Origin of the sequence: Streptomyces changchenzhani (assembly GCF_039766235.1) — a bacterium.
Taxonomy (GTDB): domain Bacteria; phylum Actinomycetota; class Actinomycetes; order Streptomycetales; family Streptomycetaceae; genus Streptomyces.
Genome location: NZ_JBDHNH010000017.1, coordinates 56,315 through 111,515 on the forward strand (window position 1 = coordinate 56,315; position 55,201 = coordinate 111,515).

The window sequence follows — 55,201 nt, forward strand, 5'->3', positions numbered from 1 at the left end:
CGCTCACCGCGCCCGACGGTCAAGTCGACGCCGAACAGGGCCTGGTGCCCGTCGGGATAGGCATAGGCGAGCCCGGACACTTCGAGCGAGGGAACGGCGGCGGGGGGCGGGGAGGGAGCGGAAGTGGTCACAGGGTCCATCCCAGCAGACATACCGCGAGCGCGGACAGCGGGAGCGCCGCGGCCTTGTACCACTGCGCCCGCGATGCGGTCACCTCGTCGATCACCGGCATGGTTCCGGTGTACCCCCGGCTGATCATCGCCAGGTGCACCCGCTCACCTCGCTCGTACGAGCGGATGAACAGCGCGCCCGCCGATTTGGCCAGCACACCCCAGTGCCGCACGCCCCGCGCCTCGAAGCCGCGCGAGCGCCGCGCGATCGACATCCGCCGCATCTCGTCCGTGATCACATCGCCGTAGCGGATCATGAACGACGCGATCTGGACAAGGAGCGGCGGAAGCCGCAGCCGCTGCAGGCCGAGCAGCAGGGAACGCAGCTCGGTGGTGGAGGCGAGCAGGACCGAGGCGGCAACGCCGAGTGTCCCCTTGGCGAGGACGTTCCAGGCTCCCCACAGCCCGGAGACGCTCAGCGACATGCCGAGCACCTCCACCCGCTCGCCCTGCGCCACGAACGGCATCAGCACGGCGAAGGCGACGAAGGGCACCTCGATGAGCAGCCGCTTGAGCAGATAGCCCGCCGGTACGCGGGACGCGTACGCGACCGCGCCGAGCAGCACGGCGTACAGACCGAAGGCCCAGACCGCCTCGCGCGGGGTCGACACCACGACGAGCACGAAGCAGAAGACGGCGGCGAGCTTGCAGTGCGGGGGCAGCGCGTGGACGGCGGTGTGGCCGTGCCGGTAGAGCCGGTGGGCGTGGCCCGCGCCCATGTCAGGCCGATTCCTCGACGCGGGCGGGGGTGGCGTCGCTTTGCGGCCCGTCCTCGCGGCGGCGCCGGACGGCCCAGAAGATGCCGGTGCCCGCGACGATCGTCGCGCCGACGCCGATCACGCCCGCGAGACCGCCGGAGATGCGCGGGTCGGCGATGTCCTTGATCCCGTAGTCGGCGAGCGGGGAGCCTGCGGCTGCGTGCTCCTCGACCTTCTTGTCGATGCCCTGCTCGGCGGCCACTTGCTCCAGACCGTCGGGGCTCGCGGAGGCGTAGAAGCTGAAGACCCCGGCGATGACGAGGGCCGAGACCAGGCCGACGCCCCAGACCTTGCGGGTGGAGCGGGCCGCGACGGGGGCCAGAACGGGCTCCGGAGCGGGCTCCGGGGTCGCGTCGACGAGCTTGCCGCCGACGAGCAGCTTGAGCGGCGCGGCCAGGCCGCGCGCACCGTGCACCAGGTCGGGCCGTACGGCGATGACGGCGCCCACGGTCGCGGCGGTGATCACGGCCTCGCCGATGCCGATGAGGACATGCACGCCGACCATCGCGGTCAGTACCTTGCCGACCGGGATGTCGGTGGTCCCGCCGATCGCGTAGATCAGCGTGAAGGCGGCGGCCGCGGCCGGCACGGACACCAGGGCGGCGACGAAGGAGGCGACGGTCACCGAGCGGCGGCCCCGCGGCAGCACCTTGACCAGGCCGCGGAAGAGCGCGTACGCCACGACGACCGTGACCACGCCCATGACCGTGATGTTCACACCGAGCGCGGTGAGACCACCGTCGGCGAAGAGGATGCCCTGCATCAGCAGGACGACCGACACACAGAGCACTCCGGTGAAGGGGCCGACGAGTATCGCGGCGAGCGCACCGCCCAGTAGATGGCCGCTGGTGCCGGCCGCGACCGGGAAGTTCAGCATCTGTACGGCGAAGATGAACGCCGCCACCAGGCCCGCGAGGGGCGCGGTCCGCTCGTCCAGCTCGCGGCGTGCACCGCGCAGGCTGACGGCGACAGCACCGGCGGCAGCTACTCCGGCGACCGCGGAAACCGGCAGGTTGATGAATCCGTCGGGGACATGCATGGAGTGCTCCGCTCAGGCGGGTTGGCTAACCGTTTGATGATAATGCCCAGTTGCAAAGAGGTTGCAACAACGCACAGGTCACGAATAGGTCTGGAGCACGGACCATGAAATATGGGACATTAGGTTAATAACATCGTGAATGTGAGGAGCCGACCCATGCACCCCGTCATCGAAGACCACGCACGGGCCCGCCTCATTACGGATGCCCCGTACTCCCGGTCCGTCCCCGTCGCGCTGCGCTACGACATGGACGGCGACCCCCTCGCCGTATGCCTCGTCTTCCCGGCGGGCGTCTCCCCCGGCGACTCCGAGAATGAGTGGATCCTCGCCCGCACCCTCCTGGAGACCGGGCTGAGTCGGCCCATCGAGACCGAGAGCGGCGATGTCCGGGTCTGGCCGTGCGGCCGAGTGCAGGCTGTGCTGGAGCTGCACTCGCCGCAGGGCGTCGCGGTGATCCAGTTCGACCGCGCGCCCCTGCTGCGCTTCCTCCGCCGCACCCGCGCGGCCGCGCCCGCGCCCGTAGAGCAGCCCGTGGCGACGCCCGTCCAACAGCCCGGATGACACGGAGGCCCCCCCGGCCGCACCTTGGCCGGGGGGCCTCCTCGTCGCACCGGGTTCCCGTCCCCACGAGCCGGTGCGTACCCGGGGGCGCGCTCCGCTGACGCGCGCCCCCGGGAGTCCTCGAACGCCGTGACCACTCAAGCGCTGTGATCACTCAAGCGCGATGTGCACTCAGGCGTTCAGACGTTCAGGCGTTCAGACGTTCAGGCATTCAGGCATTCACCAGCTCGCGGTCCCCGTCCGGGCCCTTGCCCTGGTCGGCCGATGTGTCGTCGCCCAGCTCCTTGCGGAGCTGCTCGCCCTCGACGTCGACATTGGGCAGCGCCTTGTCCAGCCAGCGCGGCAGCCACCAGGCGGCCTTGCCGAGCAGCGCGAGCACCGCGGGCACGATGGCCATCCGTACGACGAAGGCGTCGAAGAAGACCGCGATGGCCAGCCCGAAGCCGATCATCTTGATCATCGACTCGCTGGACCCGATGAAGCCCGCGAAGACGGCGATCATGATCACGGCGGCGGCCGACACGACCCTCGCGCCATGCCGGAACCCGGTGACGATGGCCTGACCCGGCCGCTCCCCGTGTACGTACGCCTCACGCATCCGGGTGACCAGGAAGACCTCGTAGTCCATGGCGAGACCGAAGACCACACCCACCATGAAGATCGGCATCATGCTCATGATCGGGCCGGTCTGCTCCACACCGAGGACCGAGCCGAGCCAGCCCCACTGGAAGACCGCGACGACCGCGCCGAGTGCGGCGACGACCGACAACAGGAAGCCGAGGGCCGCCTTGAGCGGTACCAGGACCGAGCGGAAGACCAGCATCAGGAGCAGGAAAGCCAGGCCGACGACGAGCGCCAGGTAGGGCAGCAGCGCGTCGTTCATCTTCTGCGAGAAGTCGATGTTCATGGCCGTGGAACCGGTGACCAGGACCTCGACGCCGTCGTCGGACTTGAGGTCCGCGCCCGCGTCACGGATGGAGTGGACCAGCTCCTCGGTCTCGGCGGACGAGGGGCGGTCCTTGGGGATGACGGTGATCACCGAGGTGTCACCGGCCTTGTTGGGCTTGCCCGGCACGGTGGCCACGACGCCGTCCATGCCCTTCACCCGGTCGTTGACCGCGCGGAACGCCGCCTTGGCGTCCTCGCTGCCCTGGGCGTCCGCGACCAGCATGAGCGGGCCGTTGAAGCCGGGGCCGAAGCCGTCGGACAGCAGGTCGTACGCCTTGCGCTGAGTCGTGGAGACCGGCTGCGAACCGTCGTCGGGCAGGCCCATCTCCAGCGAGGAGGCCGGGATGGCGATGATGCCGAGCCCGATCACGCCGGTGAGCAGTACGGCGACCGGGCGGCGCAGTACGAAGCGCGCCCAGCGGGTGCCCATGTTCGGCTTGGCCTCGGCCTTGTCCTTGCCCTCGGCCTCGGTGGCCGCGTTGCGCGCCTTGCGGCCGACGATCCGCTTGCCCGCGAAGCCGAGCAGCGCGGGGACGAGGGTGAGCGCGATGAGTACGGCGATGACGACGGTGCCTGCGGCGGCGAAGCCCATCTTCGTCAACATCGGGATGTTGACGACGGCGAGGCCCACCAGGGCGATCACCACGGTGAGGCCGGCGAAGACGACTGCGGAGCCCGCCGTGCCGACGGCCCGTCCCGCCGCGTCCTCGTGCTCGCGGCCCTCGGCCAGCTCGGCGCGGTAGCGGGAGACGATGAACAGCGCGTAGTCGATACCGACCGCGAGGCCGATCATCATCGCGAGCGTGGAGGTGGTGGAGCCGAGGTCGAGCACGTTCGCCAGTGCGGTGATCGTGGAGACACCGATGCCGACGCCGATCAGCGCGGTGAGCAGCGGCAGCCCGGCGGCCACCAGCGAACCGAAGGTGATGACCAGCACGATCGCGGCGACCGCGACACCGATGATCTCGGTGGACCCGGTCTCGGGCGCGGCCTGCAGCGCGTCACCGCCGATCTCCACGGTGAGTCCGGCGTCGCGCGCCTCGTCACCGGCGCCGGTGAGCGCCTCCTTGCTCGCGTCGGTCAGTTCCATGCCGCTGACCTTGTACGAGACCTGGGTGTACGCCGTCGAGCCGTCCTCGCTGACGGCCTTGCCCACGTACGGGTCGACGACCCGGGTGACCTCCTTGGAGGAGGACTTCAGGTCGGCGACGACCTTCTGGACCTCGGCCTTGTGGTCGGGGTCGGTCATCTTCTCGCCGGCGGGCGCCTTGAAGACCACCCGGGCGGTCGCGCCGTCGGCGCTGGCCCCCGGGAAGCGCTGTTCGAGCAGGTCGAAGGCCTTCTGGGCCTCCGTGCCGGGTATCGAGAAGGAGCTGGAGGAGGTGGACGCGGAGGTGGCGCCGACACCGGCGAGCACCAGCAGCGCCACCCACGCGAGGGCGACGAAGGGGCGGCGGCGGAAGGCGAGCCGGCCCATCTTGTAGAGGAACGTGGCCACGAGGGCGTCTCCCGGTCGGGTCGTTGGAACTGGAACAGGGCGTGAAGAACCACCCCGACGACGAGAGCGGTGCGCGTCAGGTAGGTGTGTGTATGCGGGGAGGGGTCAGACGCCGAGGGCGGGGAGAACCACGGCGTCGATGTAGTCGGCGAGGAAGGCCCGGTCGGGTGACCGGTCCTCGATCAGCTGTTGGGCGACGAAAGCACCGACCACCATGTGCGGGACGTACCGCAGGGCGGGGGTGTCGGCGGAGAGTTCTCCGCGGTCCACCGCGCGTCGCAACAGGCCGTCGAGTCCGGTCATCTCGGGCTCGATCAGCAGTTCCCGAAGTGCCTTGTGGAGATCGGGGTTGCCGTGAATGGCCTGGGCCAGGCCCCGCATCAGCGCGGAGTCCTTCTCCATCTGGCAGTCGTCGGTGCGCTCCACCAGGGCGTGGAAATCGCCGCGCAACGAGCCGGTGTCGATGTCCTCGATGCGGACCGGCTTGTTGTGCCGCAGCGCCTTGGCGACCAGCTCGGGCTTGTTCCCCCACTGGCGGTAGAGGGTGGCCTTGCTGGACTTGGTGCGGGTGGCCACGGCGTCCATGGTCAGGGCGTCGTAGCCGACCTCGCGGAGCAGGTCGAGCACGGCTTCGTACAGTTCGGTCTCACGTTCGGGTGTGAGCCTGCTGCGCGCCATCCTCGACCTCCTCGGGTACTTGGCATCGTACGGAACGAAACTGTTTCGTACACCAGGACAGTACGCCTCACTCGAACGAAACGAACCCGTTTCGATGGTGTTCTGCGCCACAAGTTGCCGCACCCCCCGCCCGCGGGAAGCATTGGGGGGTGAGCGACGACGGCGCGTACCTCCGCTTCCCGCACCTCCACGGCGATCTGCTGTGCTTCGCCGCGGAGGACGACCTCTGGGTCGCGCCGCTCGCCCCCGAGGGCCACCGGCCCTCCCGGGCCTGGCGGATCACCGTCGACCGCACCAAGGTCACCCACCCGCGCTTCTCTCCCGACGGCAAGCACCTCGCGTACACGACCTGGCGCAGCCTGGACCCGGAGGTGCACCTCGCGCCGGTCGGCGGCGGGCCGGCCCGCCGCCTGACCTACTGGGGCTCGATCGACGCCCGGGTGTGCGGCTGGACGCCCGAGGCCCCCGACAGCCCGGCGAGCATCCTCGCGGTGTCCTCGCACGGCCAGCCCTTCTCCTACTACTCGTGGGCCTACAGCCTGCCCACCGACGGCAGCCCCGGCGGCAAGCTGCCCTGGGGCCCGGTCGCCGACATCGCGTCCGCGGACATCGACGGTGAGCGTCGTACGCTCCTGCTCACCGGAAAGCCGCCGCACGAGCCCGCCGCCTGGAAGCGCTACCGGGGCGGGGCGACAGGGCGGCTGTGGCTGCACGGGGAGCAGCTGCTGCCGGACATCGGGGGGCATTTGGACTGCCCGATGTTCGTCGGCGGGCGCATCGCCTTCCTCTCCGACCACGAGGGCATCGGCAATCTCTACTCCTGCCTGTACGACGGCACCGGCCTGCGGCGGCACACCGACCACGACACGTACTACGCCCGCCACGCGTCCAGTGACGGCGAGCGGGTGGTCTACCAGTGCGCGGGCGACCTGTGGCTCGTCGACGACCTCTCCGAGGGGGGCGTGCCGCGCAAGCTGGAGGTGCGACTGGGCGGGCCGCGCGCCGGGCGGCGCAGCTACCAGGTCCCGGCCGCCAGCCATGTCGACGCGCTCTCGGTGGACGAGACGGGCCGGGCGAGCGCCGTCGTGGTGCGCGGCAGCCTGTACTGGCTCACCCATCGCGACGGCCCGGCCCGCACCATCACCGACACCGCCGGGGTACGCACCCGGCTGCCTGAAATGCTCGGCAGCGGCGGGCAGGTCGCGTACGTCACCGACGCGCAGGGCGAGGACGCGATCGAGATCGCCTACCTGCCGCGGGCCAGCGGCGAACGCGCGCCGCGGCGCCTGGCGTCCGGGGAGGTCGGGCGCGTACACGAACTGCTGTCGGACCCGGAGGGCGAGCGCATCGCGATCGCCTCGCACGACGGGCGGCTGCTCCTCATCGACGCGACCGAGGAGTCCAACGGCGAGGTCACCGAGCTGATCCGCTCCCTCAACGGGCCGGTGCGCGACCTGGCCTTCTCCCCCGACGGATCCTGGCTGACCTGGTCCCATCCCGGGATCGGCCGCTCGCTGCGCCAGATCAAGATGGCGCGGATCGCCGGGCCTGGGATGCGTACCACTGTCGATGTCACCAACGGCCGGTTCGAGGACGAGAATCCGGTCTTCACCAGCGACGGCCGCTACCTCGCCTTCCTCTCCTGGCGCGGTTTCGACCCGGTGTACGACGTGCACACCGGGGACCTGTCCTTCCCGCTGGGCTGCCGCCCGTACCTCGTCCCTCTCTCCTCCGCGACACCGTCCCCCTTCGCCCTGTCGCCGGACGGCCGCCCGGCGGCGGGCGGCCTCGACCCCACGGACAACGAGAGCGCCGACGGCACGGTCCTGGTGGAGATCGAGGGCCTAGAGAGCCGGGTGACGCCGTTCCCCGTGGCCGCGTCGAAGTACTCGGCGCTGCACGCGGTGAGCGGCGGCGGTCTGGTGTGGCTGCGCTGGCCGATCTCGGGGGCGCTCGGCGAGACCTTCGCCAACCCGGCCGACATGTCGGGCCGCCCCACCCTGGAGCACTTCAACATCACCAAGGCGCGCAAGAGTGAACTCGTCGACCACATCGACTGGTTCGCGGTGAGCGGCGACGGCTCCCGCCTGGTGGTCATGGACGAGGGCGAACTACGGGCCGTCCCCTCGACGGAGTCCGGCGACAACGACGCGACGGTCTACCTCGACCTGCGCCGCATCCTGCACGACGTGGACCCGGAGGCGGAGTGGCGCCAGGCCTACGACGAGGCGGGCCGGGTCATCCGCGCGTACTTCTGGGAGCCGGGGATGTGCGGCATCGACTGGGACGCGATCCTCACCCAGTACCGGCCGCTCCTCGAACGGGTCGCCACACCCGACGAGTTCGCGGATCTGCTGCGCGAAGTCCTGGGCGAGCTGGGCACGTCACACGCGTACGTCGCCGCTGCGCGCCGCAGCGAAGGCCCACGCCACTACCAGCGGGCGATGGGGCTGCTGGGCGCCAATCTGGTCTGCCGGGACGGGAGTTGGCTGGTCGCGCGCATCCTGCCCGGCGACTCCTCGGACTCCAAGGCGCGCTCCCCACTGGCCGGTACGGGAATCCGGGAGGGCGCGGTCCTCACCCATGTGGACGGCCGCCCGGTGGACCCGGTCACCGGGCCCTTTCCCCTGCTGGCGGCGGCGGGCGGCACCACGGTGGAGCTGACCTTCCAGCCCGCCGAGGGCGAGGGGCGGGCGCGCCGGGTGGCGATCGTCCCGCTGGTCGACGAACGCCCGCTGCGCTACCAGGACTGGGTGGCCAAACGCCGTGAAGTGGTACGGGAGTTGAGCGGCGGCAAGTGCGGCTACCTGCACATCCCCGACATGGGCGGCTCGGGCTGGGCCCAGTTCAACCGGGACCTGCGCCTTGAGGTGCAGCGCCCCGCGCTGATCGTCGACGTACGGGGCAACGCGGGCGGGAACATCAGCGAACTCGTGGTGGAGAAGCTGACCAGGACCATCATCGGCTGGGACCTGACCCGGGACGCCCAGCCGGTCTCGTACGCCTCGAACGCACCGCGCGGCCCGGTGGTGGCCCTGGCGGACGAGGCGACGTCCTCGGACGGCGACATGATCACGGCGGCCTTCAAACTCCTGGAACTCGGCCCGGTGGTGGGCCGTCGCACCTGGGGCGGCGTGGTCGGCATGACGGGCCGGCACACGCTGGGCGACGGGACGGTGATCACTGTCCCGATGAACGCGGCCTGGTTCGACGAGTACGGCTGGTCGGTGGAGAACCACGGAGTGGAACCGGACATCGAGGCCCTGCGCACCCCCCTGGACTGGGCAGAGGGCCGCCACGCCCAACTGGACGACGCGGTGAGAGTGGCCCTGGACCTCCTGGAGACACACCCGGCATCCACACCCCCCGGCTACAAGAACGTCCCGAACAAGCGCCGCCCAAACCTGCCCCCGAGGCGCTGACCCGCGGCCGGGGGGATGCGGGGGTCCGGGGGGGGCGGTGCCGCGTCGGGGCGTCTCCTCGGGTGCCGAACGTTCGGGTACTGCTGCGTGAGGTTCGCGGTGGTTGCGTTCGACACCCTGCGGGGAGCGCCCCGCCACGTCCCCGCCCCCGGCACCCCGGGAAGGGCCCCGGGCCCAATTCCAGCCTCGTACGGTGCCCCTATATCCCGCGATCCCAGCCATCCGGCGCTTGAGGACCGGGAGCGGCACGGGGAACCCGCCGCACCCACTCCACGCCGACATCCCCACCCCGCCCTTTCAGCCACGTACGGTGCCTGAGGACCGGGACGGGGACGCGGGCGGACCACGTCCCCCCACCCCGGCCGACTTTCAGCCCGTCCGGCGTCTGAGGACCGGGACCGGCAACGTAGGCGGGCAACTTCCATCCCACCCCGCCACTCCAGCCGTCCGGCGCACGAGGCCCGGAACCGGCTCGTGGGCGGGCAGCTTCCTCCCACCCCAGCCCCAACCCACCCCGCCACTCCAGCCGCCCGCCGTTTGAGGACCGGAACCGGCACGTGGGCGGGCAGCTCCCTCCCACCCCGCCCCATCCCACCCCGGCCACTTTCAGCCGTCCGGCGTTTGAGGACCGGGGTCTGGGGCGGAGCCCCAGTTTCGGGAAGGGGCGGGTAGGGGACAGCGCCGCAGGCAACCCACACCCCCACCGGCCCGCACCCGCACGCCACGCCCAGCCCCGCACCCCCACGCCACCCCACGCCAAAGGGGACGCACCCGCACGCCCCCTCCACCCGCCCTACGCCACGCAACCCACCGAGCTACGCCTTGAAGCGGTCCGGCCCCTCGTCCCGCATCTGCTCCGCTTCCTCACGCGCCTTCTCCTGCGCCTCGCTGCGACGCTCGGACGCCTCGTCCCTCACGTCGTCCCTCACGTCGTCCTTCGCGTCGTCCTTCGCGCCGCCTGCGGCCTTCTTCGCCTGCTCCGCAAGCTCCTGCGCCTTGTCCTTGAACTGGTCTGCGATGCCCATGAGGTTCACTCCTAGACGGGATGTGAGGGGGTACTGGGGACGGCCGAAGGGCGGGGGCGATCACACCGCCCACCCTCGGGCCTCGACCAGACTGACACGCCCCGACATTCCCCGCATTTCGATCAATAACGCTGCGTACGCGCCTTCTCGTCCGCCTCGCCGCCCGCCCCCACAAGCCCCCTGCTGACACTGGCCAGCCGCGGCTCGAACCGCTTCATCTCACGCTGGCCCACCGCTCCGATGACGGCGGGCAGATAGCCGCGTACGGACTGCATCCCCCGCAGCCACCACTGCGCGTACACGTGCGAGGACCGGCGTTCGATGCCCGCGACGATCCGGTCCACCGCGGGACCCAGCGGGTACGTCCGGTTCGAGGGCCACGGCAGCCGCTGCCGCAACTCCCGCATCACATCGTCCTGGTCCGCACCGCGCACCATGTCCGTGTCGGTCCACGACAGATAGCCGACCCCGACCCGCACGCCCCGGTAGCCGACCTCCGCCCGCAGACAGTGCGCGAACGCCTCGACCCCCGACTTCGACGCGCAGTACGCCGTCATCATCGGCGCCGGCGTGATCGCGGCCAGCGACGCGATCTGGAGGAAGTACCCCCGGCTCTCCATGAGCACCGGCAGGAACGCCCGCCCGGTGACCGCCCCGCCGATCAGATTGACCTCGATGACCCGCCGCCACGCGTCGGGATCGGAGTCGATGAACGGTCCGCCCGAGGCGACTCCCGCGTTGGCGACCACGATGTCCACCTTGCCGAAGCGTTCCTTCACCTCCTGCGCGACCCGCGCCATCGCCACATGGTCGGTGACGTCCGCGTACCAGTAGTCGCTCTCGCTGTGCAGCCGCTCCGAGACCCGCTTGAGCTCTTCCGGCTCCAGCCCGACCAGTGCCACATTTGCCCCGCGCGCCGACAGCTTGCGGGCCAACTGCTCGCCCACGCCCCGCGCCGCCCCCGTGACGACCGCGACCTGTCCCTCAAGACTCTGCCTGCTCATACGACGTCCTCCTTCTCACTACAGACACGGTCGGCGCCGCTCACATCGACGTACGCCGTAACAAGCTCCCGGAGCTTCGCCGTGACAACCTCCGGCGCCTCCACCGGCGTCATGTGCCCGACGCCGGTGAGCTCGGTGACCCCCAGCGAATGCGGCAGCGCCGCGGCGATGGCCCGCGCGTGCAGGAGCGGCGTGAGCCGGTCCGCGGCGCCCGCGACGATCGCGGTGGGCACCCTCAACTCCCGTACGCCCGCTTCGAGATCGAGCTCCCCCAGCACATGCGACCAGGCCACTCGCGCGGCCCGGGGACAGGCGTGCACGATACGGGCGCACCGCGAAACCCGGTCCGACGCCGTACCGGGGCCCATGGTCCCGTACTTGAGGATCTTCCTGGAGAGCGGCGTGACCGGCCCGAGGGGAGCGCGGGCCCCCAGAATCGCCCGGGTGATGCGCGTGCGCACGCCCCCGGCGCGCATTGGCAGGATGAGCGACTCCGCCACCAGCCGCGAACTGCCCGTACTGCAGAGGAGAACGGCCGCGGCGTGCTCCTCGAATTCGGGCCTCCCCGCGGCGGCCATCATCGTCATCCCGCCCATGGAGTGCCCCGCGAGGAGGGCCTTCTCACCGGGGGCGAGCGCGCTGGCGAGGACCGCTTCGAGGTCGTCGGCGAGGGCTTCGGTCGTGTAGCCGCCCCGCGCGACGGCAGGCGTACGCCCGTGCCCGCGCTGGTCGTACGCGATCACCCGGTACTCACTGGCGAGCGCCCTGATCTGCGCGTCCCAGAAGAGCGTCGAGCAGGTCCACCCGTGCGCGAGCACGATGGCGGGCGCACCGTCGGGCCCGTGCACCTCCACATGCAGCCGGGATCCGTCGGCGGACACGGCGGTCAGCTCACGCGACGGAATCAGCACTCCACCGCCACCACCCGTCAGCAGCCGGCTCATGCCACCGCCCCCTTGACCGACTTGTCCGAGGCCTTGCCTGAATCCTTCGCGCCCCGGGCGGCCCGCGCAACCTCAGCGGCAGCCGAGACACCGGCGGACTCCGCGGCACGCACCCGCACGACCTCGTACTCCGCGAGATTCACTTCCCGGGTGGCCCGCCGGAACTCGCTCGGCGTGCCCGGCCAGATCGTGGTGTTGCGCCCATTGGCATCCAGGTACCAGCTGTCGCACCCGCCGGTGTTCCACACCGTGCGCTTCATCCGGTCCTGCACCCGCCGGTTCCACGCGTGCACGGCGGAGGCCCGCGCGCCCAGCGCGACCTTGCCGCCCAGGACGGACAACTGCCGCATGTAGTCGGCGAGATAGTTCAGCTGGGACTCGATCATCAGGATCATCGAGCTGTTCCCGAGGCCCGTGTTGGGGCCGATGATCGTCATCCAGTTGGGGAAGCCGGCCGCGGTCGCGCCGCGCAGCGACTCCATCCCGTCCTTCCACGCCTCGGCGAGCGTAATGCCGTCGGCGCCGACGACCCGGTCCGCGATCGGCATGTCGGTGACATGGAAGCCCGTACCGAAGATGATCGCGTCGACCTCGGTCTCGGTCCCGTCGGCCGCGACGACCGTCGACCCGCGCACCTCCTTGAGCCCGGAGGCCACCACGTCCACGTTGGGCCGGGCGAGCGCCGGATAGTACGAGCTGGACAGCAGGATGCGCTTGCAGCCGATCCGGTACGACGGTGTCAGCTTGGCCCGCAGCGCCGGGTCCTTGATGGCCTTGGCCATATTGGCCTTGGCTATGGACTCGACGGCGCCCAGCTGCCCCGGGTGCTTGGTGAACGCGGTGACCTGCAACTCCCGCAGCCCGAACAGGACCCCGCGCCGCGCCTTCCCGGTGAACGGCACGTTCCGGTGCAGCCAGCGCTCGGGCCCCGTGATCACCCGGTCCATCCGCGGCATCACCCACGGCGGCGTCCGCTGGAACAGCGTCAGCTTCGCGACGTCGGGCTGGATCGTCGGCACGATCTGGATCGCCGACGCCCCCGTCCCGATCATCGCGACGCGCTTGCCACGCAGATCGTAGTCGTGGTCCCAGCGCGCCGAGTGGAAGACCTTGCCGGGAAATCCCGCGAGCCCGGGGACGTCGGGCGTCTTCGGGTCCGACAGCGGCCCGGTGGCGGAGACGACCACATCGGCGGTCAGCACCCCGCCCGCGGTCTCGATCTCCCAGCGCAGCTCGTCGTTGTCCCAGCGCATCATCGTCACTTCGTGGTTGAGCCTGATGTGCGGCCGCAGCCCGAAGGTGTCCGCGACATGGTCCAGGTAGGCCCGGATGTGCCGCTGCCCGGAGAAGGTGCGCGGCCAGTCCGGGTTGGGCGCGAAGGAGAACGAGTAAAGGTGCGACGGTACGTCGCAGGCGCAGCCCGGGTAGCTGTTGTCCCGCCAGGTGCCGCCGACCGAATCGGCCCGCTCCAGTACGACGAAGTCGGTGATCCCCTCGCGGCGCAGCCGGACGGCCGCCCCGAGGCCACCGAATCCGGATCCGATCACCGCAACTCGTACGTGTTCGTGCTCGGCCATGCCGACGCCTCCCGCGCTCCGCGACTCCGCCAGCAATCACTGGCATGGTTGGGAGCGTAGAACAGCTGCGTACTGATGGGTAGGGGTCCGGCGACAGAAGTTACCGCCGGTGGTGCATAGGCTTCCCGAGTGGCATCAGGAGCAGCAGCACGCGAGTACCGCATGGAGGAGCTGGCCGGGGCGGCCGGCATCACGGTGCGCACCCTGCGCTTCTACCGGGAGCGCAAACTGCTCCCGCCACCGCGCCGCGAGGGCCGTATCGCCTGGTACGACGATCACCACCTGGCCCGGCTGCGCACCATCGCGGCCCTCCTGGAGCGCGGTCACACCCTGACCGGCATCGCCGACCTCGCCGCCACCTTCGAGAGCGGCCGGGACGTCGGCGAACTGCTCGGCCTCGGCGAGGACGCCGCCCCCGCCACCTGGAGCGAGGAGACCCCGGTCCGCCTCACCCCGGAAGCGCTCGCCGACTACTTCGCGGGCGAGGTCACCTCGGAGAACCTCGCCGCGGCGCTCGACCTCGGCTACCTGGGCACCGACGGCGACGAGCTCGTCCACATCAGCCGCCGGCTCCTCGACGTCTCGGCGGCCCTGGTGCGCGAGGGCGTACCGCTCGCCGCCGTCCTCGGGGCGGGCCGCGAGGTGCGCAAGCACACGGAGGCCATGGCCGAGCTCTTCACCGGCCTGGTCCGCGACCACATGGGAGCGGAGGCGACCGCCGATCCGGCCGCGTCCCTGGAACGGCTGCGCCCGCTCGCGAAGAGCGTCGTCGACGCCGAGCTGTCGATGGCCCTGGACCGCCTCATCCGGACCGCGCGGGCCAAAGCGCAAGAATGCGCGACCGGCTCACCGGAGGACCGTCCACGTACGGGGTATTGAGCCCAACTGCTTAGCCCGGCCGGGTGAATCGGGCGCCTGCCCCGGTACGTCGGGCAATTAAGGTCCGGGGCTATGACCTCAACAGAGACCGCTGAAACCCACCTGGACCCGGCCCACTTGGGCACCATCACCGTCATCGCCTGGGCCGGCGAGAACGTCGAGGACGGCCGCGACATGCCCTTCCTGCTCGCCTACTCACTGGGCGACGGCGCGGCCGGGCCCGAAGCCGGGCAGCAGGCCCTGCACCAGCTGCTCGCCACGTCCGGCCTGCCCGTCGGCGGCAGGATGCTCAACGGCGCCAGGGCGAGCGTGCCGGTGTCGGTCCTCGTCGAGGCCGGCAGCGCCTCGCTGACCATGGCGCACCTGAGCGCCCAGTGCCTGGTGCCCGAGGAGTGGTCGCAGGCGGCGCAGAAGCGCGGGCAGGTGCACTTCATGTTCACGACCCGCCCGTGGCCGCAGGGCGCGCCGGGTGTCGTCGTGTCGGAGGAGGACCTCAAGTCCTTCGTCGGCGACGAGGACACGATCACGGCCGCCGCGCACTGCCTCGTCCCCGTGAGCAGCCTGCGCAAGTAGCACCGCACAGCCCGGAACAGCCCTCAGGCCCCGCAAATGGAGTTCCGCCTGCGGGGCCTGAGGGCTGTTCCGGGAGGCCTGACCGGAGCGGAAGCGGCTGGTCTTCCGTCCGGTCGGCCGTCCTAACAGGGCTATCAGCCGTTGTGGGCACCGTTGGCCGAGAGGATCGGGATGTCGTTCAGGATGTGCGACAGCGGCTCGTCACCCTTGGCCTGGGTGGAGTTCTCGACGCACTGCTGGTTCTGCGGGGCCGACAGGATCGGGATGTCCTGGACCGCGATCGGGACAACGCCCACGAGGGAACCGAGGTTCGCCTTGGCCGGCAGACCGATACACGGCTTGTTCAGCGACCCCTGGATGAGGGCCATCTGGGGGCTCATGTCGCCCTCCGTGTACGCGTTGCCGTAGTGCTGCTCGGCGCCGTTGCCGCTCATCGACGTGGTGCCCATGTCGTCGCCCACGGCCATCGCCGGGGCAGCCGCGGCACCGACACCGATGATGGAAACTGCGACGGCAGCGGTAGCCATGACCTTCTTGATCACTTGAATCCTCTTTCCCATGTTGGACCCCGAGTTGAGGCTCACTGGCTCAACTCCGCAACGCGCGTTTGGTTCCGCTGCATCACTCAAATGGCGGCACGAATGGCAAAAGAGTTTACTTACGATTATCTCCCCGGCATCCGACCGCGGAAGCCGAACGGAAGCAGCGATATTTCCATTCGAGTGAACGAACGCAACCAATCGCGTTCTGGAAAGTTGAGCAAGACGCACAAACGCGTGTATCGGACTAACAAGGAAAACAAATGCTCAAGAAGATGATGGCCACGGCAGCCGTCGCTGCCTCCGTAGTCGGACTCGGCGCTGCCGCCGCCGCCCCGGCCATGGCGATCGGTAACGACATGGGCACCACGTCCTCGAGCGGCAACGGTGCCAAGCAGTCCTACGGCAACGCGCACACCGAGGGCGACATGAGCCCCCAGATGTCGCTGGTCCAGGGCTCGCTGAACAAGCCGTGCATCGGCCTGCCGGCGAAGATCAACGCGGGCTCCCTCGTGGGTGTCGTGCCGATCGCGGTCCAGGACATCCCGATCCTGTCGGCCCCGCAGAACCAGCAGTGCGTCGAGAACTCCACCCAGGCCAAGGGTGACGAGCCGCTGTCGCACATCCTCAGCGACATCCCGATCCTCTCGGGCAACGGCGTCGCGAACCACTGACACCTTTAGCGCCACCGGTACGACCAGCACATCGGCCTGGCCCCGGGAGTTTCCACCCGGGGGTCCGGAACAGCGCGCCTCTGACCATTGCGGCCAGGGGCGCGTCGCCATGTGACGAGAAATCATCCACGCCATATAGATTTGCTATTGCTCCATAGGCGTGGATTTCCCCGGCCGGCGGCCCTTCTCGGCGAAATGGACGCCATGGCATGCCAATATCGCCGAAAAGGCCAGCCTCCACCAGGATGTGTACTGATATGCACGCTGCCAAGAAGGCTGCTCTCGTCATCGCCACCGCCGGTCTCGCCGCTGGTGCCGCCGCGGGCTCCGCCGCCGCCGACAGCGAGGCCGCGGGTGCTGCGACCCACTCCCCGGGCGTCCTGTCCGGCAACCTGGTTCAGGTCCCGGTTCACGTGCCCGTCAACATCAGCGGCAACACCGTGAACGTCATCGGCCTCCTGAACCCGGCGTTCGGCAACGAGTCGACGAACGCCTGACTCGCCTGAACAAGAGTGAGGGGCCCCGAGGACGTGAGTCCGCAGGGCCCCTCACTCATGCTCCGGACCTCCGGACCGACGAATGACGGAGCCCCGGATGCGCTCCACACCGGTACGTGCGCAACCGGTACGTGCGTAAGCGGCGGGCACGGCCCCGGCGCCGAGTCGTCCGGGAATGCCAGAAGGCCGGCGTACGCGCTCCTGGCGCACATGCCGGCCTTCTGGCCATACTCCCGGCGCCGCGAGGCGCCGCCCCGGTCAGCCTCCGAGGGGCAGACCGCCGACCAGCGGAGCCGACTTGGTGGCGCCACCCAGCAGGTCCGTCGGCTTGCCCTGCTTGGCGGCGTTGACGTCGTGCGCGGTCTTCGTCACGGCGTTCAGCAGCGGCTTCGCGACCGGGCCGTCCAGCGGCTGGTTGGCGTTCACGGCGTCCGCCAGGGTCTGAACGCCGGTGTTCAGACTCATGGACCCCTCGGGGGCAGCCATGGCCGGAGAGACGGATCCCGCGGCCGCCGCCGCAGCGATCACCGAAACAGCAACGGCCGATGCGGCCTTCATGTACTTCATTGTTATTAATCCCTTTTTGTGGTGGCGTACTCCGCGACCTTGGCATCCCGTGACACTTTGATGCTGCTCTTCGATGTCACTGACACCATGGCTAACGAAGCCCTGTGCACAGGGAAACTGAATCGGCATGCCTTCTTGCCGATTCACTCGAATGCCCGGAACAAAAGCGTGATGGAGCGGATTCCGTGGAATCCGCTCCATCACCGCGTACGGGCGCCGGGGGCGCCGCGCGTGCTTCAGCTCTGCGTGCTCCGGCCGCGACGGGCCAGCAGCAGGCCGCCGCCGAGCAGGGCGGCACTGAGGGCGGCGGTGGCGCCGACCTGGCCGGCACCGGTGTGGGCCAGGACCGGCGGCTTGCTGTCGGCCTGGGGCGCGTGGGCCGGCGGCTTGTTGTCCATCGGGGGCTTGTTGTCCGTCGGGGGCTTGCTGTCCGTCGGGGGCGCGTCTACGGGCGGCTCGTCCGTCGGGGGCTCATCCACGGGGGGCTCCTCCGTGGGCGGCTCCTCCACCGGAGGCTGTTCCTTGGGCGGCACCGCGGGGCCGTTGGCGCAGTCGTTGCCCATCGTCGGGTTGAGGAGCGCCACGACGTCGACGGTGTTGCCGCACACGTTCAGCGGCACCTTGACCGGCACCTGTGCGTTGTTGCCGGATCCGACTCCCGGCGAGTGGCTCGTCTCGGACTGCGCGGTCGTACCCGAGGGGCTCCCGTGGTGACCGGAGCCCTCGTAGCCACCGGGGTTGCCGTGGTGACCGGAACCGCCGTGGTTACCGGAGCCGCCGCCGTGACCGGGGTTGCCGCCGTGACCGGGGTTGCCGTCGTGACCGGGGTTGCCGTGGTGGCCGGACCCGCCGTCGTGACCCGGGCTCCCGTGGTGGCCGGAGCCTCCGTCGTGGCCCGGGCTCCCGTGGTGGCCGGAGCCTCCGTGGCGGCCGGACGAGACGTTGGCGCACGAGTTGCCGATCGCCGGGTTGAGGAGCCCGACGACGTTGACCGTGTTGCCGCATGCGTTCACCGGCACGTGAACCGGGGCCTGCACATTGTTCCCGGAGAGCACCCCCGGCGAGTTCGTGGTCGATCCGTTGGCTTCGGCATCCGCGTGTGCATAGCCGCCGGACATTGCGAGAACACCGGAGGCAGCCGCCGCAGCGAAGACACCCCTGCTCAAAACTTGTCGCACTTTGCCGTTCCCTGTCTTCCATGCTTGCGGGCGAGCCGATTGCTCACACACGGAGATTTCAGTGGGCCCCCGAGCGCATGGCGTGCGCTCGGGGGCCAACTGGTTCAAACACTTAGCGGTGAAGCTGGGTGTTACTTGTTGATGCAGACGTTGCCGAACGCCGGGTTCAGCAGGCCGATCACAGAGACGGTGTTGCCGCACACGTTGATCGGCACGTGCACGGGGACCTGCACGACGTTGCCGGAGAGGACACCCGGGGAGTGGCTGGCGATGGCCTTGGCTTCGGCGTCCGCGAGGGCCGGGGAAGCGACACCGACGGCCATGAGCGAACCGGCGATGAAGGCGGCGGTCTTCAGGTACTTCATTGTTATTGAACCTTTCCGGCGACGACGCCCTACACAGCCACGTCCTTCGCGCTGCACGAGTCTGTTCTTCACGCCCGTAGCGTCGCCGTCGACATCGGTAACGATCCGATTCCACTGAGGAAACTCAATAAATGAAGCTATCTTTGCGCTTTCACCCGAACGCGGCACCGTCACGGTGCCGCGGCTCCGGAAACCGGGTATTGCCCCAACCCCGCGGACAGCTCTGTCGAGTCGGCCGAGACCTGCGGCGGGCCGCGGGAATCAGCGGGCCGCGGCCCGGGCGGCGTACCAACGGCCGTCGCGCTGTTGGGCGAGGTGATGGGCGGCGAGACCGTCCACGTGCCTGGTGATGGTGGCCGGCTGGTAGCCGACGACGCCGCTGAGCTCGTCGACGCTCGCTCCGGTGTCCCCGCAGGTCCTCAAGTGCTGCCAGGTGCGTTCGGCGGGGCGGCCGATGCCACCGGCCTGGACCGGCCTGAACACGGTCTCCTCGTCGCTGACGCCGCCGAGTTGGCCGACCGCGACGACCTCGGTGACCTCTGTGACGCCGGTGAAGCCGGTGTTGACAGCCTCGGCCGGCCTGGTCCTGGTGACCGGGCGCGGTGTGCGGTTGACCCGGCGGTGGCGACGGCCTTTCTGCTTGCGACCCTTCTGCGTACGACGCTTCTGCTCCATCGGCATGGGCTACTCCGTCCTGAGTGAGGGTGCCTGTGTGACGCGGACGCCGTGAGGTGCTCCTGCGCAGCGCAGGAGCACCTCACGGGCCGCGCCTGTCGGCGGGTGCGGTGTGACGGGACCCGGTCGCGCTACTTGGGTCCGGTGAGGTCGTCCACGTCCGCGAAACTTCCGTCCGCCACCACGGAACCGACGTCGGGGACGGAGATGGGCAGCCCCAACGGCAGGTCCGTCGAGTCGGCGTGGGCGGAGGGTGCGGGGGTGACGAGAGCCGCCACCACTCCGGCTGCGAGGGATGCGACAGCGGCCATGCTTCGTTTCTTCATGTCCTGCCAACGGCGGACGCGCCCACAAGTCACGGACATATCAAAAGACAACGCCGGGCCGGGGTGCGCGAAACCGTACGGGATGCCGCTGGAGCCCTCAGGACACGACGTCGAGGACCGGCTCGGACAGCGATCGGGCCTGTCGGGGCACCGACCTCAGGTAGTTGGCCGTCTCCAGTGGCTGGTCCGTGAAGAACCGCGCCGCCAAGTCCGCGACCTCGTCGGCCCGTTCCAGGACGACCCAGTGGTCGGCGTCCCGGATGGTGGTGAAACGACTGCTCTGGATGGTCGCCGCGAAGGCGCGCTGCCGTTCGGCGGAGGTCACGGTGTCGTGCTCCCCGGTGAAGACCAGCGTCGGCACACCGGACAGACCGCCGGAGAAGTCGGGCCGGTCCCCCAGCGAGCGCTCCAGCGAGTCCGCGGCGTGCGGCGAGTGCGCGACGGCGTGCAGCATGGACCGCCTGACGTACCGGAACGCGAGGTCCCTGCGGGTCACATGACGGTCCGGGTCGACACACATCAGCGCCTCGGCCACCAGTGTGGCGAAGCCCTCGGTGTCCCCCGCGGCCAGCCGGCCGGTGGCCCGCCGCCAGTGGGCCCGCTGCTCGTCGCTGATGTACGTCGGTACGCCGCCCAGGATCAGCCGGGCGATGCGCCGGGGGTTGCGCTGCGCGCAGCCGAAGGCCAGTGCGGCGCCGTAGGAGAAGCCGAAGAGATTGACCCGCGGTACGTCGAGATCGTCGATGATCTGGGTGACCGCGGTGCACAGGATCTCCGCGCTGGGGCCGGGGGGCAGCGGGGCCGCGGTGCCCATGCCCGGCAGGTCCGCGGTCACGATGCTCGCCGTCGGGCCGAGCCGGTCCTCCAGCTGGGGCCAGCCGAGCATGCCCTGCAGCGCGCCCCCGAGGACCAGTACCGGTTCGGTGAGCGCATCGGGCTGCCGCAGCACTCGGTAGGCGTAAGGCAGCCCGTTCACCGACAGGGATCGGACGACTTCCTCGGGCATGCGCCTCTTCCTTCTGGTGGTCTAGCTGGGTAGGAGGGTGTCATTTGGATCAGGCCGGGCTCGCGGGGCCTGATCCAAACGACACCCCCTAGGCCCGGGTGAGGACAAGTGCGGCGTTGTGGCCGCCGAAGCCGAGCGATGTCTTGACCGCGCAGTCGAACGCCGCGGGCCTGGCGGCGCCGCTGACGACCTCGATCGGGATCTGCGGGTCGGGCGTGTCCAGATTGACTGTCGGGGGGACGAGTTGGTGCTCCAGGGCGAGGACGGTCAGCGCGGTCTCGATGCCGCCGGCCGCGCCCAGCGTGTGGCCCGTCATTGCCTTCGTCGACGTAACGAGCGGATGCGCCCCCAGGGTTCGGTGCAGCATGGTCGCTTCGATCAAGTCGTTGAATACGGTCGAGGTGCCGTGCGCGTTGACGTGGCCGATATCGGACGCGACGACGCCCGCGTCGGCCATCGCGGTGCGCAGCGCACTCTCGATGCCCCGGCCCTCGGGGTCCGGCGCCACGGCCGAGTACGCGTCGCTGGAGGCCCCGTATCCGGCGATGTGGGCCCGGATGCGGGCGCCGCGCGCCCTGGCGTGCTCGGGGCGTTCCATCACGAGGAGGCCGGCGCCCTCGCCGACCACGAACCCGTCCCGGTCCGCGTCGAACGGCCGACAGGCCGCCGCCGGGTCGTCCCGCCGGGTGGACACCGCCTTCATCTGGCAGGCGCTGGCGATCAGCAGCCGCGAGCAGACCGACTCGGCGCCGCCGGCGACGACGATGTCGCAGGCGCCGGTCCGCAACAACTGGTGCGCGGTGCCGATCGCGACGGTGCCCGAGGAACAGGCGGTGGACACCGCGAGGCTCGGCCCGCGGGCGCCGATGTCCATGCAGACGCTGCTGGCCGCGCTGTTGACGACGGTCAGCGGGGCGAGCTTGGGCGAGACCCGGCGCGGGCCCTTCGCGGCGAGTACGGCGGACTGCTCGTCGTAGAAGGGCAGTCCGCCGTGGGCGGACCCGATGACGACCGCGACCCGGCCGCCGTCCCACACGGACGCGTCGAGCCCGGCGTCCGCGACGGCCTCGCGCGCGGCCACCACGGCGAGCTGGGAGAACCGGTCCATCAGCCGCTGCGCCGCCACCCCGAGGATCAGCGCGGTGTCGAGGTCGTCGATGCCGTACATGAAGTCGCACGGCAGGTCGCGGAGCTCCTCGCGCCGGGACACGGAGGTGGGCGCGGTTCCCTCGGTGACGCCCTGCCACGCGGCTTTGACCCCGACGCCCGCGGCGGTGACCAGGCCCAGGCCCGTCACCGCCGCGGTGAAGGGCTTTTGCGCGGGCGCCGTCACACGAGAATCTTGCTGTGTACGAGCTCGACGAGCTGACCGACGGTGTCCCGCGAGGTCAGTGCGGCGTCCCCGAGGTCGATTTCGAGGCGGTCCTCGATGAGGAGCCGCAATTCCTCCAGAGCCAGGGAGTCCATGCGCAGTTGATGGAGCGACACCTCGGGCTGGACGGCCGCGGGGTCGACTCCGAATTTCTGCACCATGAGCGTGCTGACTTCTACTGCCGCACTCACCATTCGGCACTCCTTCGCATTCGTACACGATGTTGCCAACCGCATGTTGGTGCGTACGTGTCGGCGAATCTGGCTGAGTTGAACGGCAACCTTTATACGCGCTCACTCGGACGGTCTCTTACATCGTTCGCTCGATGCGGTGAGTAATCGCTTCTGTGTACGAAGCCCCAAGTGCCGGTCGGGGCCACGGCGTTACAGATCGAATACGACGGTCACCGGCGCATGGTCCGACCAGCGGAGGTCGTGAGTGGCCGCCCGTTCGACGTACGCCTTGACGGCCCGATCGGCGAGCCGGCCGGTCGCGACCAGGTAGTCGATGCGCCAGCCCGAGTCGTTGTCGAAGGCCCTGCCGCGGTACGACCACCAGGAGTACGGGCCCTCCTGGTCCGGGTGCAGCGCGCGCACCACGTCGACGTACGCCGCCTCCTCGAAGACCTGTGTGAGCCAGGCCCGCTCCTCGGGCAGGAACCCGGAGTTCTTCTTGTTCGCCTTCCAGTTCTTGAGGTCGGCCTCCTGGTGGGCGATGTTCCAGTCACCGCAGACCAGCACCTCGCGCCCGTCGGCCGCGGCGCGCTCCTTCAGTCCCTGGAGGTACGGCAGGAACTCCGCCATGAACCGGACCTTCTCCTCCTGCCGCTCGGTGCCGACCTCGCCGGAGGGCAGATAGAGGCTGGCGACCGTGACGCCGGGGAGGTCCACCTCGACGTACCGCCCGCTCCCGTCGAATTCGGTGCTGCCGAAGCCGACCTGCATGCGCTCCGGCGCCCGCCGCGTATAGAGCGAGACGCCCGCGCGCCCCTTGGCGGCCGCGGGGGCGTGCACGACGTGCCAGCCCGCCGGTTCGCGCACCTCGTCCGGGAGCTGGTGCGGCTCGGCCCGTACCTCCTGGAGGCAGATCACATCGGCCGAGGTATCCGCCAACCACGGCACGAAGCCCTTTTTGGCGGCGGCGCGCAGCCCGTTCACATTTACGCTGGTCACAGTGAGCATCCGGGCACGATACCGACATCAGAACGCGGTCGACCCGGATAGTGCATAGCTGTACGATTGAACGTATGAGTATCCAGACCTGCGCCTATGACCACCCCGACGCGATCAAGCTCGACGCCCAGGTGCAGCAGGAATATATGCAGCGCTACGGCGGCGAGGGCGACATCACCCCGCTCGACCCCGCCATGTTCGAGCCACCACGGGGCATCTACCTCATCGCGTACGACGACCGGGGCCGCCCCGTCGCCACCGGCGCCTGGAGAGCCCAGGACGAGAACGGCGAGGGGTACTCGACGGGCGACGCCGAGCTCAAGCGCATGTACGTCATTCCCGACTGCCGCGGCCTCGGGCTCGCGCGGCGCATACTCGCCGCCCTGGAGGCGGACGCCCGTGCGGCCGGCCGCACCCGGATGGTGCTGGAGACCGGCACCGAGCAGCCCGAGGCCATCGCCCTGTACGCGTCGAGCGGTTACCTGCCGACCACGAAGTTCGGTCACTTCCGCGAGTACGACAGCAGCCGCTGCTTCGCCAAGCCGCTCACGCCGTAATGCCGTCGGGGCACAAAAAGAACGAGCTCGCGTCCGATCTCAGCGATCGGACGCGAGCTCATCAACTGCTGCGGTGGGCCGTTCACGGGTGGGGTTGAGCTGGGGGGACGCGGATGTTCCGATAGGGCTCCCCGGCGCCGGAAGTGCCGCAGGCAAGGGCGCGGCCTTCGGCGAGATGGCAGCCGGAGCCGCGTCGGCCGCTCCGGACGTGCGAATGCCGACCGCGCTCAGCACCCCGCTGACGGCCAGGGCGGCCACCGCACAGACCAGGGCGACGCGCAGTCCGGACAAGAAGTGGCCTGAGGTGGCCTCGCCGACGAGCAGGCCCATCACAGCGACACCGAGGAGCCCCCCGAGCTGGCGCGAGGCGTTGAGGACACCGGAGGCGATGCCGGCGTTGGCCGGATCAACGGAGCCGAGCATGGCGTTCGTCATGGACGGCACGACCAGGCCGATACCGAAACCGGCGACCAGGAGCTGGACGACGATGGCCGGGTACGACGCGGAGCCGATGAACGGCACCGTGGCCAGATAGCCAACAGCGGCCAGGGTGTTGCCGGTGATCAGGACGGTGCGGGCGCCGTAGCGCTTGACCAGCGGTCCGCACGCCAGGTTGGCGATCATGATGGCGGCGGTCATCGGCAGGAAGGCAAGCCCGGCCACGATCGGCGAGTACGTCCAGACCTGCTGGAAGAAGAGGCTGAAGACGAAGATCAGGCCGTAGAAGGCAAAGTTCAGCAGGACACCGATGAGCGAGGTGGAGCTGAATGCCTTCCGGCCGAACAGGTGCAGTGGCAGCATCGGGTCGGCACTGCGGCGCTCCACGGCGACGAAGCCGATCAGCGCGAGCACGAACACGGCCAGGCAGGTCAGGACGAGCACCGAGGTCCAGCCCTTCGAGTTCGCCTCCACTATCGCGCCGGTGAGGGTGCCCAGGCCGATGACGGCGAGCAGCTGGCCCGGTAGGTCGAGGGAGCGGCGGGCCGAGAGGGCACGAGCCGGGGCGGGCAGCGCGTACGCCTTGGTGAGCAGGATGCCCACGATCGCGATGGGGATGTTGACGTAGAAGATCGAGCGCCAGCCCAGGGTGTCCACCAGGACGCCGCCCACGACGGGGCCGAGCGCGAGTGCGAGCCCACCGGAGGCGGCCCACAGGCTGACGGCACGGGTACGCCGGGCGGGGGAGGAGAAGTTGGTGTTCACGATCGACAGGGACGACGGCACGATCATCGCGGCGCCAATGCCCTGGAGGATGCGGGCGGTGACGAGCGCGAGCAGTGAGGGCGCGGCTCCGCAGGCCAGCGATGTGACGGCGAAGAGCGCGAAGCCCCACATGAAGATCCGCTTGGGGTCGAAGCGGTCGCCCATGGCGCCGGCCGTCAGGAGAAAGGCGGCGAAGGTGAGGGTGTAACCATTGATCACCCATTCCAGGCCTGAGAGGCCGCCGCCGAATTCTCCGGCGAGCGCCTCGGTGGCGACGTTCACGACGCTGACGTCCAGGATGACGACCACGAATCCCAGGCAGGCCGCGAACAGGGTCAGCCCTGGCCGGGCCCTGGGGGGTTGATTCTGGGGCACTCTCTTGTCCTTCCATGGGTGGCGAGGGGGGATCAGAGGGGGGTGAGGGCAAGCGAGTGATGAAGCCGCGCGCGGGGCGCCGCAGATTCACCTAGACTGTTCGCTGCCAGACGAACACTTTCGAGTGTACGCAGATCATCGAACACTCTGCAATCCGGACTCGGGGCGCGAGAGTGGGACGGAGCACACACCATGACGGCCACGGGACAGCAGCCGGCGGCGGGCACGAGCCATCGCGCCGCGCCGGTCCACGCGCACCCCGGCGACGTACCACTGGAGACGGCACTGCTCGCCCTCGCTGATCCCGTCCGGCAGACCCTGGTAAGGGAGTTGGCCGGAGCCGGGGACTGGGAGCGGGCCTGCGGGAGCTTCGACGTGCCGGTGACCAAGGCAACGCTGAGCCGGCATTTCGCGGTGCTGCGTGAGGCCGGGCTCCTGGAGCAGCGCGACGCAGGGCCAAAACGGCTCAATCGCCTGCGCCGCCCGGAGTTCGACGAGCGCTTCCCCGGGCTCCTGGACCTCGTCCTGCGCTCGGTGGGCGACGACACCGGGTGACCGGCCGACCAAGCCCTCTAGAGGCAAGCTGCACGGTCATGCAGCCCCTTCGCCACGTTCTCAACCGTGGACCGGTCCATGCTCGGGGTGCCGAACGCCAGCTGCATGCCGAACGCCCCCTTGAACATGGCCAGGTGGAGCACCAGCGCGTAGTTGGCTCCGGTTCGGTTGACCACGGTGCGAAAGCCCGTCACTCGGCTCGAGTGCGGACCGAGCGCCTGGTCGACGACCCCGACGTTCGTGATGCAGATCCCCGGGGACTCCGTTGCCGCGGCGGCCTCCTCGACCGCCCGCCGGATCGCCGCGTGATCTCGCCGGGGTGGGCGCCACGCGGCGTCAGCCGCACGGAACGACGAGGCATAAGCCCGCGCGTGCCCCGCTGTGCTGCCGCCGCAGTCGAGGCGCACAGGTGCGTTCACCACGTTGATGAAACAGCCCACATCCGGCAGGAAGCCGCTCTGCTCATAGCGCTGCCGTAGCGACACGGCCGTGAACAAGGAGATCTCCGAGCGGCCCGCGGCGGCCGCGACACCGGACGCGAACGACTCGGCGAGCGCTGCCGCGAAGAACTGGGTGACCGTGATCCGGTGGCTCTCGCACCAGTTCTTGAGCGTCAGGCTCTCCGGCCGCGTAAGCGACCGGTGCGCCGCCAGCTGTACGGGGCCGGGCCCTTCGGTCCGCACCGCCTTCGCCAAGAGGCTGATACGCCTCTGGCGCAGCGATACAGCGATTGACACCACCTGCGCGCCGTCTTGGGCCCGCCCGCATACGCGCAAGCGCCCCGCCCTGGAGGCGAGCGCCAACTGGCACTACAAGGGCGGTGGCGACCGGGAGTTCGGCTACAGCGCCACCCTCGCCATCGCTGCGCACGCCGACCCGGACCGGGCCGGCCGCTACCCACAGCTCATCCTCGGCATGGTGCTGCACACCCCCGAGAAGGACATGGGTCGTCATGCCCACTACGTCAGCGCTGTTCGGGCCCAGCTCACCGCACTCCGCGGCTTCACTGCGGCCGACTGTGCCTACACCAAACTCCTTCCCTATAACTTCCACCGACCCATGCGCGCCCTCGGCTACATGCCGGTACTCGACTTCACCAAACCCCAGGTCGCCGATCAGGCAGAGCACCGTCACCAGGGCGCTATCACCAAAGTGGGCCGACTGTTCTGCCCCCTCACCCCACGCCCCCTGCTCGACCTCTATCAGCAAGTCCGCAGCGCCAGAAATGAGCGCGAGCGCATTCCACTGCGAGAGCAGCTGCAACAGATCGAGGCGTACGCACTCACCCGCAAGGACACATTCGACGACCAAGGCACCGAGCGGTACGCCTGCCCCGTCACCAAGCTCAACTGCCCCTGGGCTCAGAAGCCGTAGTTCAATCGATCATGTGGCCTGGCGGTCGATCTGATGTTCCTCGCGTCGATCCCGGATAGGTGATCTTCATGGGGCGGGGCATGAAAGCAGGGCCTCTTGGAAGCGAGTGGTTGTCGAGATCACCGTTTCCAGGAGGCCCTGTTGTTCCAGTTCACCGCATCGATGGGGCCGGTGGCCAGTGGTTCGGCGCGGTCGTGTGACTGTCTCGCGCACGTGTACGGAAACGCGGCCGATCAGCCCGGCCGTGAGCGTCGGTACCCGACGGACATGACGGACGCGGAGTGGGCGCGGGTGCGCCCGTTGCTGCCGGTCCCGGCGTGGCTGGGCAAGCAGGCGGGCCGGCCGGAGTCTTATTGCCACCGGCAGATGGTCGACGCGGTGCGCTACGTCGTCGACAACGGTGTCAAGTGGCGGGCGATGCCCGCAGACTTCCCCTGCTGGGAGCGGGTGTACGCGTTCTTCCGCCGGTGGCGGGAGCAGGGGTTGATCGCGGAGTTCCACGACCGGCTGCGCGAGCAGGTGAGGGCGCGGGCGGGCAGGAACGTGGAGCCGAGCGCGGGAATCGTGGACTCACAGTCGGTGAAGGCCGCCGCCAACGTTCCGGCCGCCTCACGGGGTTACGACGGAAACAAGAAGATCAACGGGAGGCGTCGGCACATTGTGACCGACGTCCTGGGTCTGCTGCTGAGCGTCCACGTCGCCCCTGCTGACATCGGTGACCGTGACGCGTTCCAGGCCCTCCTGCCCTTCCTGAGCAAGAGATTTCACCGGCTCCGTCTCATCTGGGCCGACGGCGGCTATACCGGCCCTGTCCTCGCCGGTGCGGCGAAGGCGCTGAACATCGTGCTGGAGGTCGTCAAGCGCAGTGACGACACCAAGGGCTTCAAGATCCTTCCCCGCCGCTGGGTGGTGGAACGGTCTTTCGGCTGGCTGATGCGCTCGCGCCGTCTGGCCCGCGACTTCGAGACCACGACCGTCAGCGCCGAAGCGATGATCCTGTGGTCGATGACCATGGTCATGAGCCGTCGCCTCGCTGGCCGTCCGCGAGCGTGAACCGTCCCGCCCGCACCTCGGTCAGCCATCCACGGGCCACCATCTTCTTCGCCTTCGACCGCACCCCCTCCACCTTCGCCGGCACCAACTCCAGGCCCAGCCCACCGGCGATCTCCCTGCAGATCATCGACCGGTCACCATCCGCCCCGCCGGCCTCCCGGCCGACCAGAACACCGATGATGCGCTGATAGTCCGGCGGGAGCGCGGAGGCCGACAGGTCCGCCCGCCATTGCGGCACCATCGAACCCGACACCGTCACCGACGGGTCGGGCCGCGACTCCCCTCCCACCTCGACCGCCACGGACCCGTGGTCCACGCTCAAGGCGTCATCGAGCTCTTCCAACGCGACGACCTTCCGTTCCCAGAACGTCTCGGCCTCCCGCAGCGCGGCCAGGACCCGCTCGGCCTCCTCGCGCAGCAGTTCCACCCGCTGCCTCGCCGCACGTTCCCGCTCCTCGAACAGCCCTTTCACCGACGGCATCCCCGCACCTCCACGCTCGGACAATCATGACGCCCGAACCCTTCCGCGCTCAGCCCACTTCATACCTGACCAGCGGAAACGCAACCCTCAAGACCCTTTTAGCAACAGCTTCTCAGGAACGGGAAAGCGGGGGCACAGCAAAGAAGTAGGGGCCCGTATCGGTAGTCATTGACCTCGACGCCCACCGCACACGTCATGCCCCGCACACGCCAGGAACTGCCCTGGCAGACACCCTCCTGGGCTCTGGCCTACCAGACGCTCCGCGCGCACATCGAAGGCGGCAACGGGCGTCTGAAGTCCGTCGACTCCGCCCGGCACTCCCGCGAGAGACGTCAGCCCCGCGGGCGTGTCGCCCAGACGCTGCAACAAGGGCCCCATCACCGGCCTCGACCCCGAGCCGGGCGATGTCCTCCCGCCCTACACCACCACCGTCGTGACAGCCATGCCCCGCCCCAGAAGCCAGAGCCGAAGCCCCTGAGACGGCACGCACCCCGCAATTGCAGATCGACACGTCGCGAGACCGCAGGAGTCTGACTCCATGCCTGCGGTCCCTGCGGCATGTCCGCATCTCCACCCCCGGTCGGTTCCGACGGAGGCCGCCCCGCTTCCCGGCGGCCCGGCAGGCTGACTTTCACACAAACAGAGGCCGAAACGACGAGATCCCGTTCAGACGGTGACCGTCTGAACGGGATCTCGTGAACAGTTCTCGGGCTAACCCGAGAACGGCCTTGCGGTGGACCTGTGGGGATTTGAACCCCAGACCCCCTCGATGCGAACGAGGTGCGCTACCAGACTGCGCCACAGGCCCTTGCAACGAGAGAAACTCTAGCACTCCGATCGGGGTGCTTGGAAATCCGTTCCTCGCAGGTCACTCGTTGACTGCGCGGGGTCGGTCGTCGTCCGCGTACTGGTCGAAAAGCGGTGTGCGGCCCCGGTCGCGGTTGCGCCGCGGTGAAGTTGTGCGCTGCCGCGGCGGCTGCTCGGCGGCGGGCGCCGGCTCCGGCGCGGGAGTCGGTTCGGCGGTGCTCGATCGTGCCGAACTCCAGGTGCCCGGGTCGCCGAAGTCCACACTGCCCGTGGCGCGCGGCGCGACCGGGGCGGTGACGTACGTCGGCAGCGGGACCGGCACCGGGTCCCAGCTCTCGCCACGCGTGGAGCCGCGCTCGCGCTCACGCTGCTGGTCGACCCACTCCGCGTGGTCCGTCTGCTCCACCAGGGCGCGACGGCCCGCCTCCTGCGGGGAGACCGCGGGCGCCGGTTCCGGCTCCGGCCGTACGGCGGGCTCCTCGTCCGGCTCAGCGCCCGCCGAGCGCCGGCCCTGGTGCGGGCGGCGCTCACGCAGCCGCTGTGCCGCCACTTCGGCCCTGCGCCGGTCCATGGTGAAGGCGAAGCGGCGCCGCTCCTGTGTGCGCAGATGCACGATGTACGTGCTCAGCAGGAACGCGGGGATCGCCGGCGCCCACAGGGCGCGCAGACCGCCGACCGCCGCGATGATCGCGCCCACGCTGAAGACGACGAAGAGGACCACGGTGGTGCGCCGACGGCGCGCGAGGACCTTCGAGCGCCGGGCTCGTTCGGCGGCTGCGCCCGTAGCACGCGCACGCCGTTCCTCTCGTGCGCTCTGCCGCGCGCTTTGTCGCGCCTCTTCGCGCGCGTGCTCCCGCGCGTCTTCCTCCCGTGCTTCTTCTCGTGCTTCTTCGCGCGCCTCCTGGCGTGCTTCCCGGGCCTTCTCGCGCGCTTCTTCACGCGTGTCGGGGCGTTCGGTCTGCAACGGGGGCGCGGCAAAGGCCCGGACGTCGACGGAACTCATTCGGTCCGTGACGGCATCCGGGTCCACGTCGGACTGCGCCTCACCAGCGGTGCGGTCCTGCAGCTCCTTGGCGTATCGGCGCTCCATGGCCGCCCGTCCGGACAGCAGCCGGATGGCGGTGCTGAAGCGTTCCGTCGGACGGGCCTCATTGAGCTCGTCCTGCCTGCGGAGCCACATCGGCACCAAGTAGGCGGCCCAGGCCCCGACGATGACTGCGTAGATGAGGCCACTGCTGCTCACACCCCACACCGTAGAGGGGTCTGCGCTGGGCCATCCGCCAATTGGCCCGGTGTGTCGCACGATCTGGCTGATAACTCGAACTTTTTTGTGATTGATCGGATCAGCAGGCCACTTGTGGGTGCACACACGATCAAGCAGCGATCAATTTCGAACACTTATTTTATTTGTGGGGTGTTCCCGGCCGTGCTCGGCGCCAGCGGGTGAGCAGTCCTTCCGGTACCTCTTCCGCCGTGAGTGCGAAGACCAGATGGTCACGCCATCCACCGTCGATGTGGAGATAGCGGGGGCGCAGGCCCTCCTCACGAAATCCGAGCTTCTCCACGACCCTGCGACTCGGGACGTTCTCGGGGCGAATGCAGACCTCGATGCGGTGCAGGCCGACCGTCCGGAAGCAGTGGTCCACGGCGAGGGCGACGGCCGTCGGCATCACGCCGCGGCCCGCCACGTCACGGTCGACCCAGTAGCCGATGTGCCCTGAGCACATCGACCCCCAGGTGATCCCGGCGACCGTCAACTGACCCGCCAGTTGTCCCCGGTACTCGATGACGAAGGGCAGCATCCGGCCCGCGTTGGCCTCGGCACGCAGATGACGGACCATCTGCCGGTAGGTGGGGCGCAGAGCGACCGGGCCCGAGGGGGCGGGCGGCGGGATCGTCGCCTCCCAGGGGCGCAGCCAGTCGCGGTTGCGCCGGTTGACGTCGCGCCAGTTGCGCTGGTCGCGCAGCCTTATCGGGCGGAGGACGACATCGCCGTCCGTCAGGTCGACAGGCCAGGGTGAACCGTTCAGCTCGGGCTCCCGAGTCGCGGGGGGCCGGGGTGGTCGCCGCCCCTGAGCTGGTCGACGGCGTGCGTCAGGAGCCGGTCCAGGACGGCAAGGCCGTCGCGCACCCCGCCGGTGGAACCGGGCAGGTTGACGATCAGGGTCCGGCCGGCGACACCCGCGAGGCCGCGGGAGAGCGCGGCGGTCGGGACCTTCGCAAGACCCTCGGCGCGAATCGCCTGAGGGATGCCGGGGATCTCGTAGTCGAGGACGCGGCGGGTGGCCTCCGGGGTCCGGTCGGTGGGCGAGATGCCGGTGCCCCCGGTGGTGACGATGACGTCGCACGCGGCGGCGACGCCCGCGCGCAGGGCCGCCTCCACCGGGTCGCCGTCCGGGACGACCTCGGGCCCGGCCACCTCGAAGCCCAGCGCGGTCAGGGCCTCGGCGATCAGCGGGCCGCCCCGGTCGGCGTAGACGCCGGCGGACGCCCGGTTGGACGCGGTGACGACGAGGGCTCTGAGAGGGGCTCGGTCGGCGGTGGTCATGAACGGCTCCAGTCGCCGGACTTGCCGCCCGTCTTCTCCTCGACCCGCACATCGGTGATGACCGCGCCCTTGTCGACCGCCTTCACCATGTCGATCACCGTGAGCGCGGCGACCGTGACGGCGGTCAGTGCCTCCATCTCGACGCCCGTACGGTCGGTCGTGCGCACCGTGGCGGCGATCTCCACGGCGTCAGCGGCGACGGACAGATCGAGCTTCACGCCCGAAAGCGCCAGCGGATGGCACAGCGGGATCAGGTCGGGCGTGCGCTTGGCGCCCATGATGCCCGCGATACGTGCCGTGGCGAGCGCGTCGCCCTTGGGGACGCCCTCACCGCGCAGCAGTTCGACGACGCGCGGCGAGACGAGGACACGTCCGGTGGCACGGGCGGTGCGCGCGGTGACGTCCTTGGCCGATACGTCGACCATGCGGGCCGCGCCCGCCTCGTCGATGTGGGTGAGCCGTTCGTGCGTACTCATTACGTGTGGCGCTCCCGGTCAGGGCCTGTGAGGGCAGACACGCTACCCCCACCGGGCCCCAGTCACCCGAGCAGGACCACTACGACCTCCGCGCCGGGCTCCAGCGAGGTGGCTTCCTCCGGAACGGTGATCAGCGCGTCGGCCAGGGCGAGGGCCGCGACCAGGTGCGATCCGGCGCCGCCGACGGGTGTGACGGTGCCCGACTCCTCGTCGTACGTACCGCGCAGGAACTGGCGTTTGCCTGCCGGGGAGCTGAGCGGCTTGTCGGCGCGCAGCGTCGCGCGGGCCGTGGGGCGGTGGACGTCCTTGAGCCCCATCAGGGCGCGGATCGCGGGGCGCACGAACAGCTCGAAGGAGACGTACGACGAGACCGGATTGCCGGGGAGGGCCAGCAGCGGGGTGTGGTCGGGGCCGATGGACCCGAAGCCTTGGGGCTTGCCCGGCTGCATGGCGAGCTTACGGAAGTCGATGCCGCTGCCCGGCTCGTCCTCGTCACCGACGGACGAGAGAGCCTCCTTGACCACGTCGTACGCGCCGACGCTGACGCCGCCGGTGGTGACGATCATGTCGGCCCGGATCAGCTGGTCCTCGATGGTGGCGCGGAGCGTCTCGGCGTCGTCGGTGACGGCGCCGACGCGGTAGGCGATGGCTCCGGCGTCACGGGCGGCGGCGGTCAACGCGAAACTGTTGGAGTCGTAGATCTGGCCCTGGCCCAGCTCCTCGCCCGGCTGGACCAGCTCGCTGCCGGTCGACAGGACGACGACGCGGGGGCGCGGGCGGACCATGACGGTGGCGCGGCCGATGGCGGCCAACAGTCCGATCTGTGGCGGGCCCACGATCGCACCGGCCTCCAGGGCGAGGTCACCGGCCTGGACGTCACTGCCGCGGGCACGCACATGGGCGCGGGCCTCGACGGGGCGATGGATGCGGACTTCGCCCGACGCGTCCTCGGGCGACGCGCTGTGCGCACGCATTGTGGCGGCGGGACCGCCGCCCGTACCGCCGTCGGTCCACTCGACCGGGACGACAGCCTCGGCGCCGGGCGGCAGCGGGGCTCCGGTCATGATGCGGGCGGCCTCGCCGGGGCCGACGGTGAGCAGCTCGCCACTGCCCGCCGCCACATCGCCGATCACCGTGAGGACCGCGGGGAACTCCTCGCTGGCACCCGCCACATCGGCGGTGCGCACCGCGTACCCGTCCATCGAACTGTTGTCGAAGGGGGGCAGGGAGACGGGCACCGTCACGTCCTCGGTGAGGACACAGCCCTGGGCGTCCGGCAGTTGCAGCTCGATGGGTTCGAGCGGGCGGATCGCGCCGAGGATGTCCTCCAGGTGCTCGTCCACCGACCAGATGTGGCCGTCCTTGTCGGTGGACGCTGCCGGCGACGCTGTGGTGCTGCTCAAGGTGCTACATCTCCTCGGTGACGTAACTGCGAAGCCAGGTCCGGAAGTCCGGGCCCAGGTCTTCACGTTCGCACGCGAGTCTGACAATGGCGCGCAGATAGTCGCCGCGGTCACCGGTGTCATAGCGCCGGCCCTTGAAGACGACGCCGTGCACCGGGCCGCCGACCGTCTCGTCCTGGGTCAGCTGCTGGAGGGCGTCGGTGAGCTGGATCTCGCCGCCGCGGCCGGGCTCGGTCTTGCGCAGTATTTCGAAGATGCCAGGGTCCAGGACATAGCGGCCGATGATCGCGTAATTGCTGGGCGCGTCGGCCGGGTCGGGCTTCTCGACCAGACCGGTGATCCGTACGACGTCGCTGTCCTCGGTCGCTTCGACGGCCGCGGAGCCGTAGAGGTGGATCTGCTCGCGGTCGACCTCCATGAGGGCGATCACGCTGCCGCCGTGCTCCTCCTGGACCTGGATCATCCGGGAGAGCAGCGGGTCGCGCGGGTCGATCAGGTCGTCACCGAGGAGTACGGCGAAGGGCTGGTCGCCGACGTGCGGCGCGGCGCACAGCACGGCGTGACCCAGGCCCTTGGGGTCGCCCTGGCGGACGTAGTGCATGGTGGCGAGGTCGCTCGACTCCTGCACTCTCGCCAGGCGTTCGGCATCGCCTTTGCGGCCCAGGGCCGACTCCAGCTCGTAGTTGCGGTCGAAGTGGTCCTCAAGAGGGCGCTTGTTGCGGCCGGTCACCATGAGAACGTCGGAGAGACCGGAGGCCGCGGCCTCCTCGACCACGTACTGGATGGCCGGCTTGTCCACGACGGGCAGCATCTCTTTGGGAGTGGCCTTGGTCGCAGGCAGGAAGCGGGTTCCGAGACCGGCGGCAGGGATGACAGCCTTGCTGATCCTGAGGTGGGACTGAGTCATGGGCAGAACGATATCCGTTGCGTATGGGCGGAAGATTAGGCTCCGGTCAATAAATTCTCATACGAGGGGTTTGTGAAGCCGCTGTGCTGTGTGACGAGCCTGACAAGGCCGGGTTGCGAAGAGAACTCCTCGACATGAGGAACCGGTTGACCAGGGATGACGTCCAGGAGACGGATGCCGCGCTGGCCCGGCGGGCGATGGGGCTGCCGGAGCTCGTCGACGCCAGGACGGTGGCTGCGTATGTGTCCATCGGGCGTGAACCGGGCACGCACGCGCTCCTCGACGCGCTGCGCGCGCGGGGCGTGCGGGTGCTGCTTCCGGTGCTCCTGCCGGACAACGATCTGGACTGGGCCGAGTACGAGGGCGCGGACCTGCTCGTGCGCGCCCGGCTCGGACTTCTGGAGCCGGGGGGCGCGCGGCTCGGCGTACACGCCGTCCTTGCCGCGGACGCCGTGCTGCTGCCCGGCCTCGCCGTGGACAGCCACGGGATGCGTCTCGGGCGGGGCGGTGGCAGTTACGACCGGGTGCTCGCCCGGCTGGACGAGGTGGGCGTAACGCCGTACCTGGTGGTGCTCCTCTACGACAACGAGGTGGTCGCGCGGGTCCCGAAGGAGCCGCACGACCACCCCGTACACGCCGTGGTGACGCCGGGTGGAGTCAGGCGCTTTACGGCCTGAGCACCAGCTTGTCGGAGGTGCTCTTCTCGACGGCTTCACCGGTGAACGCCCAGTCGAGCAGCTGGCCCTTGGCCCACTTGTCCGTCTGGTCGGTGTAGTGCGCGCTGTAGGCGTGCCCCGAAGCACCGGTGAGGTTGATCCAGCGGGACTTGTCGAGGTCCTTCAGGTTCACCACCATCCGCATGGACGGCACCCACAGGACCTCATAGCCGCCCGCCGCGTTCCAGCCGGTGGCGTTGACCGCGGCCTCGCCGCCGCCCAGGTTCCACGGGCCACGGTTCAGCATCCACCGCAGGACGCCGGGTCCTTCGATACCCAGCGTCTGGTTCTTCAGCATCAGCTGGTGCAGCCGGCCCCAGCTCCAGGTGTCGACGTCCTTGCCGAGCTTCGCCGTCAGCTCCCAGCGGGCGTCCTTCATCGCGCGGTCGAGCAGTTCGTCCCGGGTGTCGGTCGCCTTGTCCAGACGGTTGCTCGGCGCCTGCCACCACGCGTTGTTCTCGTCGTTAAGCATCTTGCGGACGACCTCGTACCAGCGGTCACCGCCGTCCGGCTGCGCCGTGTCCGGGTCGCGCTGACCGCACTCGCGCACCCGCTCGTCGGCGTCGTCGACCGGGCCCGAGCTGTCGGCGGGGCGGACGATCAGGCACTGGCCCTTGACCCGCAGTTCCTTGGGCATCTTGTTGCCGAAGGCGAGCATGAGGACGTTGCGCCACACGGAGTTGAAGTACGCGGCGGCGGCGGAGTCCGGCTCCTGCGTGTAGTCCCAGCCCTCAAGCAGCTTCTGCGTCTCACGGACGTTCGGGTCCGAGACATCGATCTTCAGCAGATAGGGCGTGAGCAGCTTGGCGATCTCGCTGCTGTTGTCCGTCTGCATCGTGCGCATGTCTTCGGTCGAGATCTTGACGCCGTCCTTGATCTTCGACTCGATGAGGTCGTTGATCCGCTGGCTGCGCGCGCCGTAGCCCCAGTCCTTGGCGAGCAGGTACGGGTACTTCTTCTGGTCGATCACGGCCTGGTTGGCGGTGACGATGTAGCCACGCTTCGGGTTGTACTCGTACGGCAGCTCGTCCTGCGGGATATACCCGGACCAGCGGTAACGGGGGTCCCAGCCCGCGGCGGGCAGCGTACCGTCGCCGGCCGCCCGGATCGGGATGCGGCCCGGGGCCTGGTAGCCGATGTTGCCCTTGGTGTCGGCGTAGATGAGGTTCTGCGAGGGGACCTCGAAGTGGCCCGCGGCCGCGCGGAAGCTCTTGAAGTCCTTGGCCCGGTTCAGCTCGAACACGGCGTCCATCGACTTGCCGGGCATCAGCGCGGTCCATTTGAGGGAGATCGCGTAGCCGTCCCCGCGGTCGGGCGCGGCGTTGGCGACAGGCGCCTTCTCGCCGACCTTCTCCAGCTCATCACTGCGGTCGGAGACCAGAGGACCGTTGTTGGTGGAGCGGACGGTGATCTTCTTCGACTTGCCGCCGGCGACCTTGATGGTCTCCTCGCGGGTCGTGAAGGGCTTCTGCTTGCCGTCGTAGAGGTAGCTCTCGCCGGTGATCTTTTCCAGGTACAGATCGGTGACGTCGGCACCCAGGTTGGTGAAGCCCCAGGCGATGTCCTTGTTGTGGCCGATGATCACACCCGGCAGTCCGGCGAAGGTGTTGCCGGCGACGTCGTAATTGCACTTCGCGTTGAGGCTGCGGCAGTGCAGGCCCATCTGGTACCAGGTCGAGGGCAGCTGGGGCGCCAGGTGCGGGTCGTTGGCGAGCAGGGGCTCGCCGGTCGTCGTGTACTTGCCGGAGACGACCCAGGAGTTGGAGCCGATGCCGCTGCCGTTGGGGCCGAGCAGGGCGGGGATCTCGTCGAGGGCGTCGGAGACCCGGGAGAGCTGGCTCTGGAATCCCTGGGTGCTGTTCGACCCGGTGCCGCCGGTGCCTGAACTGGTCCCGGCGCCCGCACCCGTACCTGAACCCGAGCCGTTCGAGGTGGCGGAGGCCTTCGGGTCGTACTTCTTCGTGATCTCGTCGACCGCGCCCTCCTGGACGACCGGCTTGTTGCGGTCGAAGGGATAGCCCGGGTAGAGGTCCTTGATCTGCTTCGTGGTCAGCCGGCTCGTCATCAGCGAACGGTCGATCTCGTCCTGCATGTTGCCGCGCAGGTCCCAGGCCATGGCCTTGAGCCAGGCCACCGAGTCGACGGGCGTCCACTTCTCGGGCTTGTAGTCGTTGGTGAGGCCGAGCGCCGCGTACTCGACGGAGATGTCCTTGCCGTCGCGGCCTTCGAGGTACGAGTTGACCCCGGCGGCGTACGACTGGAGGTACTTCTTGGTCTCCGGCGACAGCTTGGTGTCGTACTCCTGCTGCGCGATCTGACGCCAGCCGAGCGTGCGCAGGAAGGTGTCGGTCTCGACCTGGCCGGAGCCGAACATCTCCGAGAGGCGGCCCGACGTCATGTGACGGCGGACGTCCATCTCGTAGAAACGGTCCTGCGCCTGGACGAAGCCCTGGGCGCGGAACAGGTCTTCGTCGGAGTCCGCGTAGATCTGCGGAATGCCGTAGCTGTCGCGTTTGACGTCGACGGGCCCGGAGAGACCTTCGACCTCGATCGAGCCGGTGGTCTGCGGAAATGAGGCGCGCACCGTGCTGATTCCCCAGAACGTGCCATAGCCGACACCCACAACAAGCGCCAACACCAGCACGATCACAATCAGGCGGGCGCGACGCCCCTTTTTCTTCTTGCCGGAAGAGGCGGTGGTGTTGGCGGGCATCGCTGTCCTTCGAGGGGCAGGGTGGTCCTGGAGGGCTGGAGCAACCATAGGCGTAGCGCTCCTACGCTCCCGACGCGGTGTCTCCAACTGTGATCGTACGGATGATCGACGGCGTCAAGGAAACGTTAAAGATTAGGTAAGGTAACGAAGTACCGGCCGCCGGAGGAACGATCCGGCAAGCGTGCGAGGGAAGGAACGTCCACTGACTGTCCATCAGCTCAATGAACTCCTGCTCATCTGCTCGCTCGTCCTGCTCTCTGCCGTTGCCGCCGTGCGTCTTTCATCCCGCAGCGGCCTTCCCAGCCTGCTCATTTATCTCGGCATCGGTGTCGCGATAGGGCAGGACGGGATCTTCAACGTCAAGTTCGACAACGCCGAGCTGACGCAGGTGATCGGCTACGCCGCACTCGTGGTGATCCTCGCCGAGGGCGGTCTGGGCACGAAGTGGAGAGAGATCAAGCCGGCTCTGCCCGCCGCTGTCGTCATGTCGACCTTCGGTGTCGCGGTGAGCGTGGGCGTGACAGCCGCCGCGGCGCACTATCTGGTCGGCCTCGACTGGCGGCAGTCCCTGATCATCGGCGCGGTGGTCTCCTCGACGGACGCGGCGGCCGTCTTCTCCGTACTGCGCAAGGTCCCGCTGCCCTCCCGGCTGACCGGTGTACTGGAGGCCGAGTCGGGCTTCAACGACGCCCCCGTGGTGATCCTGGTGGTGGCGTTCTCGACCGCGGGGCCGGTGGATGCGTGGTACGTCCTGGTCGGCACGATCGCCCTGGAGCTGGCGATCGGCGCGGCCATCGGGCTCACGGTGGGCTGGCTGGGCGCGTACGGCATGCGGCGGGTGGCGCTGCCCGCCTCCGGGCTCTACCCGATCGCGGTCATGGCGATCGCGGTGGCGGCGTACGCCGCCGGCGCCATGGCGCACGGCAGTGGCTTCCTCGCCGTCTACCTCGCGGCGATGGTGCTGGGCAACGCCAAGCTGCCGCACTGGCCTGCGACGCGCGGGTTCGCGGACGGGCTCGGCTGGATCGCGCAGATCGGCATGTTCGTCCTGCTCGGCCTGCTGGTCACACCGCACGAGCTGCTGGACGACTTCTGGCCCGCCATGATCGTCGGCCTGGTGCTGACCATGGTGGCCCGCCCGCTGTCCGTCATGCTCAGCATGCTGCCCTTCCGGCAGCCGTGGCGGGAGCAGGTGCTCGTCTCGTGGGCGGGACTGCGCGGGGCCGTGCCCATCGTGCTGGCCACCATCCCGATGGTGGCGGGTGTCGAGGGCAGCGATCAGATCTTCAACATCGTCTTCGTGCTGGTCGTCGTCTACACCCTCGTGCAGGGGCCGACACTGCCGTGGCTGGCGACCCGGCTGCAGCTCGGCGACTCAGAGGCCGGCGCCGCCGACCTGGGCGTCGAGTCGGCGCCGCTGGAGCGGCTGCGCGGCCATCTGCTCTCGGTGGCGATCCCGGAGAAGTCGAGAATGCACGGGGTCGAGGTGGCCGAGCTGCGGCTGCCGCACGGGGCCGCGGTCACGCTGGTCGTCCGCGACGGAACCAGCTTCGTACCGCTGCCGACGACCGTGCTGCGGCGGGGTGACGAGCTGCTCGTGGTGGCGACCGATCCGGTACGCGACGCCGCGGAGCAACGGCTGCGGGCCGTCGGGCAGGGCGGCAAGCTGGCCGGCTGGCTGGGAACCGGAGGGGAACATTCCGGCTAATCGCCGGTTCTAAGGCTGCGTGACAGCTCTCATACGCAATCTCAGGCACGGCAGGCAGGATTGCCTGTAACCTGCAGGTGTACTGATTTACCAACTCTGCCTGACGCAGAGCTGGCGCGACCGCACGGCGGCCGGCCCCCTCGCAGTGGGTGTCCAGGTATCTACCGCAGGTCCTGCGCAAGAGGACAGCTCTCGGCGGCTCCCGCACGCTCGTACATGCGCGTGCACTCGTGTCTCTTTTACGGGCACTCGTGATTTCTTTCGCGGGCACAGGGAGCGTCACCAGGCGGCAGAAAGGCAAGGACCGTGGCATCCACGGTCACCGCGAGCCGCCCCGGTTACGGGCAGCTGCTGCGCACTCCGGGGGCATGGACCTACCTGCTCCCCGGCTTCCTGGCACGACAGCCCTTCGCGATGCTGACGATCGGCATCGTGCTGCTGGTGCAGCACACCACCGGCTCGTACGGAACGGCAGGCATCGTCGCCGCCGTTACCGGCGTTTCCATGGCACTGTTCGCGCCGCAGAGCGGCAAACTGGCCGACCGTTTCGGCCAGAGCGCCGTCCTGGTCCCGGGCATCCTGGTGCACACGGCGTCCGTCGTCACACTGACGGCGCTCGCGCTCGCGAACGCGCCCCTGTGGGCGCTGTTCGTCGCGGCCGTCCCCACCGGTGCTTCCGTGCCGCAGATCGGCCCGATGGTCCGGGCCCGCTGGGCCGCGAAGCTGGAGGGTTCACCGCTGATGTCCACCGCGGCGGCCTTCGAGTCGGTGACGGACGAGTTCACCTTCGTTGTCGGACCGGTCCTCGCGACCGCACTGTGCACCGGTGTGCACCCGGCGGCCGGCCTGATCGCCGAGGCGGCACTGACCCTGATCGGCGGCCTGTTCTTCGCGCTCCAGCGCGGTACGCAGCCCAAGGTCGGACGCGTCAGCGCGTCCGACGGACGCCGTGCCTCCGCACTGTCCGTACCGGGTGTGCGGGTGCTGGCAGTGGCCTTCCTCGGCATCGGCGCGGTCTTCGGCGGCATGCAGGTCTCGCTGACCGCCTTCTCCGAGGAGATCGGCCGTCCCGGTGTGAACGGACTGCTGTACGGCGTCTTCGCGGCCGGCAACATGCTCGCCGGCGTCGCGTGCGGCGCCATCGCCTGGAAGGTCGGGCCGCGTCGCCGCTTGATGTTCGGGTACGCCGGTCTGACTCTGGCCGCCTCCGGGCTGTGGGCGGTGCACTCCGTGCCACTGCTCGCGGGTCTGGGACTGCTGGTCGGCCTGTGCATCGCGCCCGCGCTGATCACCGGCTACACGATGGTCGAGTCCCTAGTGCCCGCCACGGCCCGCACCGAGGCCTACACCTGGCTGACCGGCGCCGTCGCGCTGGGCCAGGCGGCAGCCGTCACGGTCGCCGGACAGCTGGCGGACGCGAACGGCGCGAGCGCCGGATTCCTGGTGCCGCTGGCCGGTACCGCGCTCGCCTTCAGCACCCTGGTGGCACTGCGCTCGCGGCTGCTGCCGAAGTCCTCGGGGCGGGTGGCGGCACGTGGCGTGAGTCACCGAGTGCCGGTCACGGTGGACTGATCCAGCGGAATACGTCACTATGGACCGTCGTTAGCACTCATCGAGTGAGAGTGCCAGGAGGAGCAAGTGCCGACCTATCAGTATCAGTGCACCGAATGCGGCGAAGGCCTTGAGGCGGTGCAGAAGTTCACCGATGACGCCTTGACGGTGTGCCCCAGCTGCGAAGGACGCCTGAAGAAGGTGTTCTCGGCGGTCGGCATTGTCTTCAAGGGTTCCGGCTTCTACCGGAACGACAGCCGTGGGTCCTCGGCGAGCAGCACGGCGCCGGCGTCGCCCGTGAAGGCGGCCGCGTCGTCGACGTCGTCGTCCGGTTCTTCCAGCTCCGGTTCTGGGTCTGGGTCTGGGTCTTCCGGATCGGGCTCCGAGTCGAAGTCGTCGTCGAACGCCGGCTCTTCGTCGCGCTCCAGCAGCTCTTCAGGCTCGTCGAGCTCGTCGAGCAGTTCCTCGGCCGCCTGACCTCACCGCCTTTCGCGTGTCTCAGCAGGTCCCCGTCGTATTCGTACGACGGGGATTTCCGCATGTCCATGACGTACGGATACGGCAGAGACCTCGGCATATCCGCGCGCGGACGCCCGGCTAGTGTGATCGCCATGGTGAACGCGGAGATCGGCGTGATTGGCGGCTCGGGCTTCTACTCCTTCTTGGAGGACGTGACCGAGGTCGAGGTGGACACCCCCTACGGGAAACCGAGCGACTCCCTGTTCCTCGGTGAGATCGCCGGACGGCGGGTCGCTTTCCTCCCTCGCCACGGACGCGGTCATCATCTGCCGCCGCACCGCATCAACTACCGCGCCAACATGTGGGCGCTGCGCTCCGTCGGCGCGCGCCAGGTACTCGGTCCGTGCGCGGTGGGCGGCCTGCGGGCGGAGTACGGGCCGGGCACTCTGCTCGTACCCGATCAGTTGGTGGACCGTACGAAGGCGCGGGCGCAGACCTTCTACGACGGTGAGACACCGGTGGACGGGAAGCTGCCCAACGTGGTGCATCTGACCTTCGCCGACCCGTACTGCCCCGAGGGGCGCAAGGTGGCGCTCGCGGCGGCGCGCGGGCGCCAGTGGGAGCCGGTGGACGGCGGGACGCTGGTCGTCGTCGAGGGGCCGCGCTTCTCGACGCGGGCCGAGTCGCGGTGGCATGCGGCGAACGGCTGGTCGGTGGTCGGCATGACCGGGCACCCGGAAGCGGTGCTCGCACGGGAACTGGGGCTCTGCTACACGTCGCTGACGCTGGTGACGGACCTGGACGCGGGCGCTGAGACGGGCGAGGGCGTCTCCCACGAAGAGGTGCTGAAGGTCTTCGGGGCCAATGTCGGCCGGCTGCGTTCGGTGCTCTTCGACGCGGTGGCCGCGCTGCCCGCGAGCAAGACGCGCGACTGCCTGTGTGTGCACGCTCTGGACGGGTGCGACACCGGGATCGAGCTGCCCCAGCAGGTCTGACCGGCGGTTGGTCGCCTTCGTGACCGGCGGTTGGTCGCCTTCGTCGACGGACGATTGGTCGCCTTCGTGGACCGGCAGTCGCCCTCGTGAGTGAGCGAGTTGTCCACAACTCGGGGGCCGTCCACAGGGCTCGGCGAGATCCGGCCGAATCTTGGATCGTGAGGAGCGTTCGAGAAGAACGCAGCACGCAGAACGAACTCCTCACGGCAGGCGGTCCTCGCTATGTCCTCCCCCACGCCCCTTACTCCCCTGTCACTCACTCCCACTGTTCCCGATGCGTCCGTCCCCGGGCCGGAGCCCGGCGGCGTCCCCGAATTCGCCCCGGTGCGGGTGCGCGGTGGCAGCCACCGGTTGCGGCGCGCGGTGCTACGCAGGCGGCGGGCGGTGGCGGCCGGGCTCGCGGTGACGGCTGCCGCGCTGGCCACTGCGGGGGTGCGCGACGCGGGCCCTGCGGGCGGGGTTCACTCAGAGGCGGCCTCGGGGCCGCCACGTGCGCGGCAGTCCGTGGAAATGGTGTCGGCTCCGGTGCGTATCGCCGATGCGGAGACCGTACGGCTGCTGCGGCGCGGGGACCGCGTGGATGTGATCGCCATTGCCGACTCCCCGATGGGCGGTGGGGACTCCGATGCGCGGGTGGTGGCGAGGGGTGCCCGGGTGACCTCCGTGCCGAAGGCCCTCGTGACCGCAGGGGGCGACAGCGGCGCGCTGGTCGTCGTGTCCGTCCCCCGGGCCTCCGCGGCGGCGCTGGCCGGCGCGGGCACGACCTCACGGCTGGCGGTGACGCTGTGCTGACCGGGACTGGGTCCATCCCGACGGGGCCGACTCGAACCGGGCTGAACGCAGTTGCGTTGCCCGCAGCCGCGCTGACTAGAACTGATGACCTGTCAAGTAGCCGGTTCGTGGGCACCGATTGGACAGCCCCGTCACGTGCTGCCATAGGTTGCGGATCAGTTTGCTCCGCCCCCTGCACATGCGAAACATGCGCCACATGCGAAAAGAGGCTCACTCATGAGCGAGGAGAAGACGAGCGTTCTCGAAGGCTTCAAGACCTTCCTGATGCGCGGCAATGTGATCGACCTGGCGGTCGCGGTGGTCATTGGCGCCGCGTTCACCAATGTCGTGAACTCGATCGTCAAGGGCGTGATCAACCCGCTGGTCGGCGCCTTCGGCACCCAGGACCTGGAGAGTTACAGCTCCTGCCTGAAGGACCCGTGCAAGGCCGACCCGGCAGGCGTGATGCAGGGTATCCCGATCATGTGGGGGTCGATCCTCAGCGCGGTGCTCAGCTTCCTGATCACCGCAGCGGTCGTCTACTTCCTCATGGTGCTGCCCATGTCCAAGTACCTGGCCAAGCAGGCCAAGCGGAAGAAGGCGAAGGAGGCCACGGCCGAGGTCATGGAGGCCACCGAGGTCGAGCTGCTGAAGGAGATCAGGGACGCCCTGGTCGCCCAGCGGGGCTCGGGTCACAACAACCCGTAGTCCCTGCTCAGAGGTGGTGGGGCGGCTTCTCGTCGAGGAAGCGGGCGAGGTCGGCCGTGCTGCCGCCCACGGAGGGCCGCTCTCCCCACCCACGGTCCGTGTCGTCCGAGGACTGCTGGTCCATCGGATCGCCGAAGTCCAGCGTCGGCTTCGGCCGGGGCTTGGGCCCGGGATCAGGCTTCTGCGCGGGCGCGGGCTTGTGCTCGGACTCCGGATCGCGCGGTCCGTGGGCGGGGGCGGTGCTCATGCTTCAAGGGTACGGCGGGACAGTGGCTCGCGGCCCCGGCCCCGGCCTCGCCACAGTGCCGGCGCCTCATCGGTCCTCCGGGTCGATGAGCCACAGGACAGGCCATCTGTTGATCTTCGGTTCGGCCGCCGCGATGGGCGTGGGCCTGGAGGTGGCGGTGGAGCAGTCCATCGGCAAGGCGCACATCTCGACGCTCGCCGCTTCGGCCGCCGTCACGGTCCCGGCCGCGCTCTATCTCCTGACGGTGTGGTTTCTGCACTCCCGCCACTCCAAGCGCGGCACGGCCCAGCAGCTGATCCTGCCCGGGGCCGCCCTGGCGGTCCTCGGCTGTACGTTCGCGGGCCAGTGGGCGGTGCTCGCGGCAGGGCTCGTGGCGGCGCTGACGGTGGCGCTGGGTGTGACACTCTCCACGCGTACTCCCGCGCCCCGGTAGCGCCCTGACGCCCAGCTCGCGTGATACGCACGACTGCATGGGACAGAGCACAAGAACAGATTCCTTGACGGACGTGGCCGGTCTTCGGGTCGGCCACGCGTGCGTGCCCGGCGACCGCGCCCTGAGCGGCACCACGGTGGTGCTGGCCCCGGAGGGCGGGGTGGTCGCCGCCGTCGATGTGCGGGGCGGGGGCCCCGGCACCCGCGAGACCGACGCTCTCGACCCGCGCAACCTGGTGCAGCGCATCGACGCCGTCGTGCTGACGGGCGGCAGCGCGTACGGGCTTGACGCCGCCTCCGGGGTGATGGCCTGGCTGGAGGAGCAGGGACGCGGCTTCCAGGTCGGGCCCGACCCTGCGCAGGTGGTGCCGGTCGTCCCGGCGGCCTGCCTCTTCGACCTGGGGCGCGGCGGCGAGTGGCGGGCCAGGCCGGACGCCGCGACCGGGCGGGCCGCCGCCGAGGCCGCCGCCTGTACCGAGGACGGGGCGGGCGTCGCCGAGGGCAATGTGGGGGCGGGCGCGGGCGCGGTCATCGGCGGGATGAAGGGCGGGGTCGGCAGCGCGAGCATCCTCCTCGACTCGGGCGTCACCGTGGCCGCGCTCGCCGTCGTCAACGCCTCCGGCCTCGCGATCGACCCACTGACGGGCGTGCCGTACGGGCGCTACTTCGACGGGCACGCCGGGCCGCCCGACTACCCGGCGGCGGAGGTGCACACGGCCGCCCAGGCCCGCCTGGCCGGGGCGCGCGAGGAGTCGGCGCGGCGCTCGGCGGCCTCCGCGCGCCCCCCGCTCAACACCACCCTCGCGGTCGTCGCCACCGACGTGGAGCTGACCCGCGCACAGGCGCAGAAGCTCGCGGGCACGGCGCACGACGGCCTCGCGCGCGCCCTGCGGCCCGTGCATCTGCTCACCGACGGCGACACCGTCTTCGCCCTGTCGACGGGGGCGCGACCCGTGCTCCACGAGGCACCCGACCCGGCTTTCGCGGTGCAACTGGCCGCCGCCGCGCTGAACGAGGTACTCGCGGCGGGCGCGGACGCGCTGACCCGCGCCGTGACGAAGGCCGTACTGGCGGCCGAAGGTGTGGACGGTCCCGGCGGGGATTACCCGGCGTACCGGGATCTCTACTGACGTACCGGCGGGCCGAGTTGGTCCGGGGGCGCGGGAATGATGTCCGCGCCTCCCACGTTTTTCCCAAGCCCGGTCGCGTTGTCAGACCCAGGGGCTACGTTGAGCACACACCAAGTAACAAGCGGCGACGGCCTGGAGACCCCCTTGAGCGATCCGTACGAGACAACCGAGGAGCACCTCGACAGGCTCCTGGGGCGCGCACTGAACTCGTTCGACTTGCCGGACCTGACCGTCGAGCGGCTCGGTACGGCGCTGGCGCACAGCACGGCCCTGCACTCCTCGCACCACAGCTCGGGTCTGCACCGTGAGACGTTCAAGCACGCCTTCCTGCTCACCGACGGCAGCTCGCTGATGCTGTGGGAGCTGGTGCACAACGCGGGCAGGGACGGCACCACCCAGCACGAGCTGTATCTGGAGCAGGGTGAAGCACGGCTCTCCGCGTCGAGGCTGCCGCGCCCGCGCGGGGCCGAGTCCCGCACGCCCCCCGGGGCCGCGCAGGGCGGCGGAGCCGACGGCCGGGGCACGGACTTCGACACCGATCTGGACGCCGATCTGGACGCGGACCTGGACGCGGACCTGGAGATCCTCGCCGCACTGATGGCCACCCATCCGCCCGCCGCTCCCCGCATCTACGCCCCGGACAACTCCGCGGACCACGCGCGCCGCGTGCTCCGCCGCGCCGAGAACACCGACCGGCCGGGCGAGGACACCGCGCGCGTGCTGCGCGGCGCGCTCGCCCACCAGATCACCCAGGCCTTCGGCCGCCAGTGCAACGTGGAGGGCCGGGACGCCGGCTTCACGCTCTACGAGCATGCCTTCCTGCTGCTCGACGGCAGCGAGGTCAGCATCTGGGAGGTCGAGCACACGGCGACGCCCGACGGCCGCCACATGTGCGAGGTGTACGACACCGAGCACGCGGCGCGCGACGCGATGGAGCTCCGCGCACGGGTGCGCTGACGGAGCAGCGGAGTCGGAGCCGTCGCCGGGGGGCTACGGCTCCGACTCCGAAGGCTCCGACTCCGACGGCTCCGGCGCGTCCAGCTCCGACGGCTCCAGCTCCGGGAGGCGTTTCCTAATCCGGATCCAGCTCCGGCTCTGTCTCCTCGAAGCGTGACGTCGTCCTTCGACGTCGGACAGGGGCTCTCAGGCGGCCACCGCCACCTTCGCTTCCGCTGCCTCCGCGGCCGCCTCCGCCTGTGCGGGCGCCCCGGTCCTGCGCATCCCCTTGAGTAGGATCACCAGGCCCGCCGAGACCGCCGTACCGGCCAGGATCGCCAGCAGATAGAGGAATGGGTTGCCGATCAGCGGGACCACGAAGATGCCGCCGTGCGGGGCCCGCAGGGTGCACTCGAAGGCCATGGACAGGGCGCCGGTGACCGCGCCACCCGCCATCGCCGCCGGGATCACCCGCAGCGGGTCGGCCGCGGCGAACGGGATCGCGCCCTCGGTGATGAACGAAGCGCCAAGCACCCAGGCCGCCTTGCCGTTCTCGCGCTCGGTTTTGGTGAACAGCTTGGAGCGGACGACCGTGGCCAGTGCCATCGCGAGCGGCGGGACCATGCCCGCGGCCATCACGGCGGCCATGACCTTGAGGCTGCCCTCGTTGGGGCTGGCGAGCCCGCCGACGGCGAAGGCGTACGCGACCTTGTTGAGCGGGCCGCCCAGGTCGAAGCACATCATCAGGCCGAGGATGACGCCCAGGATGACCGCGTTGGCGCCGGAGAGGCCGGACAGCCAGTCGGTGAGGGCGCTCTGCAGTTCGGCGATCGGCTTACCGATCACCAGGAACATCAGGAAGCCGACGACCACCGACGAGATCAGCGGGATCACCACGACCGGCATGATGCCGCGCAGCGGCGCGGGCACCTTGACCCGCTGGATCGCCAGCACGACAGCGCCCGCGATGAGACCGGCGATCAGGCCGCCGAGGAACCCGGCCTTGATCGCGACCGCGATCGAGCCGCCGACGAAGCCGGGGACCAGACCCGGCCGGTCCGCCATGCCGTACGCGATGTAACCGGCCAACACGGGCACCAGGAAGGCAAACGCGAGGCCGCCGATCTGGAACATCAGCGCGGCCCAGCTCATGGACTCCGTCCACACGAAGTGCTCCATGACGGACGGCGCCTTGTCGACCGTGTAACCGCCGATGGCGAAGCCGAGCGCGATGAGCAGCCCACCCGCGGCGACGAACTGCACCATGTAACTCACGGGCTACTATCTCCCAGGTACTTGACCTTCCGGCGAGAGGCTAGCAGCGGTGAAGCCGTCTTCCAAGTGGCAGATACATCCCGACCTACAACAGGCACTTGACGAAGGCCGAACCTTCGAGGAGTGGCTGGACGGGCGCAAGCCATGCTGCTCGTACGCCCGAATCACCAGGGACAAGCGCAACGAGATCGGCGTATCCCGCCAGCACCGCAATACCGACGAGTTCGCCGCGCAGCACGGGTGCGCGATCCTCTACCGGTACACGGACAACCACATCACGGCGGCAGACCCGGACATCGAACGGCCAGCATTCTTGCGGTTGGTCCGCGATCTTCGAGCCCGCCAGGTCGAGGAGGGCTACCCCCTGCACGGCATCTTCGTCGTGGAGGAAGAGCGCGTTGTTCGGCTCCCGGAGGACTACCTACGACTGCACCGCGCGCTCACGGTCGACAAGTGCGGACTGTACGGGGTGACCGACACCAAGACCGTCCTGGACGTTCACAGCGACGCCGAGATGATCCGGGGTCTGCTGACTTCCGCCATGGGCGAGCGCGAAGTGATCAAGGTCAAACGCAGGGTCAAACGCAACGTGCGGGACCAGGCGTTGGAGGGGAAGCCGACCGGGCCGCGCCGCTTCGGATGGAAGGGACCAGACACCAAGACCGGGCGTTTGGTGAACGAGAAGCTGGAACCGCAGGAAGCCAAGGTTCTCCGCGAAGCAGTCGAATTGGCCCTGGTGGGCAAGGCGTGGGCCAGCATCGTCAAGCACTTGGACGCGAGCGGGTATCTGACGAACCGGGGCAACAAATGGGCCGTCACCCCGGTTCAGTACATGCTCACGAACCCGGCTCTCTGCGGCTACCGGATGATCAACGGCGAGTTGGTCACCGACCCGAAAACCAGTGACCCGGTGGTGGGCAAGTGGGAGATCGTCTGCACCCCGGAGGAGTGGTTCAAGCTCATCGCTCGGTGCGGCGTGTGGTTCAACCTTGATGGCGATACGGCAACTTCCCGCTTCCGCGACAAGGTCAAGCGGGAGGGGAAGAAGGATTACCGAGAGATCGCGGAGGCAACTCGCCGCTTCTTCCTTACCAACATCGCGCGCTGTGGGTACGTGGACGAGAAGGGAACCATGTGCCTGGCAAAGATGAAGGGCATGGGCCCCAGCGGAACCAACAAGCAGGACCGGTACCGGTGCGGTGAGCCGCGCTGCAACAAGGTGAGCCGCCGCGCCGACTACACGGACAAGGCCATAAGGATTGTAGTCATCAAGGTACTGGAGGAGCAGTTCTCTGCCTTGCAGCCTGACGAGAGAACGTGGTACGGCGAAGAGACATTGAAGTCCCTATTGGCCAAACGCCAAGAGATCAAGGACAATTACGACGCCGGAACATTCAGCCTGGCCGAGTACTTGGAGTTCCGGGACAGTAACGATTCTCAAATCGCTGAGTCTCAGAAAGACCGAACCGAATTCTACGCCGAACAGGCCGCCAGGAACTTCCTAGCCGGGTTCACTCGGAAGAAGTGGGCAAGCTTCGACATACGACAGAAGCGCCAAGCAGCGGCAACAGTCCTACAAGCAGTAATCATCCATCCCCTCCCAAAGGGCCGCGCTCGCAGCAGCCAGTTCGACCCCGACCTGTTGGAGCCAGTATTCCGGGCGTCTTACTGAAACAGGTCTCGCAGTGTCTCAAGCTGTCCCTCGCCCAGGCGGGGGGCAGTTTTCGCGTGCCGGGCCGCCCACGCCTCGATGAGCTGGTCAACCGGGTCATCCTCGCGAAGCCGAGAGCATTCGGGATGCCTAACAGCGGTGGTCACTGCCAGATCTCGCCTTCTGTCTTGGCGCGTGCGGTTTGATCGCGGGCTTGGGTGATGTCGTGGCGAGTCTGGGCGGCGAGGAGTTCTTCGCCGGGGCGGTAGCCGGAGGTGAGGTATTGCCAGGAGGATTCGGTGACGAGGGTGGTGTTCTCGTCCGGGGCGGGGTGGCCGGCACGGGCGTGGGCGCGGTCGGCTTGGGCGGTGCGCCAGGTGCGGCGGACGTCGCGCAGTGCGCCGAGGGTGGTGGAGTAGGCGCGGGATTTGGTGGAGAAGTGGCCGCGGAAGCCGAGCATGTGGGCCCACTTCCAGAGCTTGAGGTCCGCGAATTCCGGCAGGTGGCCGAGGTTCCAGGCGGTGCGGATCATCTGGCGTACGTGGCGCTGGACGCGGAGATCTTTGAGCGGTTCGGCTTGTCCGGTGCCCCCGCAGTCGTCGCACAGGTCGCGGAAGCCGTCCGGGCCGCGCAGGTAGCCGCGACCGGCGCAGGGGTGGCATACCAACGAGCGGTCTACGGTGCCGGAGCCCTCAGCGCTTTTGGTGGCGTACTTGGCGACGTAGGCGGCAACCTTCTGGTCGGTGAGTTCGCCGTCTCCCAGGGCGGTGATTTCGCGTACGTCGATTTGCTTGCCCCAGCGGATTTTGCGTTCACCGACCGCTTTCGAGGGCACGGCGAGGACAGCGTTTTGGGCGGCCTGTTTGATGGCGTGCGTGAGCGCGGCGACGGTGGCCCAAGAGGGCGGGGACTCGTTGCTTCCTGCGGGCCCGTCGAAGCGGATGACGGCGTGGAAGTGGACCAGGCCCCGCTTTTGGTACTCCGCGACTTTGGCGAAAGAGATGCGTACGGCGGCGTTCAGCGCCTTTTGCGTCATGCCCAGGTGCGCGGCGAGGTGGCGGCGCAGGTAGATCGCGTAGCGAGCCCACAGCGCCCCTGCGTGGGCGTTCCACAGCACCGCGCCCGCGTAGTCGTAGGTGGCCGGGTACAGCGGAGTTCCCAGCGCCGGGGCATCCTCCTGGTGGTGCGCACCGCAGCGACAACGCCGGTTGCCGGAGGGGCGGTTGTGGACGGGGCCGAAGGAGGGGGCGGTGAGGGTGGCGAAGACGCGGGGGTGGGTGCGGACGGTTTCGGGGACGGTTTTGCCGCCGGAGAGTCCGGCTTTGATCAGGTGGTAGGTGTCGGCGGCGTAGAGGCGTGAGCAGGCCGGGCAGCGTGAGGAGCGGCGGTTGCCGCACGCGGTCAGGAGCCGCCCGGTGGGTTCATCAGCAGTGGAGTAGGAGCGCACAACGGTGCTGGTCGTCTGGTCGGTGGTGGTGGTCCAGCCGGTGAGGTTGACGGGGCGGGTGCAGCCGCGCAGGTTGCGGACTTGTTCGGTGACGCGGTCGAAGTCGGTGAGGTTGGCCAGCTCCACCAGGTCCCGCACGGCGGGGCTGATCACGTGGCGCAGGTCCAGGAGGCGGGCCATCTCGCGGGGTCCCTTCGGAGGAATGAGGGTGGTTGGGCCGCCGGGTAGCAACTGGCTATGGTGCAGTGCCAGTTGCTACCCGAAGGCATGACGGACCGAGCCCGGTAGGGCTGGGGCGGTGAGATTTGCCGGGAGTGCCGGCCGGGGTCAGGCCGTCAGGGCGGTGTGCAGGGCGTTGGCCATGGGGAGGCCGACGCCGAGTCGCCTCTTGAGCTGGGCGGCGGTGATGCTCTCACCGTGCTCCGTGTGGTGGGAGGCGGCGATGGAGCGGGCTTCGACTAGAAGCGGCTCAGGGACCTTCACCGCAGGCACCGCAGGGGCGGCAGTCACCGGCGCGGGTACGGCCGGGACCGAGGCCGGGGTGGGTACCGGCTGCACCGGTTCGGGCACGGCGAGGGCCGGTTGCCGTGCTGCTTCGACCACGACCGGGGCCGGGGCCGGGGCGGGTGCCGTGTTGGTCCGGGCCACGGCGTGGAAGTGGCGCAGGAGGCCGGGGCCGACGGTGCCCCAGCCGAGGAGGAGGAGCGGGGCGACGGCGTCCACGGCGGCGCGTCCGTAGTGTCCGGCGGCGATGGGTTCCGCGATGTTGAGGGCGAGGGTCAGCAGTCCGGAGACGTGCATCAGACGGGTGGCCGCTTTCATCTCCTCGGGCGGGACGCCGCGCAGGGAGAGGTAGCGCAGGGCGACCAGGAGGCCGACTACCGACAGGTCGACCATCGGGGCGATCAGCGGTGCGATCGGTCCGGGGACGCCGAGGCGCAGGGCCAGGGCCCAGACGTTGCCGAAGGAGAAGACGAACGCCAGGGCGGCGATGACGACCATGACGACGGTCACCGTGCGCTGAGTGATCCTGTCCTCTGTCATTGGGGGTTCACCTCCCTTCAAGTAACCGTTGGGGTAGGGGTGTTGGGGTCAGGCTGCCTGTGCGTCGGGCTTGGCGATGTCCACGGGGGCGTCCCACACGCGCGGGCCCATGAAGGCTTCGAGGAGTTCGGCGGGGTCGCGGGTGAGGTGCGCGGTCTCATCAGCGATGCGGGCGGCGTCGGCGTCGGTGACGTAGGGGGTGCGGATGCGGGTGAAGCCGGGGCGGGACTGGTGGCTCATCGAGGCCACGCCGACATAGGCGGGGTTCTGGAGGTTGATGGGGTTGGCGTCGGCCCAGTTGCGGATGTCCTCCCCGAGCGCGGCCACGGCCGCCTCAGCGGTCTTCTGGGCGAAGGACAGGCCGATGGGACACACGTCACGGATGAACGTGGGGATGGCGTCACCGGTGGACTTCTGCGTGGCCAGGATGGTCAGGATGCCGAAGCTGCGGCCCTTCTTGACCAGGTCTTCCACCAGCCGGGCGTTCTCCGCCGCCAGCGCCGCGAGCTTCTTGGTCTTGGGGTCATTGCCCTTGTAGTCGCGGAAGTAGGTGTGAGCTTCATCGATGATCACCACGACCAGCGGCCAGGTGTCGGACGGGCCGACCTCCCACATGCTCTTCACACCGAGCATGGCGCGGACGGATGAGGAGCGGGCACGGCGCAGGGCCACCAGGCGGCTGAACTCCTCGTTGGCCTCTTCGAGATCGTCTCCGACGAAGGCGAACATGCGCTTGACCAGGTCCGCGTAGTCCCCCTCGTGTGCCTTGGACACCTTCCCGTCGAAGCCGACGAACTGAACGGCGGGCGAGGGCGCCCAGTCGCAGACCAGACGGTTGATGAGGGAGGTCTTGCCGAAGCCCGGGAGTCCGGCCACGGTCACGCCCGGCACCTGGGAGAGATCCACGCTCACGGGCTGGGCGTACTCATCCACCCCCAGATCCCACACGGCGTCCTTCTCCGCCGCCGCACCCGTGGGCACGTGCCCGGTCCGGGTGGTCAGCGGGTCCACGCGCACGCCCCGGATGATGACCTGTCCGGGGCCGTCCGGCAGCACCGAAACCCGCACGCAGCCCCACGCGTCCGCGAGGTAGGGGGCAGCCTTCTGGAACTCCTCCAGGCCCACCTTGGGCAGGCAGTTGGCCCGCGCCACGATCCCGAACCGGTCCGCCTTCACCTTCAGCGCCGGGATCAGAACCCGTGGTTTCGGCGTCTTGCCCTCAGCGGTGGAGAATCCCGCCAGTGCGGTCGGAGTCCTGTCGGTGACGGAGAGACCGACCATCGGGGCAAGGCGCTTCCAGGTCCGGCGCACCCGCACCGCCTGACGGATACTGACCCGCGTCATCGTGTCCGCCATGGCGTAGCGGACGATCCAGGCCACCGCCCAGACGGCGATGAGGGCCAGGACCAAGCCCACCACCAGGGGGGCGTAGGCGTTCAGCTCTTGCACGGTCATTCGTTTTCCTTGGCTTCGTAGAGGAAGGCCGCCAGGGCCATTTCGAGGTCAGACCAGTCCCAGATGTTGGTCACCGGCGGGTAGCCGTGGCCGACGAGTACGGCGGCCACGGCGTTCACCGCGCATTCGGTGAACCGGGGGTCCGGGCCCACGCGGGGCACCGGGTAGGCCCGACAGGTCGTCATGCAGTACTGCGGGTCGAGACAGACATGCGACCCGTCGGGGCCGTTCACGCGGAAGGCTTCTTGGCAGCCTCGGCCGCAGCCGGGATCAGGAGTTCCAGGGACGCCGCGCGGTAGGCGATGCCGTCCGACAGGGAACCGTTGAAGATCCGGGCCCACGGGGTGGCGAACAGCTCGACGGGGCGCACCGGCAGACCGGGCTTGAGGCCGTCCGGCAGACCGTCCGCCGCAACGGTGATCTTCATGGCCTCCGCGCGGTCGTCCTCCATGAGGAACACGGTCACGGTGTAGAGCCGCTGGTTCGTCTCACGGTCGAGGGCGAACTGCGTCTTCTCCTGATCGGCGTACTTCGGGATCGGCAGCGTGCCGACCATGAACGAGGTGGACTCCAGCAGGCCAACGCGAATACGCGCCATGGGTGTTACTTCCTTACTTCGTCCGGACCGCTTGTTCGGCCCTCTTCACAACCGTGCCACATCAGTGGGTGTTGCGCAACAGTTGATTCATGGAGTGATGCACTACAAAGAGGCGACCAGGTGGCGCGAGTGTGTCGCCACGTAGCGGGTGCGCCCGTATCCTGCGGGCATGACACTGG

55 protein-coding genes, 1 tRNA gene and 2 pseudogenes (1 of these 58 only partly in view) are annotated in these 55,201 nt (G+C 69.3%); 21 read left to right on the forward strand and 37 right to left on the reverse strand.

The window, feature by feature from the left end:
• The 3 genes in view from ABCR94_RS35580 to ABCR94_RS35590 are tightly spaced (at most 1 nt apart) and all read right to left on the reverse strand, a layout consistent with a single transcriptional unit that may run on beyond the window.
• On the reverse strand, nt 1-140 hold the 5' end (the start) of the coding sequence (locus ABCR94_RS35580; RefSeq protein WP_347125254.1) for an energy-coupling factor ABC transporter ATP-binding protein. The gene continues 655 nt to the left of window position 1, outside the view; 140 of the gene's 795 nt are visible here — the first part of the coding sequence; the start codon lies at nt 138-140; its stop codon lies beyond the left edge, outside the window.
• Nucleotides 128-889, reverse strand: a complete 762-nt coding sequence (cbiQ, locus tag ABCR94_RS35585) for a cobalt ECF transporter T component CbiQ (RefSeq protein WP_347125256.1) — start codon at nt 887-889, stop codon at nt 128-130. The genes ABCR94_RS35580 and cbiQ overlap by 13 nt, the downstream gene beginning before the upstream one ends.
• A 1-nt stretch (nt 890) precedes the next feature.
• On the reverse strand, nt 891-1,967 hold the full coding sequence (locus tag ABCR94_RS35590) for an energy-coupling factor ABC transporter permease (protein ID WP_347125257.1): 1,077 nt from the start codon (nt 1,965-1,967) through the stop codon (nt 891-893).
• 156 nt (nt 1,968-2,123) lie between these two features.
• Between ABCR94_RS35590 and ABCR94_RS35595 the strand changes: the two genes are divergently transcribed.
• On the forward strand, nt 2,124-2,528 hold the full coding sequence (locus tag ABCR94_RS35595) for an SsgA family sporulation/cell division regulator (protein WP_347125259.1): 405 nt from the start codon (nt 2,124-2,126) through the stop codon (nt 2,526-2,528).
• Between the two features lie 211 nt (nt 2,529-2,739).
• On the opposite strand, the gene ABCR94_RS35600 is transcribed toward ABCR94_RS35595, so the two are convergent.
• Nucleotides 2,740-4,974, reverse strand: a complete 2,235-nt coding sequence (locus ABCR94_RS35600) for an MMPL family transporter (protein ID WP_347125260.1) — start codon at nt 4,972-4,974, stop codon at nt 2,740-2,742.
• A 105-nt stretch (nt 4,975-5,079) separates the two neighbouring features.
• Complete coding sequence (locus ABCR94_RS35605; protein ID WP_347125262.1) at nt 5,080-5,652, reverse strand: TetR/AcrR family transcriptional regulator; 573 nt, start codon at nt 5,650-5,652, stop codon at nt 5,080-5,082.
• Between the two features lie 149 nt (nt 5,653-5,801).
• Between ABCR94_RS35605 and ABCR94_RS35610 the strand changes: the two genes are divergently transcribed.
• Nucleotides 5,802-9,074 carry a S41 family peptidase gene (locus tag ABCR94_RS35610; RefSeq protein WP_347125264.1) on the forward strand — a complete coding sequence of 1,091 codons (3,273 nt, stop codon included), beginning with the start codon at nt 5,802-5,804 and terminating at the stop codon, nt 9,072-9,074.
• 815 nt (nt 9,075-9,889) lie between these two features.
• Here the strand turns inward: ABCR94_RS35610 and ABCR94_RS35615 are convergent.
• The 4 genes from ABCR94_RS35615 to ABCR94_RS35630 all read right to left on the reverse strand — a co-directional run bounded on the left by ABCR94_RS35615 (nt 9,890) and on the right by ABCR94_RS35630 (nt 13,624).
• A complete protein-coding gene (locus tag ABCR94_RS35615) occupies nt 9,890-10,099 on the reverse strand; it encodes a hypothetical protein (RefSeq protein WP_347125265.1) in 210 nt (69 codons plus the stop codon).
• 122 nt (nt 10,100-10,221) lie between these two features.
• Nucleotides 10,222-11,103, reverse strand: coding sequence for an SDR family oxidoreductase (locus ABCR94_RS35620; RefSeq protein ID WP_347125267.1), 882 nt, complete (start codon nt 11,101-11,103; stop codon nt 10,222-10,224).
• Entirely contained in the window at nt 11,100-12,047 is a 948-nt protein-coding gene (locus ABCR94_RS35625; RefSeq protein ID WP_347125268.1) for an alpha/beta fold hydrolase, read from the reverse strand. Before ABCR94_RS35625 ends, ABCR94_RS35620 begins: the two co-directional genes overlap by 4 nt.
• Nucleotides 12,044-13,624: a flavin-containing monooxygenase gene (locus ABCR94_RS35630; RefSeq protein ID WP_347125270.1), complete on the reverse strand. Its 1,581-nt coding sequence runs from the start codon at nt 13,622-13,624 to the stop codon at nt 12,044-12,046. Before ABCR94_RS35630 ends, ABCR94_RS35625 begins: the two co-directional genes overlap by 4 nt.
• A gap of 162 nt (nt 13,625-13,786) precedes the next feature.
• On the opposite strand from ABCR94_RS35630, the gene ABCR94_RS35635 reads away from it, so the two are divergent.
• The gene (locus ABCR94_RS35635; RefSeq protein WP_347125343.1) at nt 13,787-14,503 is read left to right on the forward strand and encodes a MerR family transcriptional regulator; all 717 of its coding nucleotides are present in this window, start codon (nt 13,787-13,789) and stop codon (nt 14,501-14,503) included.
• Nucleotides 14,504-14,575: 72 nt separating this feature from the next.
• Nucleotides 14,576-15,076: a DUF5949 family protein gene (locus ABCR94_RS35640; RefSeq protein WP_347125272.1), complete on the forward strand. Its 501-nt coding sequence runs from the start codon at nt 14,576-14,578 to the stop codon at nt 15,074-15,076.
• A 134-nt stretch (nt 15,077-15,210) separates the two neighbouring features.
• Here ABCR94_RS35640 and ABCR94_RS35645 read toward each other — a convergent pair whose 3' ends face one another.
• On the reverse strand, nt 15,211-15,618 hold the full coding sequence (locus tag ABCR94_RS35645; RefSeq protein ID WP_347125274.1) for a rodlin: 408 nt from the start codon (nt 15,616-15,618) through the stop codon (nt 15,211-15,213).
• A 260-nt stretch (nt 15,619-15,878) separates the two neighbouring features.
• On the opposite strand from ABCR94_RS35645, the gene ABCR94_RS35650 reads away from it, so the two are divergent.
• Both ABCR94_RS35650 and ABCR94_RS35655 read left to right on the forward strand, forming a co-directional pair.
• Nucleotides 15,879-16,289 carry a rodlin gene (locus tag ABCR94_RS35650; protein WP_347125276.1) on the forward strand — a complete coding sequence of 137 codons (411 nt, stop codon included), beginning with the start codon at nt 15,879-15,881 and terminating at the stop codon, nt 16,287-16,289.
• Between the two features lie 257 nt (nt 16,290-16,546).
• Nucleotides 16,547-16,786 (forward strand): chaplin, encoded by a 240-nt coding sequence (locus ABCR94_RS35655; protein ID WP_347125278.1) that lies wholly within the window; start codon nt 16,547-16,549, stop codon nt 16,784-16,786.
• Between the two features lie 258 nt (nt 16,787-17,044).
• Here the strand turns inward: ABCR94_RS35655 and ABCR94_RS35660 are convergent, their stop codons facing one another.
• From ABCR94_RS35660 to ABCR94_RS35700, 9 genes are all read right to left on the reverse strand, one after another.
• Nucleotides 17,045-17,353 (reverse strand): hypothetical protein, encoded by a 309-nt coding sequence (locus ABCR94_RS35660; RefSeq protein WP_347125280.1) that lies wholly within the window; start codon nt 17,351-17,353, stop codon nt 17,045-17,047.
• 236 nt (nt 17,354-17,589) lie between these two features.
• Complete coding sequence (locus ABCR94_RS35665) at nt 17,590-18,531, reverse strand: chaplin (RefSeq protein ID WP_347125281.1); 942 nt, start codon at nt 18,529-18,531, stop codon at nt 17,590-17,592.
• A gap of 131 nt (nt 18,532-18,662) precedes the next feature.
• The gene (locus ABCR94_RS35670; RefSeq protein ID WP_347125283.1) at nt 18,663-18,896 is read right to left on the reverse strand and encodes a chaplin; all 234 of its coding nucleotides are present in this window, start codon (nt 18,894-18,896) and stop codon (nt 18,663-18,665) included.
• Nucleotides 18,897-19,157: 261 nt separating this feature from the next.
• A complete protein-coding gene (locus tag ABCR94_RS35675; RefSeq protein ID WP_347125285.1) occupies nt 19,158-19,577 on the reverse strand; it encodes a hypothetical protein in 420 nt (139 codons plus the stop codon).
• Nucleotides 19,578-19,702: 125 nt separating this feature from the next.
• Nucleotides 19,703-19,882 (reverse strand): hypothetical protein, encoded by a 180-nt coding sequence (locus ABCR94_RS35680; RefSeq protein WP_347125287.1) that lies wholly within the window; start codon nt 19,880-19,882, stop codon nt 19,703-19,705.
• 112 nt (nt 19,883-19,994) lie between these two features.
• Nucleotides 19,995-20,903, reverse strand: coding sequence for an alpha/beta fold hydrolase (locus ABCR94_RS35685; protein ID WP_347125289.1), 909 nt, complete (start codon nt 20,901-20,903; stop codon nt 19,995-19,997).
• Nucleotides 20,904-20,991: 88 nt separating this feature from the next.
• Entirely contained in the window at nt 20,992-22,236 is a 1,245-nt protein-coding gene (locus ABCR94_RS35690) for a beta-ketoacyl-[acyl-carrier-protein] synthase family protein (protein ID WP_347125290.1), read from the reverse strand.
• Nucleotides 22,233-22,436, reverse strand: coding sequence for an acyl carrier protein (locus ABCR94_RS35695; protein WP_521978586.1), 204 nt, complete (start codon nt 22,434-22,436; stop codon nt 22,233-22,235). Before ABCR94_RS35695 ends, ABCR94_RS35690 begins: the two co-directional genes overlap by 4 nt.
• A gap of 222 nt (nt 22,437-22,658) precedes the next feature.
• Nucleotides 22,659-23,456, reverse strand: coding sequence for an exodeoxyribonuclease III (locus ABCR94_RS35700; protein WP_347125293.1), 798 nt, complete (start codon nt 23,454-23,456; stop codon nt 22,659-22,661).
• A 65-nt stretch (nt 23,457-23,521) separates the two neighbouring features.
• Between ABCR94_RS35700 and ABCR94_RS35705 the strand changes: the two genes are divergently transcribed.
• Nucleotides 23,522-24,004, forward strand: a complete 483-nt coding sequence (locus tag ABCR94_RS35705; RefSeq protein WP_347125295.1) for a GNAT family N-acetyltransferase — start codon at nt 23,522-23,524, stop codon at nt 24,002-24,004.
• Between the two features lie 39 nt (nt 24,005-24,043).
• On the opposite strand, the gene ABCR94_RS35710 is transcribed toward ABCR94_RS35705, so the two are convergent.
• Nucleotides 24,044-25,582, reverse strand: coding sequence for an MFS transporter (locus ABCR94_RS35710; RefSeq protein WP_347125297.1), 1,539 nt, complete (start codon nt 25,580-25,582; stop codon nt 24,044-24,046).
• 192 nt (nt 25,583-25,774) lie between these two features.
• On the opposite strand from ABCR94_RS35710, the gene ABCR94_RS35715 reads away from it, so the two are divergent.
• Entirely contained in the window at nt 25,775-26,137 is a 363-nt protein-coding gene (locus ABCR94_RS35715) for an ArsR/SmtB family transcription factor (RefSeq protein ID WP_347125298.1), read from the forward strand.
• A gap of 17 nt (nt 26,138-26,154) precedes the next feature.
• Here the strand turns inward: ABCR94_RS35715 and ABCR94_RS35720 are convergent, their stop codons facing one another.
• Nucleotides 26,155-26,721 carry a hypothetical protein gene (locus tag ABCR94_RS35720; RefSeq protein ID WP_347125345.1) on the reverse strand — a complete coding sequence of 189 codons (567 nt, stop codon included), beginning with the start codon at nt 26,719-26,721 and terminating at the stop codon, nt 26,155-26,157.
• Between ABCR94_RS35720 and ABCR94_RS35725 the strand changes: the two genes are divergently transcribed.
• Together ABCR94_RS35725 and ABCR94_RS35730 are read left to right on the forward strand one after the other, a co-directional pair.
• Nucleotides 26,627-27,511, forward strand: a complete 885-nt coding sequence (locus ABCR94_RS35725; RefSeq protein ID WP_347125353.1) for a hypothetical protein — start codon at nt 26,627-26,629, stop codon at nt 27,509-27,511. The two genes, ABCR94_RS35720 and ABCR94_RS35725, sit on opposite strands and share 95 nt — an antisense overlap.
• A gap of 267 nt (nt 27,512-27,778) precedes the next feature.
• Nucleotides 27,779-28,564, forward strand: coding sequence for an IS5 family transposase (locus ABCR94_RS35730; protein ID WP_347117076.1), 786 nt, complete (start codon nt 27,779-27,781; stop codon nt 28,562-28,564).
• Here ABCR94_RS35730 and ABCR94_RS35735 read toward each other — a convergent pair.
• The 8 genes from ABCR94_RS35735 to galU form a co-directional block, all read right to left on the reverse strand.
• A complete protein-coding gene (locus tag ABCR94_RS35735; RefSeq protein WP_347117077.1) occupies nt 28,527-29,045 on the reverse strand; it encodes a zinc ribbon domain-containing protein in 519 nt (172 codons plus the stop codon). The genes ABCR94_RS35730 and ABCR94_RS35735 overlap by 38 nt on opposite strands.
• Nucleotides 29,046-29,779: 734 nt before the next feature.
• Nucleotides 29,780-29,853: transfer RNA gene (locus tag ABCR94_RS35740), tRNA-Ala, on the reverse strand.
• A gap of 60 nt (nt 29,854-29,913) precedes the next feature.
• Nucleotides 29,914-31,095 (reverse strand): divisome protein SepX/GlpR, encoded by a 1,182-nt coding sequence (sepX, locus tag ABCR94_RS35745; RefSeq protein ID WP_347125300.1) that lies wholly within the window; start codon nt 31,093-31,095, stop codon nt 29,914-29,916.
• Between the two features lie 160 nt (nt 31,096-31,255).
• On the reverse strand, nt 31,256-31,882 hold the full coding sequence (locus tag ABCR94_RS35750) for a GNAT family N-acetyltransferase (RefSeq protein WP_347125347.1): 627 nt from the start codon (nt 31,880-31,882) through the stop codon (nt 31,256-31,258).
• On the reverse strand, nt 31,879-32,400 hold the full coding sequence (locus ABCR94_RS35755) for a MogA/MoaB family molybdenum cofactor biosynthesis protein (RefSeq protein WP_347125301.1): 522 nt from the start codon (nt 32,398-32,400) through the stop codon (nt 31,879-31,881). Before ABCR94_RS35755 ends, ABCR94_RS35750 begins: the two co-directional genes overlap by 4 nt.
• On the reverse strand, nt 32,397-32,876 hold the full coding sequence (gene moaC, locus ABCR94_RS35760) for a cyclic pyranopterin monophosphate synthase MoaC (protein ID WP_347125302.1): 480 nt from the start codon (nt 32,874-32,876) through the stop codon (nt 32,397-32,399). Before moaC ends, ABCR94_RS35755 begins: the two co-directional genes overlap by 4 nt.
• Nucleotides 32,877-32,938: 62 nt before the next feature.
• Nucleotides 32,939-34,279, reverse strand: coding sequence for a molybdotransferase-like divisome protein Glp (glp, locus tag ABCR94_RS35765; protein ID WP_347125304.1), 1,341 nt, complete (start codon nt 34,277-34,279; stop codon nt 32,939-32,941).
• A gap of 4 nt (nt 34,280-34,283) precedes the next feature.
• Nucleotides 34,284-35,186, reverse strand: a complete 903-nt coding sequence (gene galU / locus ABCR94_RS35770; protein WP_347125306.1) for a UTP--glucose-1-phosphate uridylyltransferase GalU — start codon at nt 35,184-35,186, stop codon at nt 34,284-34,286.
• Nucleotides 35,187-35,272: 86 nt separating this feature from the next.
• On the opposite strand from galU, the gene ABCR94_RS35775 reads away from it, so the two are divergent.
• On the forward strand, nt 35,273-35,863 hold the full coding sequence (locus ABCR94_RS35775) for a 5-formyltetrahydrofolate cyclo-ligase (RefSeq protein WP_347125349.1): 591 nt from the start codon (nt 35,273-35,275) through the stop codon (nt 35,861-35,863).
• On the opposite strand, the gene ABCR94_RS35780 is transcribed toward ABCR94_RS35775, so the two are convergent.
• The gene (locus tag ABCR94_RS35780; RefSeq protein ID WP_347125308.1) at nt 35,853-38,615 is read right to left on the reverse strand and encodes a penicillin acylase family protein; all 2,763 of its coding nucleotides are present in this window, start codon (nt 38,613-38,615) and stop codon (nt 35,853-35,855) included. The genes ABCR94_RS35775 and ABCR94_RS35780 overlap by 11 nt on opposite strands.
• Nucleotides 38,616-38,796: 181 nt before the next feature.
• Here ABCR94_RS35780 and ABCR94_RS35785 point away from each other — a divergent pair, with 181 nt between their 5' ends.
• The 6 genes from ABCR94_RS35785 (at nt 38,797) to mscL (ending at nt 44,807) form a co-directional block, all read left to right on the forward strand.
• Complete coding sequence (locus ABCR94_RS35785) at nt 38,797-40,323, forward strand: potassium/proton antiporter (protein WP_347125310.1); 1,527 nt, start codon at nt 38,797-38,799, stop codon at nt 40,321-40,323.
• 306 nt (nt 40,324-40,629) lie between these two features.
• Nucleotides 40,630-41,895, forward strand: a complete 1,266-nt coding sequence (locus ABCR94_RS35790) for an MFS transporter (RefSeq protein WP_347125312.1) — start codon at nt 40,630-40,632, stop codon at nt 41,893-41,895.
• Nucleotides 41,896-41,961: 66 nt separating this feature from the next.
• Nucleotides 41,962-42,351 (forward strand): FmdB family zinc ribbon protein, encoded by a 390-nt coding sequence (locus ABCR94_RS35795; protein ID WP_347125314.1) that lies wholly within the window; start codon nt 41,962-41,964, stop codon nt 42,349-42,351.
• A gap of 134 nt (nt 42,352-42,485) precedes the next feature.
• A complete protein-coding gene (locus tag ABCR94_RS35800; RefSeq protein ID WP_347125351.1) occupies nt 42,486-43,328 on the forward strand; it encodes an S-methyl-5'-thioadenosine phosphorylase in 843 nt (280 codons plus the stop codon).
• A 222-nt stretch (nt 43,329-43,550) separates the two neighbouring features.
• Nucleotides 43,551-44,120: a hypothetical protein gene (locus tag ABCR94_RS35805; RefSeq protein WP_347125315.1), complete on the forward strand. Its 570-nt coding sequence runs from the start codon at nt 43,551-43,553 to the stop codon at nt 44,118-44,120.
• 216 nt (nt 44,121-44,336) lie between these two features.
• Entirely contained in the window at nt 44,337-44,807 is a 471-nt protein-coding gene (gene mscL / locus ABCR94_RS35810) for a large conductance mechanosensitive channel protein MscL (RefSeq protein ID WP_347125316.1), read from the forward strand.
• A gap of 7 nt (nt 44,808-44,814) precedes the next feature.
• Here the strand turns inward: mscL and ABCR94_RS35815 are convergent, their stop codons facing one another.
• Entirely contained in the window at nt 44,815-45,054 is a 240-nt protein-coding gene (locus tag ABCR94_RS35815) for a hypothetical protein (protein ID WP_347125318.1), read from the reverse strand.
• Nucleotides 45,055-45,154: 100 nt separating this feature from the next.
• Here ABCR94_RS35815 and ABCR94_RS35820 point away from each other — a divergent pair.
• The 3 genes and pseudogenes from ABCR94_RS35820 to ABCR94_RS35830 all read left to right on the forward strand — a co-directional run.
• Nucleotides 45,155-45,487: pseudogene (locus tag ABCR94_RS35820) on the forward strand (low temperature requirement protein A); the annotation flags it as partial.
• A 37-nt stretch (nt 45,488-45,524) separates the two neighbouring features.
• Nucleotides 45,525-46,616, forward strand: a complete 1,092-nt coding sequence (locus ABCR94_RS35825) for a P1 family peptidase (RefSeq protein WP_347125320.1) — start codon at nt 45,525-45,527, stop codon at nt 46,614-46,616.
• Nucleotides 46,617-46,760: 144 nt separating this feature from the next.
• Complete coding sequence (locus tag ABCR94_RS35830) at nt 46,761-47,573, forward strand: DUF6227 family protein (RefSeq protein ID WP_347125322.1); 813 nt, start codon at nt 46,761-46,763, stop codon at nt 47,571-47,573.
• 186 nt (nt 47,574-47,759) lie between these two features.
• Here ABCR94_RS35830 and ABCR94_RS35835 read toward each other — a convergent pair.
• A pseudogene (locus ABCR94_RS35835) lies at nt 47,760-48,827 on the reverse strand (PTS fructose transporter subunit IIC); the annotation flags it as partial.
• A 49-nt stretch (nt 48,828-48,876) separates the two neighbouring features.
• Between ABCR94_RS35835 and ABCR94_RS35840 the strand changes: the two are divergent.
• Nucleotides 48,877-50,499: a recombinase family protein gene (locus ABCR94_RS35840; protein ID WP_347125324.1), complete on the forward strand. Its 1,623-nt coding sequence runs from the start codon at nt 48,877-48,879 to the stop codon at nt 50,497-50,499.
• Between the two features lie 142 nt (nt 50,500-50,641).
• On the opposite strand, the gene ABCR94_RS35845 is transcribed toward ABCR94_RS35840, so the two are convergent.
• The 5 genes from ABCR94_RS35845 to ABCR94_RS35865 form a co-directional block, all read right to left on the reverse strand.
• Nucleotides 50,642-52,105 (reverse strand): replication initiator, encoded by a 1,464-nt coding sequence (locus tag ABCR94_RS35845; RefSeq protein ID WP_347125326.1) that lies wholly within the window; start codon nt 52,103-52,105, stop codon nt 50,642-50,644.
• A 147-nt stretch (nt 52,106-52,252) separates the two neighbouring features.
• Nucleotides 52,253-52,969 (reverse strand): DUF2637 domain-containing protein, encoded by a 717-nt coding sequence (locus tag ABCR94_RS35850; protein ID WP_347125328.1) that lies wholly within the window; start codon nt 52,967-52,969, stop codon nt 52,253-52,255.
• 48 nt (nt 52,970-53,017) lie between these two features.
• Complete coding sequence (locus ABCR94_RS35855; RefSeq protein WP_347125330.1) at nt 53,018-54,424, reverse strand: FtsK/SpoIIIE domain-containing protein; 1,407 nt, start codon at nt 54,422-54,424, stop codon at nt 53,018-53,020.
• Nucleotides 54,421-54,657 (reverse strand): hypothetical protein, encoded by a 237-nt coding sequence (locus tag ABCR94_RS35860; protein ID WP_347125332.1) that lies wholly within the window; start codon nt 54,655-54,657, stop codon nt 54,421-54,423. Before ABCR94_RS35860 ends, ABCR94_RS35855 begins: the two co-directional genes overlap by 4 nt.
• The gene (locus ABCR94_RS35865) at nt 54,654-55,022 is read right to left on the reverse strand and encodes a hypothetical protein (RefSeq protein ID WP_347125333.1); all 369 of its coding nucleotides are present in this window, start codon (nt 55,020-55,022) and stop codon (nt 54,654-54,656) included. The genes ABCR94_RS35860 and ABCR94_RS35865 overlap by 4 nt, the downstream gene beginning before the upstream one ends.
• Nucleotides 55,023-55,201 lie beyond the last annotated feature (179 nt).

Coding starts and splice junctions, on each gene's coding strand:
- moaC (WP_347125302.1), bottom strand. CDS start 32,876: ATGAGTACGCACGAACGGCTCACCCACATCGACGAGGCGGGCGCGGCC.
- ABCR94_RS35625 (WP_347125268.1), bottom strand. CDS start 12,047: ATGAGCCGGCTGCTGACGGGTGGTGGCGGTGGAGTGCTGATTCCGTCG.
- ABCR94_RS35755 (WP_347125301.1), bottom strand. CDS start 32,400: ATGACCACCGCCGACCGAGCCCCTCTCAGAGCCCTCGTCGTCACCGCG.
- ABCR94_RS35805 (WP_347125315.1), top strand. CDS start 43,551: ATGTCCTCCCCCACGCCCCTTACTCCCCTGTCACTCACTCCCACTGTT.
- ABCR94_RS35630 (WP_347125270.1), bottom strand. CDS start 13,624: ATGGCCGAGCACGAACACGTACGAGTTGCGGTGATCGGATCCGGATTC.
- ABCR94_RS35660 (WP_347125280.1), bottom strand. CDS start 17,353: ATGAAGTACATGAAGGCCGCATCGGCCGTTGCTGTTTCGGTGATCGCT.
- ABCR94_RS35595 (WP_347125259.1), top strand. CDS start 2,124: ATGCACCCCGTCATCGAAGACCACGCACGGGCCCGCCTCATTACGGAT.
- galU (WP_347125306.1), bottom strand. CDS start 35,186: ATGACTCAGTCCCACCTCAGGATCAGCAAGGCTGTCATCCCTGCCGCC.
- ABCR94_RS35700 (WP_347125293.1), bottom strand. CDS start 23,456: ATGCTCACTGTGACCAGCGTAAATGTGAACGGGCTGCGCGCCGCCGCC.
- ABCR94_RS35605 (WP_347125262.1), bottom strand. CDS start 5,652: ATGGCGCGCAGCAGGCTCACACCCGAACGTGAGACCGAACTGTACGAA.
- ABCR94_RS35825 (WP_347125320.1), top strand. CDS start 45,525: ATGGGACAGAGCACAAGAACAGATTCCTTGACGGACGTGGCCGGTCTT.
- ABCR94_RS35590 (WP_347125257.1), bottom strand. CDS start 1,967: ATGCATGTCCCCGACGGATTCATCAACCTGCCGGTTTCCGCGGTCGCC.
- ABCR94_RS35615 (WP_347125265.1), bottom strand. CDS start 10,099: ATGGGCATCGCAGACCAGTTCAAGGACAAGGCGCAGGAGCTTGCGGAG.
- cbiQ (WP_347125256.1), bottom strand. CDS start 889: ATGGGCGCGGGCCACGCCCACCGGCTCTACCGGCACGGCCACACCGCC.
- ABCR94_RS35685 (WP_347125289.1), bottom strand. CDS start 20,903: ATGCCCGAGGAAGTCGTCCGATCCCTGTCGGTGAACGGGCTGCCTTAC.
- ABCR94_RS35640 (WP_347125272.1), top strand. CDS start 14,576: ATGACCTCAACAGAGACCGCTGAAACCCACCTGGACCCGGCCCACTTG.
- ABCR94_RS35735 (WP_347117077.1), bottom strand. CDS start 29,045: ATGCCGTCGGTGAAAGGGCTGTTCGAGGAGCGGGAACGTGCGGCGAGG.
- ABCR94_RS35780 (WP_347125308.1), bottom strand. CDS start 38,615: ATGCCCGCCAACACCACCGCCTCTTCCGGCAAGAAGAAAAAGGGGCGT.
- ABCR94_RS35675 (WP_347125285.1), bottom strand. CDS start 19,577: ATGCCGATGGAGCAGAAGCGTCGTACGCAGAAGGGTCGCAAGCAGAAA.
- ABCR94_RS35850 (WP_347125328.1), bottom strand. CDS start 52,969: ATGACAGAGGACAGGATCACTCAGCGCACGGTGACCGTCGTCATGGTC.
- ABCR94_RS35680 (WP_347125287.1), bottom strand. CDS start 19,882: ATGGCCGCTGTCGCATCCCTCGCAGCCGGAGTGGTGGCGGCTCTCGTC.
- ABCR94_RS35650 (WP_347125276.1), top strand. CDS start 15,879: ATGCTCAAGAAGATGATGGCCACGGCAGCCGTCGCTGCCTCCGTAGTC.
- mscL (WP_347125316.1), top strand. CDS start 44,337: ATGAGCGAGGAGAAGACGAGCGTTCTCGAAGGCTTCAAGACCTTCCTG.
- ABCR94_RS35730 (WP_347117076.1), top strand. CDS start 27,779: ATGACGGACGCGGAGTGGGCGCGGGTGCGCCCGTTGCTGCCGGTCCCG.
- ABCR94_RS35670 (WP_347125283.1), bottom strand. CDS start 18,896: ATGAAGTACCTGAAGACCGCCGCCTTCATCGCCGGTTCGCTCATGGCC.
- ABCR94_RS35655 (WP_347125278.1), top strand. CDS start 16,547: ATGCACGCTGCCAAGAAGGCTGCTCTCGTCATCGCCACCGCCGGTCTC.
- ABCR94_RS35855 (WP_347125330.1), bottom strand. CDS start 54,424: ATGACCGTGCAAGAGCTGAACGCCTACGCCCCCCTGGTGGTGGGCTTG.
- ABCR94_RS35815 (WP_347125318.1), bottom strand. CDS start 45,054: ATGAGCACCGCCCCCGCCCACGGACCGCGCGATCCGGAGTCCGAGCAC.
- ABCR94_RS35715 (WP_347125298.1), top strand. CDS start 25,775: ATGACGGCCACGGGACAGCAGCCGGCGGCGGGCACGAGCCATCGCGCC.
- ABCR94_RS35800 (WP_347125351.1), top strand. CDS start 42,486: ATGGTGAACGCGGAGATCGGCGTGATTGGCGGCTCGGGCTTCTACTCC.
- ABCR94_RS35620 (WP_347125267.1), bottom strand. CDS start 11,103: ATGAGCAGGCAGAGTCTTGAGGGACAGGTCGCGGTCGTCACGGGGGCG.
- ABCR94_RS35635 (WP_347125343.1), top strand. CDS start 13,787: ATGGAGGAGCTGGCCGGGGCGGCCGGCATCACGGTGCGCACCCTGCGC.
- ABCR94_RS35695 (WP_521978586.1), bottom strand. CDS start 22,436: ATGGTGCAGAAATTCGGAGTCGACCCCGCGGCCGTCCAGCCCGAGGTG.
- ABCR94_RS35705 (WP_347125295.1), top strand. CDS start 23,522: ATGAGTATCCAGACCTGCGCCTATGACCACCCCGACGCGATCAAGCTC.
- ABCR94_RS35865 (WP_347125333.1), bottom strand. CDS start 55,022: ATGGCGCGTATTCGCGTTGGCCTGCTGGAGTCCACCTCGTTCATGGTC.
- ABCR94_RS35845 (WP_347125326.1), bottom strand. CDS start 52,105: ATGGCCCGCCTCCTGGACCTGCGCCACGTGATCAGCCCCGCCGTGCGG.